The 57,671-nt window shown below is 46.4% G+C and carries 55 protein-coding genes, 1 tRNA gene and 5 pseudogenes (2 of these 61 cut by a window edge); 31 read left to right on the plus strand and 30 right to left on the minus strand.

Going from position 1 to position 57,671, the window contains the following annotated elements; all coding sequences use genetic code 11:
* The 12 genes and pseudogenes from DXA20_RS04640 to DXA20_RS04700 form a co-directional block, all read left to right on the plus strand.
* Positions 1 to 1,250, plus strand: the 3' portion of a protein-coding gene (locus tag DXA20_RS04640) for a methionine gamma-lyase family protein (protein WP_118559524.1). 43 nt of this gene lie to the left of the window's left edge; only the last 1,250 of its 1,293 coding nucleotides appear in the window; its start codon lies off the left edge, out of view; its stop codon occupies positions 1,248 to 1,250.
* 136 nt (positions 1,251 to 1,386) lie between these two features.
* Positions 1,387 to 2,118: a RadC family protein gene (gene radC / locus DXA20_RS04645; protein WP_199877054.1), complete on the plus strand. Its 732-nt coding sequence runs from the start codon at positions 1,387 to 1,389 to the stop codon at positions 2,116 to 2,118.
* Positions 2,119 to 2,165: 47 nt separating this feature from the next.
* Positions 2,166 to 3,190: pseudogene (locus DXA20_RS16665) on the plus strand (rod shape-determining protein).
* 22 nt (positions 3,191 to 3,212) lie between these two features.
* On the plus strand, positions 3,213 to 4,076 hold the full coding sequence (gene mreC, locus DXA20_RS04660) for a rod shape-determining protein MreC (protein WP_118559478.1): 864 nt from the start codon (positions 3,213 to 3,215) through the stop codon (positions 4,074 to 4,076).
* Positions 4,073 to 4,615, plus strand: a complete 543-nt coding sequence (gene mreD, locus DXA20_RS04665; protein ID WP_118559479.1) for a rod shape-determining protein MreD — start codon at positions 4,073 to 4,075, stop codon at positions 4,613 to 4,615. The genes mreC and mreD overlap by 4 nt, the downstream gene beginning before the upstream one ends.
* Positions 4,616 to 4,639: 24 nt before the next feature.
* Entirely contained in the window at positions 4,640 to 7,498 is a 2,859-nt protein-coding gene (locus tag DXA20_RS04670; protein ID WP_118559480.1) for a penicillin-binding transpeptidase domain-containing protein, read from the plus strand.
* A gap of 32 nt (positions 7,499 to 7,530) precedes the next feature.
* Complete coding sequence (gene minC / locus DXA20_RS04675; protein ID WP_118559481.1) at positions 7,531 to 8,247, plus strand: septum site-determining protein MinC; 717 nt, start codon at positions 7,531 to 7,533, stop codon at positions 8,245 to 8,247.
* A gap of 87 nt (positions 8,248 to 8,334) precedes the next feature.
* A complete protein-coding gene (minD, locus tag DXA20_RS04680; RefSeq protein WP_118559482.1) occupies positions 8,335 to 9,123 on the plus strand; it encodes a septum site-determining protein MinD in 789 nt (262 codons plus the stop codon).
* A gap of 76 nt (positions 9,124 to 9,199) precedes the next feature.
* Positions 9,200 to 9,493 carry a cell division topological specificity factor MinE gene (gene minE, locus DXA20_RS04685; RefSeq protein WP_022306844.1) on the plus strand — a complete coding sequence of 98 codons (294 nt, stop codon included), beginning with the start codon at positions 9,200 to 9,202 and terminating at the stop codon, positions 9,491 to 9,493.
* 16 nt (positions 9,494 to 9,509) lie between these two features.
* Complete coding sequence (locus DXA20_RS04690; RefSeq protein WP_022306843.1) at positions 9,510 to 10,730, plus strand: FtsW/RodA/SpoVE family cell cycle protein; 1,221 nt, start codon at positions 9,510 to 9,512, stop codon at positions 10,728 to 10,730.
* A 47-nt stretch (positions 10,731 to 10,777) separates the two neighbouring features.
* On the plus strand, positions 10,778 to 11,185 hold the full coding sequence (gene mgsA / locus DXA20_RS04695; protein ID WP_022306842.1) for a methylglyoxal synthase: 408 nt from the start codon (positions 10,778 to 10,780) through the stop codon (positions 11,183 to 11,185).
* 4 nt (positions 11,186 to 11,189) lie between these two features.
* A complete protein-coding gene (locus tag DXA20_RS04700; protein WP_158577137.1) occupies positions 11,190 to 12,206 on the plus strand; it encodes a D-alanyl-D-alanine carboxypeptidase family protein in 1,017 nt (338 codons plus the stop codon).
* A 100-nt stretch (positions 12,207 to 12,306) separates the two neighbouring features.
* Here the strand turns inward: DXA20_RS04700 and DXA20_RS04705 are convergent, their stop codons facing one another.
* Positions 12,307 to 12,507 (minus strand): DUF378 domain-containing protein, encoded by a 201-nt coding sequence (locus DXA20_RS04705; RefSeq protein WP_118559484.1) that lies wholly within the window; start codon positions 12,505 to 12,507, stop codon positions 12,307 to 12,309.
* Positions 12,508 to 12,653: 146 nt separating this feature from the next.
* Here DXA20_RS04705 and DXA20_RS04710 point away from each other — a divergent pair, with 146 nt between their 5' ends.
* The 11 genes and pseudogenes from DXA20_RS04710 to DXA20_RS04755 form a co-directional block, all read left to right on the plus strand.
* On the plus strand, positions 12,654 to 13,892 hold the full coding sequence (locus tag DXA20_RS04710) for an HlyD family efflux transporter periplasmic adaptor subunit (RefSeq protein WP_118559485.1): 1,239 nt from the start codon (positions 12,654 to 12,656) through the stop codon (positions 13,890 to 13,892).
* A gap of 23 nt (positions 13,893 to 13,915) precedes the next feature.
* A complete protein-coding gene (locus tag DXA20_RS16115) occupies positions 13,916 to 14,080 on the plus strand; it encodes a hypothetical protein (RefSeq protein WP_158577138.1) in 165 nt (54 codons plus the stop codon).
* 27 nt (positions 14,081 to 14,107) lie between these two features.
* Positions 14,108 to 14,803 (plus strand): YggS family pyridoxal phosphate-dependent enzyme, encoded by a 696-nt coding sequence (locus tag DXA20_RS04715; RefSeq protein WP_022306838.1) that lies wholly within the window; start codon positions 14,108 to 14,110, stop codon positions 14,801 to 14,803.
* 27 nt (positions 14,804 to 14,830) lie between these two features.
* On the plus strand, positions 14,831 to 15,412 hold the full coding sequence (locus DXA20_RS04720; RefSeq protein ID WP_022306837.1) for a cell division protein SepF: 582 nt from the start codon (positions 14,831 to 14,833) through the stop codon (positions 15,410 to 15,412).
* A 1-nt stretch (position 15,413) separates the two neighbouring features.
* Entirely contained in the window at positions 15,414 to 15,680 is a 267-nt protein-coding gene (locus DXA20_RS04725) for a hypothetical protein (protein ID WP_022306836.1), read from the plus strand.
* Positions 15,681 to 15,772: 92 nt separating this feature from the next.
* The gene (locus DXA20_RS04730) at positions 15,773 to 16,606 is read left to right on the plus strand and encodes a DivIVA domain-containing protein (protein WP_118559486.1); all 834 of its coding nucleotides are present in this window, start codon (positions 15,773 to 15,775) and stop codon (positions 16,604 to 16,606) included.
* 17 nt (positions 16,607 to 16,623) lie between these two features.
* Complete coding sequence (locus tag DXA20_RS04735; RefSeq protein ID WP_118559487.1) at positions 16,624 to 18,039, plus strand: hypothetical protein; 1,416 nt, start codon at positions 16,624 to 16,626, stop codon at positions 18,037 to 18,039.
* A gap of 101 nt (positions 18,040 to 18,140) precedes the next feature.
* A complete protein-coding gene (lspA, locus tag DXA20_RS04740; protein WP_022306833.1) occupies positions 18,141 to 18,659 on the plus strand; it encodes a signal peptidase II in 519 nt (172 codons plus the stop codon).
* Positions 18,660 to 18,721: 62 nt separating this feature from the next.
* Positions 18,722 to 19,654 (plus strand): RluA family pseudouridine synthase, encoded by a 933-nt coding sequence (locus DXA20_RS04745; RefSeq protein WP_118559488.1) that lies wholly within the window; start codon positions 18,722 to 18,724, stop codon positions 19,652 to 19,654.
* 501 nt (positions 19,655 to 20,155) lie between these two features.
* On the plus strand, positions 20,156 to 20,521 hold the full coding sequence (locus tag DXA20_RS04750; protein WP_022306831.1) for a BlaI/MecI/CopY family transcriptional regulator: 366 nt from the start codon (positions 20,156 to 20,158) through the stop codon (positions 20,519 to 20,521).
* Positions 20,522 to 20,657: 136 nt separating this feature from the next.
* Positions 20,658 to 21,715: pseudogene (locus DXA20_RS04755) on the plus strand (tyrosine-type recombinase/integrase); the annotation flags it as partial.
* Between the two features lie 42 nt (positions 21,716 to 21,757).
* Here DXA20_RS04755 and DXA20_RS04760 read toward each other — a convergent pair.
* The 7 genes and pseudogenes from DXA20_RS04760 to DXA20_RS04790 all read right to left on the minus strand — a co-directional run bounded on the left by DXA20_RS04760 (position 21,758) and on the right by DXA20_RS04790 (position 26,622).
* The gene (locus tag DXA20_RS04760; protein WP_118559489.1) at positions 21,758 to 23,158 is read right to left on the minus strand and encodes an N-acetylmuramoyl-L-alanine amidase family protein; all 1,401 of its coding nucleotides are present in this window, start codon (positions 23,156 to 23,158) and stop codon (positions 21,758 to 21,760) included.
* Positions 23,159 to 23,503: 345 nt separating this feature from the next.
* On the minus strand, positions 23,504 to 23,851 hold the full coding sequence (locus DXA20_RS04765; protein ID WP_158577139.1) for a LysM peptidoglycan-binding domain-containing protein: 348 nt from the start codon (positions 23,849 to 23,851) through the stop codon (positions 23,504 to 23,506).
* Positions 23,852 to 24,013: 162 nt separating this feature from the next.
* Positions 24,014 to 24,627, minus strand: a pseudogene (gene lexA, locus DXA20_RS04770) (transcriptional repressor LexA).
* 88 nt (positions 24,628 to 24,715) lie between these two features.
* Positions 24,716 to 25,078: a ribosome silencing factor gene (rsfS, locus tag DXA20_RS04775; protein ID WP_118559491.1), complete on the minus strand. Its 363-nt coding sequence runs from the start codon at positions 25,076 to 25,078 to the stop codon at positions 24,716 to 24,718.
* 31 nt (positions 25,079 to 25,109) lie between these two features.
* Positions 25,110 to 25,715 (minus strand): bis(5'-nucleosyl)-tetraphosphatase (symmetrical) YqeK, encoded by a 606-nt coding sequence (yqeK, locus tag DXA20_RS04780; protein WP_118559492.1) that lies wholly within the window; start codon positions 25,713 to 25,715, stop codon positions 25,110 to 25,112.
* Positions 25,712 to 26,329: a nicotinate-nucleotide adenylyltransferase gene (nadD, locus tag DXA20_RS04785; protein WP_118559493.1), complete on the minus strand. Its 618-nt coding sequence runs from the start codon at positions 26,327 to 26,329 to the stop codon at positions 25,712 to 25,714. The genes yqeK and nadD overlap by 4 nt, the downstream gene beginning before the upstream one ends.
* The gene (locus DXA20_RS04790) at positions 26,326 to 26,622 is read right to left on the minus strand and encodes a YhbY family RNA-binding protein (protein ID WP_118559494.1); all 297 of its coding nucleotides are present in this window, start codon (positions 26,620 to 26,622) and stop codon (positions 26,326 to 26,328) included. The genes nadD and DXA20_RS04790 overlap by 4 nt, the downstream gene beginning before the upstream one ends.
* A gap of 179 nt (positions 26,623 to 26,801) precedes the next feature.
* On the opposite strand from DXA20_RS04790, the gene DXA20_RS04795 reads away from it, so the two are divergent.
* Both DXA20_RS04795 and DXA20_RS16120 read left to right on the plus strand, forming a co-directional pair.
* Positions 26,802 to 27,773 carry a D-alanyl-D-alanine carboxypeptidase family protein gene (locus tag DXA20_RS04795; protein WP_243100539.1) on the plus strand — a complete coding sequence of 324 codons (972 nt, stop codon included), beginning with the start codon at positions 26,802 to 26,804 and terminating at the stop codon, positions 27,771 to 27,773.
* Complete coding sequence (locus DXA20_RS16120) at positions 27,746 to 28,012, plus strand: hypothetical protein (protein ID WP_158577140.1); 267 nt, start codon at positions 27,746 to 27,748, stop codon at positions 28,010 to 28,012. Before DXA20_RS04795 ends, DXA20_RS16120 begins: the two co-directional genes overlap by 28 nt.
* 161 nt (positions 28,013 to 28,173) lie before the next feature.
* On the opposite strand, the gene DXA20_RS04805 is transcribed toward DXA20_RS16120, so the two are convergent.
* Both DXA20_RS04805 and DXA20_RS04810 read right to left on the minus strand, forming a co-directional pair.
* Entirely contained in the window at positions 28,174 to 29,250 is a 1,077-nt protein-coding gene (locus tag DXA20_RS04805) for an LCP family protein (RefSeq protein ID WP_022307013.1), read from the minus strand.
* A gap of 199 nt (positions 29,251 to 29,449) precedes the next feature.
* Positions 29,450 to 30,535, minus strand: coding sequence for an LCP family protein (locus DXA20_RS04810; protein WP_118559496.1), 1,086 nt, complete (start codon positions 30,533 to 30,535; stop codon positions 29,450 to 29,452).
* Between the two features lie 205 nt (positions 30,536 to 30,740).
* Here DXA20_RS04810 and DXA20_RS04815 point away from each other — a divergent pair, with 205 nt between their 5' ends.
* Complete coding sequence (locus DXA20_RS04815) at positions 30,741 to 31,001, plus strand: DUF4321 domain-containing protein (RefSeq protein WP_022307015.1); 261 nt, start codon at positions 30,741 to 30,743, stop codon at positions 30,999 to 31,001.
* 135 nt (positions 31,002 to 31,136) lie between these two features.
* On the opposite strand, the gene DXA20_RS04820 is transcribed toward DXA20_RS04815, so the two are convergent.
* From DXA20_RS04820 to DXA20_RS04840, 5 genes and pseudogenes are all read right to left on the minus strand, one after another.
* Complete coding sequence (locus DXA20_RS04820; RefSeq protein WP_022307016.1) at positions 31,137 to 32,561, minus strand: oxaloacetate decarboxylase subunit alpha; 1,425 nt, start codon at positions 32,559 to 32,561, stop codon at positions 31,137 to 31,139.
* A 15-nt stretch (positions 32,562 to 32,576) separates the two neighbouring features.
* Positions 32,577 to 33,724: pseudogene (locus DXA20_RS18320) on the minus strand (sodium ion-translocating decarboxylase subunit beta).
* Positions 33,725 to 33,741: 17 nt separating this feature from the next.
* On the minus strand, positions 33,742 to 34,104 hold the full coding sequence (locus DXA20_RS04830) for a biotin/lipoyl-containing protein (RefSeq protein WP_118559497.1): 363 nt from the start codon (positions 34,102 to 34,104) through the stop codon (positions 33,742 to 33,744).
* A 43-nt stretch (positions 34,105 to 34,147) separates the two neighbouring features.
* The gene (locus tag DXA20_RS04835; RefSeq protein ID WP_022307020.1) at positions 34,148 to 34,870 is read right to left on the minus strand and encodes an OadG family protein; all 723 of its coding nucleotides are present in this window, start codon (positions 34,868 to 34,870) and stop codon (positions 34,148 to 34,150) included.
* Between the two features lie 15 nt (positions 34,871 to 34,885).
* The gene (locus DXA20_RS04840; RefSeq protein WP_022307021.1) at positions 34,886 to 36,319 is read right to left on the minus strand and encodes an acyl-CoA carboxylase subunit beta; all 1,434 of its coding nucleotides are present in this window, start codon (positions 36,317 to 36,319) and stop codon (positions 34,886 to 34,888) included.
* Positions 36,320 to 36,501: 182 nt separating this feature from the next.
* Here DXA20_RS04840 and DXA20_RS04845 point away from each other — a divergent pair, with 182 nt between their 5' ends.
* Positions 36,502 to 37,758, plus strand: a complete 1,257-nt coding sequence (locus DXA20_RS04845; protein WP_158577141.1) for a D-alanyl-D-alanine carboxypeptidase family protein — start codon at positions 36,502 to 36,504, stop codon at positions 37,756 to 37,758.
* Between the two features lie 28 nt (positions 37,759 to 37,786).
* On the opposite strand, the gene DXA20_RS16125 is transcribed toward DXA20_RS04845, so the two are convergent.
* The 3 genes from DXA20_RS16125 to DXA20_RS04855 form a co-directional block, all read right to left on the minus strand.
* A complete protein-coding gene (locus DXA20_RS16125) occupies positions 37,787 to 37,924 on the minus strand; it encodes a hypothetical protein (protein WP_158577142.1) in 138 nt (45 codons plus the stop codon).
* Positions 37,925 to 38,020: 96 nt separating this feature from the next.
* Positions 38,021 to 38,449 (minus strand): hypothetical protein, encoded by a 429-nt coding sequence (locus DXA20_RS04850; protein WP_022307025.1) that lies wholly within the window; start codon positions 38,447 to 38,449, stop codon positions 38,021 to 38,023.
* 87 nt (positions 38,450 to 38,536) lie between these two features.
* The gene (locus DXA20_RS04855; protein ID WP_118559498.1) at positions 38,537 to 39,229 is read right to left on the minus strand and encodes a lysophospholipid acyltransferase family protein; all 693 of its coding nucleotides are present in this window, start codon (positions 39,227 to 39,229) and stop codon (positions 38,537 to 38,539) included.
* 282 nt (positions 39,230 to 39,511) lie between these two features.
* On the opposite strand from DXA20_RS04855, the gene DXA20_RS04860 reads away from it, so the two are divergent.
* Together DXA20_RS04860 and DXA20_RS04865 are read left to right on the plus strand one after the other, a co-directional pair.
* Complete coding sequence (locus DXA20_RS04860) at positions 39,512 to 41,299, plus strand: Rqc2 family fibronectin-binding protein (protein WP_118559499.1); 1,788 nt, start codon at positions 39,512 to 39,514, stop codon at positions 41,297 to 41,299.
* 20 nt (positions 41,300 to 41,319) lie between these two features.
* Positions 41,320 to 42,162, plus strand: coding sequence for a histidinol-phosphatase HisJ family protein (locus tag DXA20_RS04865; RefSeq protein ID WP_022307028.1), 843 nt, complete (start codon positions 41,320 to 41,322; stop codon positions 42,160 to 42,162).
* Positions 42,163 to 42,241: 79 nt separating this feature from the next.
* Here the strand turns inward: DXA20_RS04865 and DXA20_RS04870 are convergent, their stop codons facing one another.
* Entirely contained in the window at positions 42,242 to 43,381 is a 1,140-nt protein-coding gene (locus tag DXA20_RS04870; protein WP_022307029.1) for a cysteine desulfurase family protein, read from the minus strand.
* 139 nt (positions 43,382 to 43,520) lie between these two features.
* Here DXA20_RS04870 and DXA20_RS04875 point away from each other — a divergent pair, with 139 nt between their 5' ends.
* Positions 43,521 to 45,185 carry a polysaccharide biosynthesis protein gene (locus DXA20_RS04875; protein ID WP_158577143.1) on the plus strand — a complete coding sequence of 555 codons (1,665 nt, stop codon included), beginning with the start codon at positions 43,521 to 43,523 and terminating at the stop codon, positions 45,183 to 45,185.
* Here the strand turns inward: DXA20_RS04875 and DXA20_RS04880 are convergent.
* The 8 genes and pseudogenes from DXA20_RS04880 to DXA20_RS04915 all read right to left on the minus strand — a co-directional run bounded on the left by DXA20_RS04880 (position 45,130) and on the right by DXA20_RS04915 (position 54,596).
* Positions 45,130 to 45,516 (minus strand): hypothetical protein, encoded by a 387-nt coding sequence (locus DXA20_RS04880; RefSeq protein WP_118559502.1) that lies wholly within the window; start codon positions 45,514 to 45,516, stop codon positions 45,130 to 45,132. The genes DXA20_RS04875 and DXA20_RS04880 overlap by 56 nt on opposite strands.
* A gap of 138 nt (positions 45,517 to 45,654) precedes the next feature.
* On the minus strand, positions 45,655 to 47,370 hold the full coding sequence (locus tag DXA20_RS04885) for a [FeFe] hydrogenase, group A (RefSeq protein WP_118559503.1): 1,716 nt from the start codon (positions 47,368 to 47,370) through the stop codon (positions 45,655 to 45,657).
* Between the two features lie 23 nt (positions 47,371 to 47,393).
* Positions 47,394 to 49,283 carry an NADH-quinone oxidoreductase subunit NuoF gene (locus DXA20_RS04890; RefSeq protein WP_118559504.1) on the minus strand — a complete coding sequence of 630 codons (1,890 nt, stop codon included), beginning with the start codon at positions 49,281 to 49,283 and terminating at the stop codon, positions 47,394 to 47,396.
* The gene (locus DXA20_RS04895) at positions 49,273 to 49,758 is read right to left on the minus strand and encodes an NADH-quinone oxidoreductase subunit NuoE family protein (RefSeq protein WP_243100540.1); all 486 of its coding nucleotides are present in this window, start codon (positions 49,756 to 49,758) and stop codon (positions 49,273 to 49,275) included. The genes DXA20_RS04890 and DXA20_RS04895 overlap by 11 nt, the downstream gene beginning before the upstream one ends.
* A gap of 330 nt (positions 49,759 to 50,088) precedes the next feature.
* On the minus strand, positions 50,089 to 51,036 hold the full coding sequence (gene metA / locus DXA20_RS04900) for a homoserine O-acetyltransferase MetA (RefSeq protein WP_118559506.1): 948 nt from the start codon (positions 51,034 to 51,036) through the stop codon (positions 50,089 to 50,091).
* 93 nt (positions 51,037 to 51,129) lie between these two features.
* A pseudogene (ligA, locus tag DXA20_RS18325) lies at positions 51,130 to 53,083 on the minus strand (NAD-dependent DNA ligase LigA).
* A gap of 44 nt (positions 53,084 to 53,127) precedes the next feature.
* A complete protein-coding gene (locus tag DXA20_RS04910; RefSeq protein ID WP_118559507.1) occupies positions 53,128 to 53,835 on the minus strand; it encodes a pseudouridine synthase in 708 nt (235 codons plus the stop codon).
* Positions 53,836 to 53,927: 92 nt separating this feature from the next.
* On the minus strand, positions 53,928 to 54,596 hold the full coding sequence (locus DXA20_RS04915; protein WP_118559508.1) for a hypothetical protein: 669 nt from the start codon (positions 54,594 to 54,596) through the stop codon (positions 53,928 to 53,930).
* Between the two features lie 179 nt (positions 54,597 to 54,775).
* Here DXA20_RS04915 and DXA20_RS04920 point away from each other — a divergent pair.
* Positions 54,776 to 54,848: transfer RNA gene (locus DXA20_RS04920), tRNA-Arg, on the plus strand.
* 136 nt (positions 54,849 to 54,984) lie between these two features.
* On the opposite strand, the gene purE is transcribed toward DXA20_RS04920, so the two are convergent.
* The 3 genes from purE to DXA20_RS04935 form a co-directional block, all read right to left on the minus strand.
* Positions 54,985 to 55,473, minus strand: a complete 489-nt coding sequence (purE, locus tag DXA20_RS04925) for a 5-(carboxyamino)imidazole ribonucleotide mutase (protein WP_022307040.1) — start codon at positions 55,471 to 55,473, stop codon at positions 54,985 to 54,987.
* A gap of 115 nt (positions 55,474 to 55,588) precedes the next feature.
* Positions 55,589 to 56,512, minus strand: a complete 924-nt coding sequence (locus DXA20_RS04930) for a DUF5688 family protein (RefSeq protein WP_118559509.1) — start codon at positions 56,510 to 56,512, stop codon at positions 55,589 to 55,591.
* Positions 56,513 to 57,128: 616 nt separating this feature from the next.
* Positions 57,129 to 57,671, minus strand: the 3' end of a protein-coding gene (locus DXA20_RS04935; protein WP_118559510.1) for a hydratase. The gene runs 1,746 nt beyond the window's last position; 543 of the gene's 2,289 nt are visible here — the last part of the coding sequence; its start codon lies off the right edge, out of view; it ends in the stop codon at positions 57,129 to 57,131.

Here is a 57,671-nt window from a genome sequence, read left to right on the forward strand (position 1 = left end):
AGGTGTATGATTTCTGCAGTCAGATAGAGGAAGGGTTAAAGGAGCGTTTTGCAGAGATTGACAAGACAGCGGAGTACAACCAGATGAAGGTGCTTCGTGCAATGCAGCAGCACAAGGTGAGTGCCGGCTGCTTTGAGTCTTCTACCGGATATGGCTATGATGATCTTGGCAGAGAAACACTGGAGGATGTCTATGCGTCTGTGTTTGAGGCGGAATCTGCGCTGGTGCGCCCGCAGCTTACCTGTGGAACCCATGCGCTTACCGTGGCACTTTCCGCCAATTTAAGACCGGGGGACGAGCTTCTTTCGCCGGTCGGCAAGCCGTATGATACGCTGGAGGGAGTGATCGGCATCGGTGACAATGCGGCACCGGGATCCTTAAAGGAGTTTGGTGTCACTTACCGTCAGGTTGATCTGAAGGAGGACGGAAGCTTTGATTTTGATAGCATCCGTGCGGCACTCAATGATAAAACAAAGCTTGTGACGATCCAGCGTTCCAAGGGCTATGCGACACGTCCGACGCTTTCGGTAGAGCGGATCGGTGAGCTGATCGCGTTTATCAAGTCCATCCGTCCGGATGTGATCTGCATGGTTGATAACTGCTACGGTGAGTTTGTGGAGCGTATTGAGCCGATACAGGTCGGAGCGGATATGTGCGTTGGCTCACTGATCAAGAATCCGGGCGGCGGTCTCGCACCGATCGGCGGTTATATTGTCGGAAGAAAAGACCTGATCGATATGTGTGCATATCGCCTGACAGCACCGGGACTCGGGAAAGAAGTCGGTGCAACACTCGGATTAAACCGTTCGTTTTTCCAGGGATTTTTCATGGCACCGTGCGTGGCAGCTTCTGCACTGAAGGGCGCGATCTTTGCGGCAAATGTCTATGAGCGTCTGGGCTTTCCGGTTGTACCGAACGGTACAGAGTCCCGTCATGATATTATCCAGGCAGTGACACTTGGCAGTGCGGAGGGTGTGATCGCATTCTGCAAGGGCATTCAGGCGGGCTCGCCGGTGGACAGCCACGTTGCGCCGGAGCCGTATGCTATGCCGGGCTATCACAGTGATGTGATTATGGCAGCAGGTGCTTTTGTGCAGGGTTCTTCGATCGAGCTGAGCGCGGACGGTCCGATCGAGCCGCCGTATGCGGTCTATTTTCAGGGAGGTCTTACCTGGTACCACGCCAAGTTTGGTATCATGATGTCCGTTCAGTACATGGCAAAAGAGGGATTATTGAACCTTCCTGTGTAAATCATGTAGAATTTTATAAAAATGTCACGAATAAATCACAATTCCATTGGCAGATGGTTCTATACAAAAATAAGATTTTATGATACCATATAATGTGATGCGTTTGGTGGGGAAAGCCTTCAGACAGGAGGCAGTAATGAATAAAAACAAACGTGAACAATATGGTCAGAGACCGGACGGATCCATCCGCATGAAGGAACTTCCGCTTTCCGAGCGACCCTATGAGAAGTGTCTTCGGTACGGTCCGGAAGCTCTTTCGGATAGTGAGCTTCTTGCAGTTGTGATACGAACGGGCAGCCGGGGAGAGAAGGCGGTGGATCTTGCCAGAAAAGTTTTGGGCAGTCTGCCACAGAAGAATCTCGGTGGTCTGTTTCAGGTGTCGTTAAAGCAGCTTCAGGAGATTCGCGGGATCGGCAAGGTCAAAGCGGTGCAGCTTAAATGCATGGCAGAATTTACAAAGCGCATGGTGCGCTGCAGCATGCCGTTGGAGCAGCTTAAGTGCAGTGAACCGGAGCAGGTGGCAGCGTATTACTGCCAGCAGATGCGTTTTCTGGAGACCGAGCAGGTGCTTTTGCTTGTACTGGATGGCAAGAATGCGGTGATACAGGAGATCGTCATTTCAAATGGATCTTTTAATGCTTCGGTGGCATCTCCCCGGGAAATTTTCTATAACGCGCTCAAGCACAGAGCAGTCAGTATTCTGCTTTTGCACAATCATCCGTCAGGAGATCCGTCGCCGAGCCGTGAGGACATGCTTTTGACAAAGAGAATCCGTGATGTGGGGCAGATGATCGGAATTGAGCTGGTGGATCATATTGTGATCGGTGATAACCGATATACCAGTTTTCGTGAGAGCGGTTATTTATAAAAGCATCGATGGACATAAGACTCAGATTACCGGAAGGGAGTATTCCAATGGCACATAAAACTTATGGTATTGATTTTGGAACGGGTACCGTAAAGGTCTATAAAAAATCAGAGGGAATTATTCTGAATGAGAGAACGGTTGTGGCGACTGTCGGTAAGGGCGCAGCGCAGCGTCCGGTTGCGATCGGGGACAAGGCATATGAGATGTTCGAGAAGGTTCCGCCCAACATTAAGGTTTCTTTTCCTCTGGAGAACGGAGTGATCTCGCAGATGGGAGATATGATCTCGCTGTGGAATTTCATGCTGGAGAAGATATCCGGCAGACGAAAGGCAAAGAACGCCGATTTCTATATTGCTGTGCCGGCAGATATCCGTGAGGTGGACAAGAATGCTTACTCGCGTGTTGTTTCTGAAAGTGAGTGCAAGCCGCACAAGGTGTTTCTGATCCATAAGCCGGTCGCGGATGCGCTGGGACTTGATCTTGATGTGGAGAATGCGAGAGGCATTATGATCGTCAATGTAGGTGCGGAGACAACCGAGATTTCCGTGCTGTCACTGGGAGGAATTGTCGTGTCGAAGCTTCTTCGTACGGAGGCAATTATTTTGATGAACAGATCATCAATTATATCCGCAAGGAGCATAACTTTGTGATCGGCAGGAAGAGCGCCGAGCAGATCAAGAAGACGCTTGTTTCAGCCGTACCCGTTGATGAGAAGGTGACTGTGGTCGGACGCAATGTGGTGAAGGGGCTTCCGGGTGAGGTGACAGTGGCATCCTCCGAGATATTTCCTTTGGTTCAGGGCGTATTTCTGTCGATATCGGCAGCCGTGCGTTCCATGCTGGAGCGGACGCCGCCTGAGATTGCATCCGAGATTGCGGAAAGAGGCATTTATCTGACCGGCGGATCCTCCTGGATCCGTGGAATGGATCAGCTTGTTGCCAATGAGACACGGTATAAGATCAATACCACGAAGCATGCGCAGAGAACGGTTGTGACCGGTCTCGGATATCTGGCAGAGCATCCGAAGCTTGCCGCCAGATACAGCATTCCTCTGAAGGAGATCAGAGGATAAAGAGAATGAAGGAGTTGTAGGAATGCGTAAACGGACTAAAATTACAATGGATCCGAAATATATACTGATGACCATTGCGATCGTGAGTGTTGCTCTGATCATTGTATCATTTCGATTTCAGGATAAAATGACACCGATCAGAACGGCTGTGGGCAGTGTGGTGACACCGATGCAGCGCGGAATTAACAAGATCGGACTTGTTGTGGCAGACGGGATGGATTATGCGACAACTGTCAAGAAGCTGGTCAAAAAGAACAATGCACTGCAGAAGCAGCTGGATGATCTGTCGCAGCAGAATCGTCTGCTCCAGCAGGACAAATATGATCTGGATGATTTCCGCAAGCTCTATAGTCTGGACGAGAAGTATTCCAACTATCCGAAGGTGGCGGCACATGTTATCAGCAGTGATGGCAACTGGTTTAACAGCTTTGTCATCGACAAGGGTTCCAAGGACGGTCTGAAGGTCAACATGAATGTGCTGGCGGGAGACGGACTGGTCGGCATCGTCACAGAAGTGAATAAATCCTATGCGAGAGTCCGTTCGATCATTGATGATGAGAGCAGTGTAACCGGATCTTTCTTGAAAACATCGGATATGTGCTTTGTAAACGGGAATCTGAAGCTGATAGGTAAGGGGATGATCGATATCAGCGGCATCCCGGCAGATGCCGAGGTGAAGGATGGCTACGAGGTTGTTACCTCACCGGTCAGCGATAAGTACCTTCCGGGGATCCTGATCGGTTATGCCAGAGATATCAAGACGGATTCCTCAAATATCACACAGTCGGCGCATCTGACACCGGCTGCCGATTTTTCGGGACTTGATATGGTGCTTGTGATCACAGAGGTGAAGGATTCCGGTGATTTGGAGGATATTTTAAATTGAGACGTTATATTTACCTGTTATTGCTGAATATCGTATGCTTTGTGCTTCAGACAACGATGTTCAGGCATCTTCCGCTTGGTGGGGTCGTACCGAATATTCTGATCATGATCACAGCGGCTTCCGGACTCATGTATGGAAGAAAGCTTGGTATGTTTTCCGGATTTTTGGGTGGTCTTATGATCGATGCGATGTTTAACAGCGTGATCGGTCTGACAATTTTGATCTATTCGTTTATCGGATATGTCAATGGTATGTTAAATAAACTGTACTTCAAGGAAAGATTATATATTCCGGTTATTACGATCGTGCTTAGCGATCTGGCATATGGTGTTTTGTATTATGTGTGTCGTTTTATGCTTCGGGGCAGAATGGACTTTATGTTTTATCTGATGCATGTGATGATTCCGGAGGCGGTGTACACACTGATCATCGGAGTGCCGATCTACCTTCTGATGCGGCAGATCAAGGAGCATTTCAAACCGGAGGAGCATGTTTCGCTGGAGGAGCATGTGGAGATGGATCGGGAGAAGGCTATCTGATTTCGGTGAAAGGAGAGAAGAAACGTGTTAGACACTTTGAAGGATTATATCAAAGCATTTTTCAATTCAAGATTGCTGCCGGTTACGGTTGTTTTTATGCTTCTTTTTTCCATTCTGATCAATCGTATGTTTGAACTTCAGATCGTGGACAGAGACAGTATTATCGCAAGTGGTGCGAGCAATACCATCAAGGAAAAGGATATCAAGGCGACCCGCGGTAACATTTATGACTGTAACGGAACACTTCTTGCCTATAACAAGCTGTCTTATAATATCGTATTTTCGGAGACCTCCAAGCTGACGGGTATGACGGACGAAGAGAAGAACACGATGATCTACCGTCTGCTTTATATCTTAAAGAAGCATGGTAGTGAGCTTTCTGTGGATTATTATCTGGCGTATGATCACGGCAAGCTGCAGTATCAGGTGGAGGGAAGCTCTCTGGAGCGTTATCTGGCGGATGCATACTCTGTGCAGAACGGCGTGAAGGCACTGACACAGGAGCAGAAGGATACGACGCCGCAGGCGATGTATGATTATCTCATTAAGAAGTTTGAGATTGCGGAAACTTATGATAAGGATACGGCGATCGATATTCTGGCGGTGCGTTATGCGATGTTTATCAACCGTTATGCGAAGTTTCAGGACATCATTCTTGCCAAGAACGTCGATGAGAAGACAGTGGCGGCTGTCAAAGAGAACAGTGAACTTTTGCCGGGTGTTGACATTGATCAGAACACCTCTCGTGTTTATAAGAAGAGTAAGTATTTTGCACATATGCTCGGTTATACCGGTTCCATCTCAGCGGAGAAGCTGGAGGAACTGAATAAAGAGAACAAGGAATCTATTTATTCCGTAGATGATCAGATCGGTATTTCCGGCCTTGAGAGCACCTATGAGGATTATCTGCGCGGAACAAAGGGAAGCCGTGAGATTACGGTCGATGGTGGAACGAGCCGTATTATCTCTGAGAAGACAACGAAGGATCCGGTTGCAGGAAATGATCTGTATCTGACGATCGATGCAAAGCTGCAGGAGGAGTGCTATCATCTTCTGGAGGAGCGGATCGCCGGTATTCTGATCGCTAATATCAATAACAGTATGGACGCCGGAACAAGAGGGCATTCCACGAAGGACATCAAGGTACCGATCTACGATGTGTACAATGCGATCATCCAGAATAACATTGTCAATGTGGAGCGTTTTACGGATGAGGATGCTTCCTCGCTGGAGAAGGCAACCTTAAAAAAATACAAAGCCAAAAAGAAAACAATCGTGCGCAAAATCCGACACCTTCTGGCAGCGGACAGCACGGCATCGGCAAAGACTCTTTCTTCCGATATGAATGATTTTCTGGATGCTTTTTATTCCATATTAAAAGATAATTCAATCGTCATTACAAATAGCAGTGATTCTGACAGCTCCCGGAAAGCAGTGGATACATCGGATGCCACATACAAAAGCTACGCCAACGGATCACTCAGCCTGAGCAAGTATCTGCAGTATGCAATTTCACAGCAGTGGATCGATCTGGACAAGCTGGATATCGGGAACGACTTTTATAGTACACAGGAAATTTACAAAAAACTGGTTGACTATGGTATCAATTTATTAGAAAATGATACTGCGTTTACAAAAATGATTTACAGTTACATGATCTATCATTATGAGCTGTCAGGCAGAGATATCTGTCTGCTCCTGTTTGATCAGGGTGACATAAAGTATAATGCACAGGAATATAATCAGGTGCGTCAGGGAATTACATCACCGTATTCCTTCCTGATCCGCAAGATCAAGAAGCTTGAGATCACACCGGGACAGCTCGGACTGGATCCGTGCTCCGGTTCCATTATCATAACTGATGTCAATACCGGTGATGTCAAGGCGATGGTGACATATCCGAGCTACGATAATAACAAGATGGCGAATCAGGTGGATTCGGATTACTTTTACACATATCTGAAGGACAGTACGGCGTCACCGCTTTTGAACCGACCGACCCAGCAGGAGATCGCACCGGGTTCCACCTTCAAAATGGTTACCTCTGTGGCTTCCCTGCAGGAGGGAGTGATCTCGCCAAGCAGTACGGTTTACGACACGGTCAGCTTCACAAAGGCACCGTCTTACGGTTCTCCACGCTGCTGGAGCAGTTCTTCTCATGGTAATCTGACTGTGGCGGGAGCTCTGGAGCATTCCTGTAACGTGTTTTTCTATGAAATGGGATATCGTCTCGGCAATGGTCATAATGGCAGAGTCAATGACAGCGGCGGACTTGCCCGTTTGAAGAAATATGCAGATATGTTTGGTCTGACCGACAAGTCCGGTGTTGAGATCACGGAGTCATCACCTCACTTTTCGACATCAGATATCATTCGTTCTGCGATCGGACAGGGTAGTCATGCGTATGCACCGATCCAGCTGGCAAGATATGTGACAACGATCGCCAACAGCGGAACCTGTTATGATCTGACGCTTGTGGATAAGATCAAGGACGTTAATGGCAAGACGATACTCAACAATTCTGCAAAGGTCCGCAATAAAGTCAATGTTGCGCAGTCAACCTGGCAGAGTGTACACAACGGTATGTACCGGGTGGTAAACGGTGCACAGCATGGAAGTATATTTGCCGGCATGAAGAAGAAATTCGCCGGAAAGACAGGTACGGCACAGCAGAATACACTGCATCCGAACCATGCATATTTCCTGTCCTACGGACCATATGAGAATCCGAAGATCTCCGTAAGCTGTGTAATACCAAACGGATATACATCAACCTATGCGATGGAATGCGCAAGGGATGTCTATAAATATTACTTTGGCGGTAAGAAACTGTCCGGAGGCAAGGCAACCTCGGTTGCACATTATGCAGGAACAAACGATTAAGATATCTATTGTACAAGAACAGGAGCAATGATATGGACAATATAGTAAAAATAACCGGATCCAAATCAGGAATCATATTGAGACTGGATCCGGAGGCAGATTGGGACAGCATCGTAAAAGATGTGGCGGAGAAGTTTAAGTCCTCCGCACAGTTCTGGGGGGATGCCAAGAAAGCAATTGCATTTCAGGGGCGCGAGCTCGATGAGAAGCAGCAGGATGAAATCCTTGCAACGATTCAGGATAACTGTGAGCTTCAGATCGTGTGCGTGCTTGATGAGAATCCGGAGAGAGAGGCTGCCTTTGCAAAGGCTCTCCAGCAGGAGAAATCAGGAAGTGCGTCTGCGGTGGCAGAGAAAACTGCAGCCAATATGCTTCAGAACGATAATGGCACCGGTTTCTTTTTCAAGGGAAATCTTCGTTCCGGTCAGGTGCTGGATGTTGAGACGAGCATTATCATTCTGGGAGATGTCAATAACGGTGCAAAGGTGATCTCCAAGGGAAATGTGATCATTCTCGGATCCCTGAAGGGAAATGTTTTTGCCGGTTCTGCTGGAAATGTTGACGCATTTGTGATAGCCTTAGATATGAAACCGGTACAGATACGTATTGCGGACACGATCGCAAGATCGCCGGACGAGTCTCCGCGCCGTTCCAAGACGAAGGAGACCAGAATAGCATTTTGGGAGGATGGCAATATTTATATTGAGCCGCTTGACAAGGATGTTATGAGTGACATACGTCTGTCATAACACATGAGAGACGGTATTATTTGGAAATGTAACTGCAGACTGGCAGTGCATCATAGACTAACACTTTAAAATTAGGAGGAAATAAAAATGGGAGAGGTTATTGTAATCACATCCGGAAAAGGCGGCGTTGGTAAGACAACGACCACAGCCAATGTTGGAACCGGACTTGCCATGATGGGAAAGAAGGTTGTTCTGATCGATACAGATATAGGACTTCGTAATCTTGACGTGATCATGGGATTAGAGAATCGTATCGTTTACAATCTGGTTGACGTTGTGGAAAATAACTGCCGCATTAAGCAGGCTCTGATCAAGGATAAGCGTTACCCGAACCTTTATCTGCTGCCATCTGCACAGACAAAGGACAAGACCGCAGTAACACCGGAGCAGATGAAGAAGCTGGCGGATGAATTAAAGGAAGAGTTTGATTACATACTGATGGATTGTCCGGCAGGAATCGAGCAGGGATTCAAGAACGCCATTGCCGGTGCTGACCGTGCTCTGGTCGTAACAACACCGGAGGTATCCGCTGTCCGTGATGCAGATCGTATCATCGGTCTTCTCGAGGCCAATGAGATCGGACAGACACATCTTATTGTAAACCGTCTTCGTGTTGATATGGTAAAGAGCGGCGATATGATGTCCAGCGATGATGTTGTGGACATTCTGGCGGTTGATCTGATCGGTGTAGTTCCGGATGATGAACATATCGTTATTTCTGCCAATAACGGTGAGCCGCTTGTAGGCTCTGACTGCATGGCAGGACAGGCTTATATGAATATTTGTAAGCGAATCATCGGTGAGCAGGTAGATTTTACGGATTTTGACGCTAAGAAGGGATTATTCCAGAAGCTGGCAGCTATATTAAAGAAATAAGTTTCATATTCAATAAACAGGATAAATTCGCTGTCTGCCGGGTGTTCCGGTCTGTCAGCGTAGATGGAGGTTTGGAATGGGTTTTTTCTCAAATTTTTTTAAGAGTGACGTAAAGAGCGGAGAAACCGCTAAGAATCGTCTGAAGGTAGCCATCACCTCTGATCGGGCAGTATGCTCGCCGGAAATCATGGAACAGATGAAGAACGAGATCATTCAGGTTATTTCAAAGTATGTGGAGATTGATGTGGATGGTCTTGATATCAAAGTGAAGCAGATGGAGCTTGAGGATGGTTCAACACCGGTGAATGCGGTTATGGCGAATATCCCGATCAAGGGTTCCAGAAATTTTAGAAGATCACAGCAGCATTGAGAGGAAGTAGACATACATGTTAAACAGATTAAAGCAATATGATTGGCGCAATTTTAACTATTCTCTGGTCATCATTGTTGTAATTTTGTGTCTGGTTAGCGCATTTACTTTGAAGCTGGCAGGCGGCGTAGAAAAGGGAGCCGGCTATATGAGAGGGCAGCTCATAGGTATGGTAATGGGGTTATTTATAGTTGCTTTTTTGTCGGTCCTGGATTATCATTTTATATGTAGATTTGTCGCGATCTATTTTGTGTTTGGTGTTGTTCTGGTTCTTCTGACGAAGATCCCGGGCATCGGAACGGATCTTGATACCGGGTCGACCAGATGGATCCGTATCGGGAGTCTGACCTTTCAGCCGTCAGAGCTTCTCAAAATCATATTTATCCTGACGCTGGCTACGTTGTTTTGCAAGATCAGGAAGCAGTTAGATCAGTTTAAGGCGGTCATATGGATCGTGCTTATAACCCTTCCGGCGTTTGGCGCGATCGTGATACAGCCGGATCTGTCATCAAGTCTTGTTATTTTGTTTGTGATGGCGGTCATGACATTTGTGGCAGGTCTTTCCTACCGTGTGTTGGTGCCGATCATTTCTATCGGACTTCCGGTGACGCTGATTCTGTACTGGTATGTGCAGCAGCCCCACAATCTGTTGCTACAGGGATATCAGTATGACCGTGTCTTTGCGTTCAAGAATCAGGATTCTACCGTGAAGCGTATTGTCGATCTGAACAGACAGCAGAAGTCCTCAGTCAATGCAATCGCAGAAGGTGGATTGTATGGCAAGTTTTTGAAGGATGGTGCGAGAGCCGGCAGTTCAAGAGCATATTCCAGTGTATCGATCCGGGAGAGTGATTTTATCTGGAGCGTTATTTCAGAGGAATTTGGTTTTCTGGGATGCTGTCTTGTATTGCTTTTGTTTGGCATTTTGATCTTTAAGTGTTTCCGTGTGGCAAGCAAGGCACAGGATTTTCTGGGAATGTTGATCGCGGTTGGGGTGTCTGCGATGTTTATGTTCCAGGTGTTTAGCAATATTTGCGTTGTGACATTTCTTTTTCCGAATACCGGTCTGCCGCTGCCGTTCTTAAGTAACGGTTTGAGTTCAATGATGTCATCGATGATCGGTATAGGGCTTGTTATCAATATAGGCATACAGCCTGCCAAAACGAAAAAGGGTGGTTTTACCATGCGAAAGGCTTATTCAGATATGGACGATGTTGACATCGATTTCAGTTTGTAGCATATTTTACAGGAGAAGGCAGAAAAATTATTTGGAGGGGTGAACAAATGAACATTGGATTGATTGCACATGATGCAAAGAAAATATTGATGCAGAATTTCACGATCGCGTATCGCGGGATTCTGAGCAAGCATGAGATTTATGCTACCGGTACGACCGGACGTCTGATCGAGGAAGTGACGAATCTGACGGTGCATAAGTATCTTGCGGGTCATCTGGGAGGAGAACAGCAGCTTGCATCCCAGATCGAGCATAATCAGATTGATATGGTGATCTTTCTGAGAGATCCGCAGTCACCAAAGTCCCATGAGCCGGATGTGATGAATGTGATCCATCTTTGCGATACCTACAACATTCCGTTTGCAACCAATCTGGCAACGGCAGAGCTGTTGGTAAAGGCTCTGGAGCATGGAGATCTTGAGTGGCGCGAAGTCATTAAAAAAGAAGAGGAATAGTTCTGTGAATAGAAAAAGATACAACAAATCCGGAATCAAGGGAATACCTGCTGTGTGTGTTATTCTGACGATGCTTGTCTGTTGTGGGATCATGGCAGGCTGCAGTGTAGATACTGTTCCGGTATCAGATACTCAGACAGCGTATCAGGGAGAGGCAGACAGTACGGATACCGCCTCCTCACAGGAGGAAGGATATCTGTCAAAGGATATCTGTGTTATCCCCAAGAAAAAGAATATTGCTACGGATGCGGCGATCACGGCAGATGCAGCACTGCTGATCGATGATACCCGCAATAAGGCACTTTATGCCCAGAATATTTATGCCAGTGAGTATCCGGCAAGTGTTTCCAAGATTGCAACGGCACTGATGACATTTAAGTATGCGAAATTCGATGATACGGTGACGATCAGCTATAATGCATCCCATGTGACAGAACCCGGCGCCAGATTATGCGGCTTTAAAGAAGGCGATAAAATTTCCGTGAAGGATCTTTTATACGGTATGATGGTGTATTCCGGCAATGATGCGGCGGTTGCGCTCGCAGAGCATATTTCCGGTTCTGAGACGGATTTTGCGGCTGAGATGAATCAGGAGATGGTGGCGATCGGAGCCAGCGGAACCCATTTTGTCAATGCGAGCGGTCTTCATGATGATCAGCATTATACGACAGCGTATGATCTTTATCTGATTTTTCATGAGCTGTTAAAATACGACGATTTTAAAGAGCTTTTACAGTGTACGAAGTATACTGCCGAATGGACGGATGCACAGGGCAAGAAGCAGAGTCTTGATATCACGTCAACCGATCCTTATCTGACCGGGTCCAGGCAGGCACCGAAACCGCTTACGGTGATCGGAGGGAAGAGCGGAACTACGATCAAGGCGGGTTCCTGTCTGATCATGTATTCGCAGGACAAAAAGAACCGGGATTATATTTCAGTGATTTTGAAGGCAGATTCATCATATTCCATGTATACACAGATGAATCATATGCTTGAATATGTAAAGAGAGGAAAATGATCCTCTCTTTTTCAGTGCATTGAAAAGTGACGTAACGCAGCGAAATGCCATCGGGAATTGCAAAGCAATTCCTGAAAATTAAAACATTTGTTTGGCTTTTTTACATTGCGGAGCGGATCCGGCCGAAGTAACTGAGGGCATATAAACCGCTAAGTCCCACCGCTGCGTAGATGATCCTTGAAAACATACTCATATTTCCGAAGATCACGCGGACAAGATCGAACTGGAAAAATCCGATAAGCCCCCAGTTTACAGCACCGATGATGATGAGTACAAGGATAATATAATCTAATGTTTTCATAAAACACCATGCCTTTCTGTATCCGATTAATGATACATCCATAGCATTCCCATGTCGTAGAAATTCTATGCACTTATCTTGTCAAAATCAGAAAAAAAAGCTATAATAAAAAGGTTAAAACAGCCAGATTCGGAAGGAGGGATTTTGTGGCAGGAAAGCGCCGTTCCGGCAATGTCGTTAAAATGAAACGCAAAAATGCAAAGTTTACAGGAGCTTTTTTGGTTCTTTTTGCCATATATGTCCTTTTTCAGGGTGTCATGTCTATGACCAGGGAAAATGTGTCGATCTACGAGGTTACCGAGAAAAAGATCGCAGACGATAATCTGGTGCGCGGGATCATCCTGCGAAACGAGAAGCTGGTCACAAGCGATCAGGAGGGATATATCAATTATTATGTTGCCGACGGAACGAAGGTGGGTGCCAGAACGAAGATCTATTCCATTGACCAGACCGGTCAGATTTATGAAAAGCTGTCCGGAACACAGACCGGAGAGGTCAAGCTGACCTCGCAGAACACCAGCGATATCCGCAGTGAGATTGCTGCGTACCGTGCAGCATACAGTACCTCGCATTTTGAAGAAATCTACAGCTTCAAATATAATCTTGATAACACGATCTCGGAGCTGACCAATGCAAGGCTTTTAGACAATGTAACACAGATCTTAAAGGAGCAGGGCTCACAGGGGTCTTTTCAGTTTGGAAGTGCCGGCGAGAGTGGGATCATTTCTTATACATCGGACGGGCTGGAGGCTCTTGACATGAATCATATCACGTCGAAGACCTTTGAGAGTACGTCAGATGAGACCAAGCAGCTACGTCAGACAGAATCAGTCAAAGCGGGGACGCCGATCTATCGTCTTGTGACGAATGAGAGCTGGTCGGTTGTGTTTCCGTTATCGAAGGAGCAGTTCAAAAATATCCAGCAGGATAAGACCGTCACGGTGACGCTGAAGAAGATCCAGGCAAAGGTGACACCGCAGGTAACCACGTTTACCATGGATGGCGGGTATTATGCCCGGATAGATCTGAAGCGTTATATGATCCAGTATATCAACAACCGTTATATTGATCTGGAGATCAAAATGAACGATGAGGCGGGATTGAAGATTCCACGGTCTTCCATTTTGAAGAAGAAGTTTTATAAGATCCCGGAAGAGTATGTGGTGAATACACAGAAGGGAGAGGGTGTCCTTGCGGTAACCTACAAAAAGGACGGGACACCGGAGTATACCGCCCGGTATCCACAGATTTTAAAGATTACCGCGAAGGTAAAGAACAGTGACGGCGAGATGGTTGATGAGACAACCTGTTATATTTCGGCAGATGCATTTGATGCCGGTTCCGAGATTGCGGATGATACCGCAGGAACCAACAGCTTGCGCTGACGGAGCTTGCAGAGCTAGACGGCGTGTATTGTTGTAACAAGGGATATTGCGAATTTCGCCCGATCCAGATCGCTTATCAGAATAATGAATACAGCATCATCAAGAAGGATACTTCCGGCGGATTGTCGGCGTATGATCACATTATTCTGGATCCTAAGGTGATCCGAGAGGACGACATCATATATTGATACTACATTGGGAAAGGACGAATTACCATGATCAAAGATAATTTACAAAATGTCGAAGAAAATATCCGGCAGGCATGTTTACGTTCCGGAAGGGATGTTTCCGAGGTGACACTGATCAGTGTCAGTAAGACCAAGCCGGTAGAAATGATACAGGAGGCATATGAATACGGAAAGCGCGAGTTCGGTGAGAACAAGGCGCAGGAGCTTAAGGAGAAGTATGAGGTGCTGCCAAAGGATATTAAATGGCATTTTATCGGTCATCTTCAGACCAATAAGATCAAATATATCATCGGAAGAACCTGCCTGATCCATTCGGTTGATTCCCTGCATCTGGCAGAGGCAATCGAGAAGGAATGCGTAAAGCGCAATACCCATGTAGATATTCTGGTGGAGGTCAATGTGGCACAGGAGGCATCCAAATTCGGTCTCAAGCTGGAGGATACACTCGAGCTTGTCCGTCAGATTTCAAAACTGGAGCATCTGCATATTCGCGGATTGATGACGATAGCGCCTTTTGTCGAAGATCCGGAAGAAAATCGCAGTATTTTTCGTCAATTAAAGCAATTGTCGGTTGACATTGGAGCTAAAAACATTGATAATGTTGATATGAGTGTTCTTTCTATGGGAATGACAGGTGACTATCAGGTTGCCGTAGAGGAAGGTGCGACACATGTTCGTGTCGGCACAGGAATTTTCGGAGAGAGAAATTACGATATAAAATAGATGTGAGAGACATCGGGAGGTAAAGTTATGGCGAATCCATTAGGAAATCTGTTACAGTTATTGAGACTCGGAGACGATGAGGACTATGATGACGATTACTATGAGGATGATTTCGAGGACGATATCGATGAGGAGGAAGAGAGAAGTCTTCTGGCGGAAGAGCAGAGACGTCAGAAACGTTCTGAGCGAAAGAGCAGTCGTCGTTCCGGTTATGATGAGGAGGAAGGGGAGTCCCGTCAGCCGGCGCCGGAGCCAAGAAGAACTTCTGTACGTACAGCATCCAATAAGGTAGTTCCGATCCGGACAACTGCCAGGGGGTTAGAGGTATGCATCTGCAAGCCGAAGAATTTTGGGGATTCAACGGATGCGTGTGAGATGCTTCTTCAGGGGCGTGCTGTTGTGGTCAATCTTGAAGGAATTGACATTATGGAAGCACAGAGGATCATGGATTTCATCTCAGGATGCATTTTTGCAATTTCCGGTAAAATGCACCAGATCTCAAGATATATCTTTATATTCTCTCCGGAAAATGTTGACATTTCCGGAGATTATCTGGAGCTTTCCAGAGATGATGAGTTTGGGATTCCGACACTGAACAAGGAGTTCTAAGATGCGGCTGGTTTTTTATACCTTTCAATGTTTTTTCATTGTGCTGGATGTCATCGTTTTGTTGTATCTGCTTCGCAACATTCTTGTAATGATGCCGTTTGGCAGCAGCATTGTTCGGCTGATCGCCGTTCTAATGACACCCATGTGGTATCCGATGCAGTGGCTGGTGAAGCATTCAATCCTGTGCACTGCAAAGTTTGATCTATGTCCGTATCTTTTGATCATAATACTGACTTATTTACAGGAACTTTGTTCCTGTTTCGTATAGGTAAGTGCTCGTAATGTAGCGGAAAACAAGGGTAAAATGATGATTTTGCCATTTATATGAACATTTTATAATTTTCAGAGGAGGTAAATTGTATGCTTACACCGATTGACATTCAAAATCATGTACTGAAATCCACTATGGGAGGATACAACAAAAAGGAGACAGACGATTTTATTGAATCAATTCAGGTCAGCTATGAACAGCTTTATAAGGAGAATAGCGATCTCAAAAAGAAAATCACGACGCTGAGTGAGGGTATCCAGTATTATAAGCAGATGGAGGGGACATTGCAGAAAACACTGGTGCTTGCTGAGCAGACAGCATCCGAGACGCTGGAGACATCCAAGACTGCGGCAGCGCAGGTTGAGAAGGAGTCCAGAGCAAAGGCTGAGGTAATGCTGCGTGAGGCAAAATCGCGTGCAGACGGGTTAGTAGCAGATGCACAGGAAAAGGCAAATAAGCTTACAAGAGAGTCTGAGGAGCGTGCGGCTTCTCTGAAGAAGGAGTCTGAGAAAACTGCTGCCGCATTAAAGCTGGAGTCTGAGACAAAGGCAGAGACGCTGACAAAGGAATCTGAGGAGAGGGCTGCGGCTGTCACAAAGGAGGCTGAGGAGAAGGCTCAGAAGGTGACAAGCGAGGCACAGGAGAAAGCAGATACACTTGAGAAGGAGTCACAGAAGAAGGCGGACGAGCTTGTTGCAGAAGCTGAGAAGAAAGCAGACAATATCATGTATAATGCGAAGGAACGTGCAGACCGCATTATGGCAGATACAAAGCAGTCAGCGGATGAAGTGATCAAGGATACACGCGAGAAGACAGAGGAGAAATTAGCAGAGTCCGGCAAGCAGATTGCAGAGCTTACCGGTATCGTCAGAAAGCTGATGGGCTGTTATGATGAATATAACAGCAGTTTAACGATCTTCTGAATAAGCAGTTAGAGCAGTTGCAGGATGAGGATCTGAGCACAGCAGATTTAGAGGAGCTGTTAGAGTCCCAGCAGGTTAAAATGGCTGAGGAGCAGGTTGCTGCAAAGCAGAGTGTTGATGATATGGAGGAACACACCAGGGAGCTTGACCTTCCGGTTGAGGACACGGCTCCTGAGAGGAAAGAGGAAGAAAAGGCTGAGGAGACTGACATTCTTGCAGAGGGGCTTTTAAAAGAGGCAGAAGACAAGGCTTCTGAGGAGGAAACTTCAGGAGAAACTTCTTCTTTGAATATTGAGACTCCATCCGTTGATGAGGTTGCTTCCGGTATTCATGTTACAGCAGAGGAAGCAGTTGCTTCTTATACGGTACCGGAGGAGACAGAGGCAGAGAAGTCTGCAGATGATATCCAGTCCAAGTTAGAAGAGATTGATTCCATTGCCGAAGAGGCTTTAAAGGAGATGAAGCAGGAGTCATCTGAGAATCCATTTACAGCAGTAAACAACATGCTCGGAACCTCTTATGATGATTTTGTACCGGGACAGACGACAGAGACTGCCGGGGAAGCTTCTTCATCAGAGCAGGAGACAAAGGAAGCTGAAGAAACACCTGCACCGGTTGTTGCTGAGGCTGAGACGGAGAAGACGGAAGAATCTGTTGCAGACAGCACAGAGACAAAGGAGATTCCTCCGACAACAACGGATGAGCTTCCAACTGTTCAGGAGACATACGATGCAGATACCTACGTAACCAATGAGACATACTTTGGTTCTGCGGATAATATGACATATTCAATTCCGGATCCTGTTCCGGCAGCAACCACAGAGGAGTCTGTGGAGATTCAGGCTGAGCCGGTCGAGGAGGAAGAGGCAGAGAGTACACCGGTACATGAGATCCCAATGCCTGACTTTAGTAAATTAGATGCTGTCAGCGAGGAACAGCCGGTTGTACCACATGCTGTTCCAATGCCTGATTTCAGCAAGCTGGATGCCAAGAAGGAAGAGCCTGATGTGAGTGCTGATCTTGATACGATTGCAGCAGAGGCGATGGCTTCCCTGAATACTGACAGCAGCAAGGAGACAACGGATGAGCTTCCAACTGTTCAGGAGACATATGACACAGACACCTATGTAACTAATGAGACATACTTTGGTTCTGCAGATAATATGACATATTCAATTCCGGATCCGGCACCAAAGACAGAAGAGTCTGCGGAGGATGATTTCGCTGCAGGGATCAGCGGTGTAGATCCAACAGCAAACGGAACAATTCCACAGGCACCGGGTGAGCTTTTTACCGCACCAAGTGAGTTTGATAATGTTCCGGCCGCAGACGATGAATTTGCAGTAACCAAGCCGGAGGATCCTGCTTCTGAGGTTATGCCGGAGGAGACAAAGAGTGTGAGTCCATTTACAATGATTGATGCAGAGGAATAATACAGATTGGATGAAATATTTCGGCTGCTAATAATTACTGCCAGACCAGATGCAGTTTCCGCTTTGGTTTGGCAGTTTTTTTCGGAAAGGAATTTATAAATATGAAGAAGTATATCAAAGGTATTTTGCTGTTTCTTATACTGTTTGGAATCGACCAGTGGACCAAAAATGCGGCAACTATATATTTAAAGGGACAGGAGACTAAGAAGGTGTTGGGAGATTTCTTTGTGCTTCGTTACCTGAAAAATTACGGTGCTGCATTTGGCATTTTACAAAATAAACAGATATTTCTGATCCTGTTGACTGCTGTGATCTTGGTAATGATCCTGTATGTGTATATTAAGACGCCGGACACACCGCATTATCGTCTGATCCGTATATTCAGCATTATGCTTGCTGCAGGTGCAATGGGAAATATGTATGACCGCTTTGCGCATCGCTACGTCATTGATTTTCTGTATGCAAAGGTGATCGATTTTCCAATCTTTAATGTGGCGGACTGCTACGTTGTTGTATCTGCGGTGGTTCTTGCCATGCTGATCGGATTTTATTATCAGGAAGAGGATATGGCGGTCTACAAATTTGGCGGGAAAAAAGAAAAAGAAAGCAGTAGTCTGTAACATTACCGGAAATAATGAGAAAAAGTCAGTCTATATATTTGCAGTAAATGATGAGGAAGAAAATGACAGAAGAACGATATGAATTTACAGTTGCTCCGGAAGAGGAGGGAAGACGTCTGGATGCATATCTGGCACAGAAGCTGCCGGATTACTCCAGATCATTCCTACAGAAGAATATTAAAAGCAAAGCAGTTTTGATCAACGGGAAGGCAGCGAAAGCAAGCTATAAGGTGATGGGACAGGATCAGATCGTGTTTGAGGCACCGGAACCGGTAGAGCCTGCGATTGTACCCGAGAATATTCCACTTGATATTTTATACGAGGATGACGATGTGATCGTGATCAATAAACCCAAACAGGTGGTGGTGCATCCGGCACCGGGACATTATACCGGAACAATCGTTAATGCATTAATGTATCACTGTAAGGATTCCCTTTCAGGGATCAATGGCGTTATGCGTCCGGGAATCGTGCATCGTATCGATCAGGACACAACCGGTGTGATCGTTGCCTGCAAAAACGATTATGCACATCAGTGCATTGCAGAACAGCTTAAGGAACATTCGATCACGCGAAGGTATCATGCAATCGTACTCGGATCCCTTGCAGAAGATGGTACCGTAGAGGGGAAGATCGGTCGTCATCCGGTTGACCGCAAGAAGATGGCGATCAATGAAAAAAACGGCAAAGAAGCCGTCACACATTATCATATTCTGGATGAACTCAATGGCAAATACACTTATGTGGAATGCCAGCTTGAGACGGGACGCACGCATCAGATCCGTGTGCATATGGCAAGCATTGGTCATCCGATTCTGGGAGATCAGGTATATGGTCCGCAAAAGTGTCCGTTCCGGTTGACAGGTCAGACCCTGCATGCAAAGGTTCTTGGCTTTATTCATCCAAGAACGAAGGAGTATATGGAATTTGAGGCACCGCTGCCGGAGTATTTTGAAAAGCTTGTAACACAGCTTTCTGCAAAAAAGAACATATGATATTTTTCGGATGATGAAGCTGCGAGCAAATCAGACCTCTCTGTACTTACGTGATCTACACATGTAGAACGGGCCTGAAAAGTGATATAAGCGACATATATGGTTGATTAAAATAGTTTTGTTGGCACTGTAAAATAATAATTTATCATGTGCATATTCAAATCTGGAATGATGCATATTAACATAATTCTACATCTGTAGCATGTTTGTAATACAACAGTAAGACAAAATACAAATTCGAAAATCGATATCGCTTGGTGTAAATAAAATGTAATATACTTAATTTTTGTGCAAAGTGAATTAAAATGCATGTAATTTTTTAGACATATTCCCGTTGACGAAAGACTTCTAAGTGAGTAGAATAAAAGCAGACTGGGTATGATTGGAATGACATAGCTGTAGAATGCAATTGCAAAATGAGAACACAATTGTAGAAAACGTGTACCCTTTTTCTGTTAATGACATTATTATGGGGGTTACTTTGAAACTGGAGGATAATTCATGAAAGAGATACGTTTACATGAAGGTGAATTAAATGTTATGGAGCTTTTATGGTCTAATAAGGCACTGGCTGCCAGAGATATTTCCAAGATCATCAAGGAATATATCGGCTGGGAAAAAAACACAACCTATACGGTGATCAAACGTCTGATTGATAAAGGCGCAATCACCAGAGAAGATCCGGGCTTTATCTGTCGTGCCAATATTACAAAGAGAAAGATTCAGGAAATTGAAACAAAGGCATTGCTGAATCAGATGTATAACGGATCGTTGGAGAACTTTATTCAGTCATATCTTGCAAATCAGAAGTTTAGCGAGTCAGAACGCAACGAACTTCAAAAGCTTTTATCCGGGCAGGGCAGATAGTAGTATCTGTCTTTTTTAAATCACTCTCTTGGATAAACTCCAGTTTTTCAAATAGAGCTTGCCGGTTTAAGCCCAATATGATACAATATGGCTACGGCGTTATTATTTTAATAAGACTTATAAGGAGTTGTTATTTATGGGAACATCCAACGTACAGACATATCATCAGAGTACATCGAATCAGAATACTGTGAAGCTGCGCGAGCTGTTAAAGACAATGCCGTCTTTCTGCAGGGATTATTTTCGCGGAATTGAACCGACTACCACAGCAAAGACACGGATTGGTTACGGGTATGATATTCGTACCTTTTTCCGTTTCCTGCTGTCTGAGAATCCGTCTTTTAAGAACGCACAGATGACGGATATCTGTCTTAGTGATCTGGATCAGCTCCGGCCGGTGGATATTGAAGAATATCTGGAATATCTCAAATATTATACCTATGATGGTCAGGTGTTTACGAATGATGAACGAGGCATTAAGCGCAAGTTTGCTTCGTTAAGAAGCTTTTTTCTGTATTATCAGAAGCGGGATCTGTTGCGCCATAATCCAACGGTTGTGGTCGATATGCCTAAGCTTCATGACCGGGAAATTATCCGGCTGGATGCCGACGAAGTCAGTGATCTTTTAGAGCTTGTTGAGCATGGAGGAGATCATTTGTCCGGCATGAAAAAGGTCTATTATGAGAAAAATAAGCAGAGAAATATTGCGATTTTTACATTGTTTCTTGGAACGGGGATTCGTGTTTCGGAGTGTGTCGGACTTGATATTGAGGATGTTGATTTTAAGAATAACCGTATCCGGATCATTCGGAAAGGCGGCAAGGAGGAATATGTTTATTTTGGCGAGGAGGTTGCCACTGCGTTGAAAAGCTATATTACTGAGGAACGTGTTCACGTTAAGCCCAGGGAAGGTCATGAACATGCCCTCTTCTATTCGATACAGAAGAGACGCATCAGTGTGCAGGCGATCGAAAATCTGGTGAATGAATATACTTCTCAGATCACTTCTTTTAAGCATATTACACCGCATAGCTGCGCAGTACCTATGGCACGGCACTTTATCAGCAGACCGGTGATATTTATCTTGTGGCAGAGGTTCTGGGGCACAATGACGTTAATACCACCAGAAAGCATTATGCGGCAATGGATGATGAACAGAAACGAAGTGCGGCTGATGCAGTGACGCTGCATAAAAACGGTGATATCTTTTATCTGCTAAAAATATCACCGTACTTCCTACCGTCCGGTAGGATATGCTTTAAATATGTCTGCAACCCCTTCGTAAATATTCTGTGCTGTCTTCTTCTGATATGCCGGAGACGTGATCTTGTTGTAATCACGGTTACCGGATATAAAGCCAAGCTCGATCAAAATGGATGGTACTGTATTGTGACGCAATACATAAAATTCAGCCTTTTTGACGCCACGGCTTGGAATAGTCAGGTTATTCTCCAGACGATCATGCATTTTCCTTGCTAACTTCTGGCTGGACAGACCAGTATCCGTGACTCGGTTGTTACTTTTTGCATAATAGACCTCCATGCCGTTGGCAGAACGATTGGAGGCACTGTTCATATGGAGACTGACAAACAGATCCGCATCCACCTCTGCTGCAAATCGGGCGCGTTCCGACAGAGATATAAATTTGTCATTGTAACGGGACCAGTATGCTTTTACGCTGGAGGAGGGACTGTCAAAATATTTTCTGGCAAGTGTATAAATGATCTTGAAATTAATCGCTTTTTCTTTGGAACCACGGTTTGTTGCACCGAAGTCTTTACCGCCGTGTCCCGGATCAAGAACGACAATATTTTTATAAATTTTACGGGGACGATCTATTGTGACGAAAAGATAATCGCCCTGTCTGGTATACTTATAGCCCTGCAGCTTGGAGGTACTTACCGTAATCTTCGTATTGCTGCCACTCTGAGTTACTTTAACGCCGGTGATCACCGGATTCTTCCGTATGATCGGATACTGGTCATACAGGCTTTTGTGCTTGCCTGGAATCTGGAGAACAAACTTGTGGTTGTAATAATAATCGGTATCTATGATCTGTTCCATTGTGACTCCCTCCGGCAAACGGATACGCAGAGAATACGATGACTTGGAGAAGGTAATGGAAAATCCAACATCCTCTGTCTCGACGGAGATCATGCACTCGGGCTGATATGTTACCGTCACGGTTGTATTGTTGGAATCGGAGGTGACGGATATCGTTTTGACATAAGTAGAATTCGTGAGTGCAGGTATCTGCTCTCCTACTGCATTGTATGTGTTTGGAAAGACGAGAGTCAGGATTCCCTTTTCTTCATCGGCGTTCCAGGTCAGCTTGTCCGTATCTGATGAATAATCAGTATACAGCGACAATACCTGTTGACTGTCATCGGTATCTTCCAGATAAACAGTATTCAGTGCGGCATCATAATGCTTGCGGTCATATTCGTCCGGAACGATATCAATATCCAGTAATACGCCGTTCTGATCGGCACTGTCATATTCTACACCTTCCAGATCATCGGAATCAGTTTCAATCTCCGCAGTCTCTGCAGAGACTGTATATGGATGGAGGGTCACCCCTCCGAAAAGTGCTGCTCCAAGCAGCAAATTTAAGATGATAATAAACTTACGCTTCAATGTTTCTTCCTCATTTCGTGAATTTGTACTTAATATTTATTATCAGGAAGTACCTGATGAATGTTGCGGATCGCATTGCTATGGTAACGTTGTCGTTGACCAATGTATCAACCCTTGCATCCTATTATAGTACAGAATAATTGTTACAAATTCAAGGCAGAATCAGGAAAAATCGACGCCGGATCTATAGGGGGTGATCCGGCGTCTTGATAATACGCAGATAAGAGGATATAGGGAATCCGCTTATCCTATTGCAGAGGGCGAGTTCGTTGTATATGGCACAACTCTTCTACGCATTGTGCGCGCAGATGCAGATGTCTGTTGTTCGTTCGATAATTGAACCGGCTACAGGCTGCCTTCCTCCAGAGCAGGAAGCTCGGCATCGGATGCCCATACCGGCACCAGCAAAGGATAACCTGCATAAATGGTGTCTGATGAGATAGAATTACATTTCTTAATCTCTGCAATATAATCCTTCATGGATCCGCATTCTTCTGTGTAATACTGCTTGGCGATCGACCAGATACTGTCGTCCTCTTCGACCATGACAGATACAACACGCTTCTCGCGGATATTCGCTGCCTGTGTCCTTGCAGGGGAAGCTGATATCCGGCTGATGCCGCTCATCACGAGCAGTCCCATCAGAAAAGCAATGATCATGCATGGTACGATAAATTTGTAATTCTTCATCATAAAGACCTCCATTCGAAATATCTTCTGTACTGCCGGAAAGGACTCCGGATCAGAAAATAAAAGACAAACATCTGTTCTGTGATATAAATATACCACGCGAACAAATGTTTGTCAATAGATTTTCGAACAAAAGTTCGTATTATTTGTTGCCCTGATAAAAGACTAGTAACGACGATATAAACCGGATACTGTTCCAAGGATCTCAACCTCATCAACAATGATCGGATCCATTGTGTCATTCTCAGGCTGTAAACGAAAATGACCTTTCTCCTTATAAAATGTCTTGACAGTGGCGGAGTCGTCCACCAGAGCTACGACAAGGTCTCCGTTGTGTGCCGTATTCTGCTTATGTACGATAATATGATCGCCATCGTAAATGCCGACATTGATCATGCTCTCTCCCTTGACCTTCAGCATAAATGCTTCACCGGACGGCATATCATCTGCCAGCAGAGGAAAATATCCCTCGATGTTCTGCTCTGCAAAGATAGGCTCTCCAGCGGCAACGCTTCCGATCAGAGCACATTGACAATCTCACGGCGAACAAGATTAAAGTCATCGTCAACAATCTCAATTGCACGCGGCTTCGTCGGGTCGCGGCGGATATATCCGTTCTTCTCAAGTGTCTCAAGATGAGAATGTACGGAGGAGGTTGACTTTAAATGAACCGCTTCGCAGATCTCACGGACTGCCGGTGGATAACCACGGTTTAAGATTTCTGATTTAATATATTCCAGAATTTCGGACTGCTTTGGTGATATTCTTCCTTTTTCCACGGTAGTGTTCTCCTTTTCGTTGGTTAAATGGTATAAAAGATGCAAACACAAGTTCTTTTATTTAGAATATCATATGTCAGAGTCTTTGTCAAACAGATGTTCTTAAGGTGTCAATGTTGACAGGCTTTCCGTCTGACCAGATGTGTTCAAGATCATAAAACAGGCGGTCATCACGGTTGAAAAGGTGTACCACAAGATCGCCGTAATCCATCAGGATCCAGCTGCTGTCGCGGTTTCCCTCGATCCGCTTGACGTCAAAGCCTGCCTCATGCATTTTCTCCTGTACGTTGTTGATCATCGCCTGGAGCTGTGGTTTGCTTGCGCCTCCGGCAATAATAAAATAGTCGGCAAGAATGGAAATCTCACCGATTCCGATGATCCTGATCTCTTCGCCTTTCTTTTCGTCCAATGCTTCGTATGCGGTCAGTGCCATTTTTTTAGACTGATTCATATATTCTTCCTTTCTGGGTGATGTACTGCTCTCAGGCATTTGCTGCCTCGTGCAGTTTCCGATAATATTCGTAGGCTTCCAGTGTATGATGTTCAATCTCGTTTTCCTTATCCGGATCAGACTCACCAAGGTAATCTACGGTATCCCGGAGGATCAGATAGACTGCCTCGTCCAGATCAATAAATGCCATCTGGCGGATCGCAGGAAGATGCTCGAGCAGCTTGCGGTTCGGTTCAATATAATCGGCGGTAAACACGATCTTTTCCAACAGCGTCATACCGGGGCGCCCTGTTGTGTGATACCGGATCGCTCCGGCAACCGCCGGATCGGTTATGCCGTACTTTTTGGCGGCATAACAGGCACCAAGCTTCGCATGAAGCAGATATGGCTGCTTTTTCTCGGTTTTGTTGCATACGATATTGTTCTTCTCGCACTGACGCAGCATTTCCTTGTCATCAAGGCATTTGGCGCAGTCGTGCAAAAGGCCTGCGAGTGCTGCCTGATCCAGATCGACACCATAACGCATTGCCAGCGAAATGGAGGTATACTGTACACCGATCGTATGGCGGTAACGCTTTGCGGTGATGTTTTTTTGAAGCTTCTTCTGGATCTGCTCCAGTTGTTCGTAGTTGATCATGTTGTCACACTTCCTTTGTATAAATGGTTTGTACGGATGTACTCTTCCACTGCAGGAGGAACCAGTGCACCGACCGGCTGTCCGTTCTGTACCCGATCACGGATAAGGCTGGAGCTTACCGGCATCTCCTCCATGGAAAGAAGACGGATATCCGCTTCATAACGGTGTGCAAGCTCATCTGCCCGCGCCTGCATCTGCCTGTCGGTCTCTCCATTGCGGGAAAATGCCAGAATTGTCGTAAGCTTCATGATCTGCTCCGGGTGATACCAGGTTTCCAGTTGAAAAAAAGAATCTCCGCCCATCAGAAAATAAAACCGGTCTGCCGGATATTCCCGCTGTAGCCGCTTCAGTGTCTCAGCGGTGTAAGTCGTCCCCTCATGGCGAAGTTCAAAGTCGGAGAAAATATATTGTGGTGCTCCCTGGATCGCAAGACGGATCATGTCACTTCGAAGCTCCTCTGATACAATATCCCGTGAGGACTTGTGCGGCGGATTCTTGGAGGGCATAAACCAGATCTCATCCAGAGCCATTTGCTCAAGAGCAGCAGCTGCCATGGCAAGATGGGCATTATGGATCGGATTAAAGGTGCCGCCCATTAAGCCGATCTGCTTCATTTGGAAGCTTCCCTTCTCTTCTTTTCTTTCTCCGGATTTAATTTGTATAGTACGATCTTCTTGCCGATCACCTGTACAACCTGTGAACCGGTACGCTCTGCAAGAATACGTGCAAGCTCTTTCGGATCGTCTGCACAGTTTTTGAGTACAGAGATCTTGATCAGTTCTCTGGCGTGAAGTGCATCACGGATTGCTTGTGTCATCTGTGGTGTCAGGCTCGCCTTGCCAATCTGAAAGATGCTGTCCATTGTCATTGCCTGAGACTTTAACTCTGCCCGTTCTTTACTTGTCATATTAAATACCATGCCTTTCTCTGGGGTACGCGTCTTTGAAACGTCTTTAAAGAATAAGCATACCCATAATGTTCTCACATTATTATAAACGAAGATGCCACGGTTGCCAAACATTTTTTGGAATAATCCGACATTTTGTACAATATATTATGATAATTGAATGAGATGCGAGGTTTCTTATGAAATATAGAAAAGCCTTTGCTCTGTTTCTGGCATTTATCATGTCTGCAGGCGGTATGACGGGAAATGGTGCTTCCGGTGCATCTGCAAAGCAGGCAGAAAAACAAACGCAGGATGTTCTTGAGATCACGGCACCGTCTGCTGTATTGATCGAAAACGCAGGCGGACGTATTCTGTATGAAAAGGAAAAGGATCAGGAACGCATTCCGGCGAGTATTACAAAGATCATGACGCTTTTATTGATCTTTGATGCATTAAAACAGGGGCAGATCAGTATGGAGGATATGGTTACGGTCAGTGAGTATGCCGCTTCCATGGGAGGATCACAGGTGTTTTTAGAACCCGGAGAAACACAGAGCGTTGACATGATGATCAAATGTATCAGTGTGTCCAGTGCAAATGATGCGGCGGTTGCCATGGCGGAGTTTATTGCCGGCTCCGAGCAGGCATTTGTGGACCGGATGAATCAGAAGGCAAAAGCGCTTGGCATGGAGCATACACATTTTAAGAACTGCAACGGGCTGGATGATTCGATCGAAAGCGGTCACTACAGCAGTGCCTACGATGTGGCGCTTATGTCCCGTGCGCTGATCACGTCCTACCCACAGATCAGCCGGTACTCAACCATCTGGATGGATGAGATCACGCATTCCACGAAAAAGGGAGATACGCAGTTCGGTCTGACCAACACGAATAAGCTGATCCGGACTTACCGGGGGATCACCGGATTAAAGACAGGTTCGACCTCGAAGGCAAAGTATTGTCTGTCTGCCACGGCATCCAGAGCGGGCGTAAGTCTTACGGCAGTAGTCATGGCGGCACCGGAGCCGAAGGTGCGTTTTGCAGAGGCGGCATCTCTTCTCGATTATGGTTTTGCAAACTGTACCGGTTATCTCGATCAGACTTCTACCCTGAGCTTCCGGATATTCCGGTGGAAAACGGTGTGCAGGAGGTGGCGGAGGCATATGTAGACAAGGACTTTTCTTATACCCTGTGTAAAGGGGAATACGGTGATCAGATCAAGCGCAGTATCGAATATAAAAATAACCTGACAGCGCCTGTAAAAAGGGGAGATGTGATCGGCAGAATCGTCTATTCGCTTGATGATCAGACGTTGGAGGAAATCCCAATCTACGCGGCAAAGGACATAAAAAAGGCAACCTATTCAGATGGATACGGAAAACTTCTAAAAAGATTTCTGGTTTCGTAAATGACAGGATATAATATCCCCAAAATCCAGATGTTTCGCATCTGTCGCGCATTGCGCTTTAAGATTTTACTAAAAATGCCATTGCGGAAAATGCGCTCCGGTTCAATACCGGAATGCATTGCTCTGCAATGGCTGTTATATTTTGAAAAATATGTGGTTTGTCAGTTTGCCGGTGACGCTGATGGTGTCGAACTGCTGACATAACCACTGACATCGCTGGAAGGGGTATACGTAAACTCTCCGCCTTTACCATCGTACTTAAAGACGAACTGATTGATCGCATCTGCCTGATATTCCTTCTGGATGGACAGGCAGGAGCCCACGCCGGGAACATTTCCGCCGGAGAAATACGGGTTGACAGGGATCTGAAGCTGATGGATCGTTGTAGTACCCATCATGACGACATCTTTGATATAGTTAAAGATCTGCTTGTTGGAAAGATCTGTCTTGACGTTCTGCTTCAGAACATCCTTGGCAATCTTAAGCCACTGTGACTTCGGCATCTTCTTCACCTTGCTGAAGATACTGGTAATGGCATTACGCTGACGCCAGGTACGACCGTAATCGTCAATCTGACCGTTTGGTGTGACCGGCTGGATTCCCTTGGCATATTTACGGATACGGCAGTAACCGAGAGCCTGTGCACCGTTTAAGGTGTGCTTGCCGGCTTTGACAGTACGGTACTTAGCCGGACGGATATAGTTTGTTGCATTCAGATAAGCTGCTTCGGACTCGGTCAGTTCGATCTCTACACCACCAACGTCATTGACAACTGTCTTAAAAGCATCGAAGCTGACTTCGACATAGCCGTCAAGCTGGATATTAAAATTCTGCGCGATTGTTTTATACAAAAGCTCGATGCCGCCATAGGAATTAGCTGCATTAAGCTTGTTATTGCCATGTCCCGGAATCTCAACCAGCATATCACGCATCAGTGTCGTAAGCTTTAAGGTGCCATGCTTCATATCAAGCGTAGCGATCAGCATGGTATCGGTCAGTCCTCCGGCAGAATAACCGGATTCCTTTCGGTAGTCATTGCCGACCAGCAGGATATTGACAATGTTATTATCGGAATTTACATGGATGCCGGAAAGATCAACCTTGGAAAAGGATGTATCATAATCTCTCTGAACAACATCTAAAGTGTCTATTACGGCAACCTGTCCTTTGGCAGCAACAAATCCAAGTGCTCCGCTTACGATCAGTGCAACCACATAAAGTACTCTTTTAACCCACATTATGGTAACCTCTCATTTATCTTATAGTTTTACAATAAATACCTATACATTTTACATGAAAGCTGTGGATTATGCAATAGAAAAAAGCCAGTCGTTTTAAGATAAGCGGCTGGCTGATTTATTCGGTATTCCTCTGAGTAAAGATCTCTGCGTGAACCTGCGATTACAGAAAGTGGATCCTATAAAGTTCTAAGAGGATTTACTGCGGTGCGGCAGTGCTTCCGCCGTATGTGTACTCCTGCCCCGGTGTACCCTTATACTTGAAAATGAAGTCCTTTAAGGCAGCGGTATTGGTGGTCATATCCGGTAAGATCACAGAACCGAGGTTTGTTGTAGAACCCGGAGCCTGATAATTCGCCTGTGTCGTAAAATAACCGTCCATTGGGATCTGCAGCTGGTAGATCTCCATCGTACCCATCATGACAACATCTTTCATATAACCGATGATATCCTGGCTGTTTAAGTCTGTGGTGACATACTTGCTGAGGATGGTCTGAGCCATATCCATCAGCTTTGGCAAAGAGGTTCCCTTGGCCTTGTTAAAGATTGCATTGATCACGTTACGTTGACGCCAGGTACGACCGTAATCGTCCATTTTGCCGTTTGGCGTAACCGGAGTGATTCCCTTGGCCTGCTTACGGATACGGCTGTAACCAAGTGCCTGTGCACCATTTAAGATGTGTGTACCGGCTTTGACATTGCGGTACTTTGCAGGACGGATATAGTTCGTTGCATTCAGATACGCAGCCTCTGACTCGGTCAGTTCAATCTCTACACCACCGACAGCGTTGACAATCGCCTTTACGGCATCAAATCCAACCTCGACATAACCGTCAAGTTTGATGTTATAGTTCTGGGCGATGGTCTTATAAAGAAGTGTCGGACCATCCTCTCCGTATCCGAAGCAGGAGTTAAGACGGTTCTGACCGTGCCCCGGTATATCAACGACCTGATCACGAAGCAGAGAGGTAAGCTTTAAGTTCTTATGCTTCTTATCAAGGGTGGCGATCATCATAACGTCCGGAAGACCTGCAGCGGAATAGCCGGATTCTTTTCGATAATCGTTTCCGATGATCAGAATATTGACGATGTTATTATCGCTTTTATAGTTGCCCTTCGGAAGCTTTACCTGCTTAAAAGCATTGTCCTTATTCTGATTCACGGAACTGAATACGATCTGAGTACGTGCGATCCAGAAGCCTGCAAATACACTGACACACAGTGCCAGCACAAAGAGGATTTTGGAAACAATTTTTCTATTTTTTTTCTTTTTTGTTTTCTTCATTTTAATAAATCCTTCCTGAATATGTAACTTGTCAACGCAACATATATATGCATCATACACTATCTGTCATTGTTGTACAAGTCTGTTTGAATATGTTTCAGAAAGTATTCAGAAATAGACAGGGATTGTCATTTTTTTCTTGACGAACATATGTGCTTCCTATATAATCGAAGAAGTGATATCTATTAGAAATGAGGTGAATCTTATGGCACGCGGTGCTGGTAAAAATAAATGGGCGCTGTTTCTTCTGCTGCTTGCGGGCATTGTGATCGGAAGCTTTATCGCACAGGCGACAGCGGGCGTTTCTGCCCTCTCCTGGCTCAATTATGGTCAGAAGTTTGGACTGACACAGCCGTTTAAACTGGATCTTGGCATTCTGGTACTGACCTTTGGTCTTTCTGTGAAGATCACGCTGGGAAGTATTGTGGGAATCGTGATCGCGATCATTATCTATCATTTTATTTAAACGTACATAAAACAAAACGGGCTTTCGATATTATACGAAAGTCCGTTTTGTTTTTTAGAAATCAGAAGCCGGAGCATGTAAAATGCAGTCCGGCTTCTTAAAAAATATCAAATTATATCATATACAAACAGTGAATTAGACCGGATAAGCCTTGCTGTCAGTATCCGCAGCAGCCGCATCGACCTTATTCTGCTGTGCTTCACGGTACTTGAAGAACTCTGTAGCAACCTGTGGGAACAGTGCATAAGAAAGCACATCCTCATCCTGCTGCTTGTACTGAGCCATCTCCTTCTCGATATCTGCAAGCTGCGGCTTGATCAGATCGGCCGGACGGCAGGTGATCGGCTTTGTATCACCGATACACTTCTTCTGAACTTCTTTATCGAATGGCTTAACAGTCTGACCAAACTCTCCGGAGAGAAGCTTCTTGGACTCTTTGGTAACCATCTTATAACGCTCGCCGGATACGACATTGAGCACTGCCTGTGTACCAACGATCTGTGAAGAAGGTGTAACAAGTGGTGGCTCACCGAAGTCCTTACGAACCTTTGGCACTTCCTCGAGAACCTGCTCGTACTTATCCTCCTGACCCATTTCCTTTAACTGGGAAACGAGGTTACTGAGCATACCGCCCGGTACCTGATAACGAAGTGTCTGGATGTTAACACCAAGTACCTTTGTATTCATAAGACCTGTCTTTAATGCCTCTTCACGCATTGGACGGAAGTAATCGGCGATCTCTGACAGCTTGTCAAGATCAAGACCTGTATCATAAGGTGTTCCCTTGAATGCCTCAACCATAACCTCTGTTGCAGGCTGGCTGGTACCCATTGCGAATGGAGAGATTGCGGTATCAATGATATCGCAGCCTGCCTCTACTGCCTTCATGTAAGTCATGGAAGCAACACCGGATGTGTAATGTGTATGCAGGTCGATCGGAATATCAACAGACTCCTTAAGAGCCTCAACAAGCTCGGTAGCCTTAACAGGAACTAACAGACCGGCCATATCCTTGATACACAGGGACTTTGCACCCATGTCCTCAATTCTTTTAGCCATGTCTTTCCAGTAATCCAGAGTATAAGCATCTCCGAGTGTGTAGGAAAGAGCGATCTGAGCATGTCCGTTCTCCTTATTGGCTGCCTTTACAGCAGTCTCAAGGTTACGAAGATCGTTCAGACAGTCAAAGATACGGATGATATCAATTCCGTTTGCGATAGATTTCTGTACGAAATACTCTACTACGTCATCTGCATAATGGTTGTAACCAAGAATGTTCTGACCACGGAAAAGCATCTGCAGCTTTGTATTCTTGAAGCCTGCTCTGAGCTTACGGAGTCTCTCCCATGGATCCTCCTTCAGAAAACGAAGGGAGGCATCAAATGTAGCTCCACCCCAGCACTCTACTGCATGGTATCCGATCTGATCCATCTTATCAACGATCGGAAGCATCTGCTCTGTTGTCATTCTGGTGGCGATCAGAGACTGATGAGCATCACGCAGAATGGTTTCGGTTATTTTTAACGGTTTCTTTTCGATAGATTTCTCTTTATTAGCCATGATTCTCCTCCAATTCTAAATTCCAAAGATTGCCATAAATACACCGGCTGCGACTGCAGTACCGATAACTCCGGCAACGTTTGGTCCCATTGCGTGCATCAGCAGGAAGTTTGTAGGATCTGCTTCCGCTCCGACCTTCTGGGAAACACGGGCTGCCATAGGAACGGCAGATACACCGGCAGAACCAATCAATGGGTTTACTTTTCCTCTTGTTACAAAGCACATCAGCTTACCGAACAATACACCGGAAGCGGTACCGATCGCAAATGCAATCAGACCAAGACCAACGATCTTTAATGTGCTGAGTCTTAAGAATGCCTCTGCAGATGTGGAAGCACCGACAGAAGTACCAAGCAGGATAACAACGATGTACATAAGTGCATTGGATGCAGTCTCTGTGAGCTGTTTCACAACGCCGGACTCCTTGAACAGGTTACCAAGCATCAGCATACCTACCAGAGGAGCTGTTGTCGGCAGGAGCAGACATACAACGATCGTAACGATGATCGGGAACAGGATCTTCTCCAGCTTAGATACAGGACGAAGCTGCTCCATCTTGATCTTACGCTCCTTCTCTGTTGTGAAAAGCTTCATGATCGGAGGCTGGATGATCGGCACAAGTGACATATAAGAATATGCCGCAACGGCGATCGGTCCCATATATCCGTCTGTTTTAACTTACCGCAGAGGAAAATGGATGTAGGACCATCGGCACCACCGATGATAGAAATTGCTGCTGCAGCTTTATCGTTGAATCCCCAGAGGATTGCGATCAGGTAAGCAGAAAAGATACCGAACTGTGCGGCAGCACCAAGTAAAAAGCTCATTGGGTTTGCAATCAGTGGACCAAAGTCTGTCATGGCACCGACTCCAAGGAAGATCAGTGATGGCAGGATACTCCACTCATCGAGAATGTAGAAATAATGTAATAATCCACCAACGCCATTGGAGGTGTCTTCAGGATTTGCCATGATGTCCGGGTAAATATTTACCAGGATCATACCAAATGCAATCGGAACCAGCAACAATGGCTCATATTCTTTTTTGATCGCTAAATAGAGAAATACACAGCCTACCAGAATCATCAGGTAGTTACCGGGTGTCAGCGTTGTAAACGCTGTCTGACCGGCAAGATTCTCAAGCGTTGAGATAATATAATCCAAAGTTATTCCCTCCTAAATTAGTTCAAAGTTGCAAGTACAGCACCAGCCTCAACAGAATCTCCGGCAGCAACATCAATGCTTGCTACAGTACCGTCCTCCGGAGCAACAACCTCGTTCTCCATCTTCATAGCCTCAAGAATAAGAAGAACATCACCCTTCTTAACCGCCTGTCCAACAGATGCCTTTACGGAAAGGATCTTTCCGGGCATCGGTGCATTTACCTTTACAGAACCAGCGCCAGCTGATTTAGCGGCTGCCGGCTTAGCTGCCTTAGGAGCAGCCTTTGGTGCACTTGCTGCTGCCGGTGCTGCAGAGCCTGTTCCCTCTTCCACAGTTACGTCATAAACAGTTCCATTTACTGTAATTGTATAATTTTTCATGATAATCCTCCATTAAATAAATTCATTCATTTGTTTGATATTACTATCGACGGATAATTGAGCGAACAACAAGACCGTCTGCACTCTCTGTCTCAGAAGCGGCCGCGATCGCTGCGGTGATGACTGCTACAAGTTCCAGATCATCAGTAAGATCCTCCGGCTCGGAAACCGGAGCTGCCGGAGCTGCGGCAACTGCTACAGGTGACTTATCAGCCTTACCTTTACCGATGAGACCGATAAACTTGAAGCAGCTGATCAACAGACTGATGAAGATCAGTACCAGGAATACGATAGACATACTCATGATCGTATTCAGTCCGGCTTTCTGCATTTTCTGACCGAGGGTCTTATATTCATCAAACTTGAATGAATAATTTCCGCTGTCATCGGTCTGGATCTGTCCGTCTTTGTCGAAGGTAAGACTTGCAAGAAGCTTATCTCCGCTCTCACAGAGAATGGTCTCTGTAACCGTTGCAGAATCTGTTGTGATCGTATACTCTGTTTTGATTTTCTTTTTCAGTCCCTTATACTGCTTTTTCTGCTTTGCATAAAGCTTATACTGTGCAAGGGTTGTCTCATCCATCTGATCCTTGTAAGTGGCGATCGTTGAATCGAAATCGAATGAAAACCAGTTGTTTAAGAAACTGTCGGTCTGCTGCTCGAGAGTTTTCTTGTCGAAGTTTTCATTGCCACGGACCAAAGAACATCCGGATACCATCAGTACACAGGATAAAACACAGAAAAATAATAATAACTTTCTTTTCATAAATGTCTCTCCTTTTTAGATGGTTCCATGCTTCTTGCCGATTGGATACTCACTCTTAGTGAAAAGAAGCTCGAATGCAAAAATTAACTGTTTTCTTGCTGCTTCCGGAGCGATGATGGAATCAACATATCCTCTGGCTGCAGCAGCCTGTGTGCCGGACTGTGCTGCGAATTCAGCAGCCTTAGCGGAAATATCAGCATCCTTATCGTCGGCATACATGATCTTAGCGGCAACCTGTGCATCCATCATACCGATGTTCGCATCAGGAAGGGCAAATACCATGTCAGCACCGATGTGCTTAGAGTTCATTGTGATGTATGCACTGCCGTAAGCATTGCCTGTAATCAGGTTGACCTTTGGTACATCTGCCTCAGCAAATGCAGCAGTCAGAATTGCAGCCTTGGAAGCAATCGTCTTCTCTTCCTCAACCGTTGTAGCAAATCCCTCAACGTTTGTCAGTGTCAGGATCGGAATATTGAAGGCATCACATGTCTTAATGAAAGAAGCTGCCTTATCACATCCGTCAGAGGTCAGGCGTGCCTCGAAACTCTCCTGCTCGCTTCCATCCTCGCCGTATACGGCAGTTCTGTTGGCAACGCAGCCGACTGTCATGCCGTCAAGGCTGATAAAGCCTGTTACCATCTCCTTGGCAAAGTCCCTCTTTAACTCAAGGAAGAAGTTGTTGTCGCCGAGATCCTCAAATGCTATTGCAGGATCCTTGATCTCATCTGCAAAGTCAGGTACAAGACGGTTTAAGTCATCCATGCACTCTTCCATGCCGCCGATCTCATTGTTATTCTCAGGGAGAATGCTTACAAGATCACGAAGCTCCGAAAGAAGGTATTCCTCACCGTCGCAGATAACATCCACAACGGAAGCGGTCTTCTGGAAATCTGCAGAAGCGGTATCAAGCTTATCTGCGTAGTTACCCTCCAGAGTATTCGGAGAATTTACGAAAAGCTTACCGTTATTCTGCTCCATAAATGTAAAATCGCTCATGGCAGCCATAACAGCAACACCGCCGCCGCAGTTGCCAAAGATAGCGCTGATCTGTGGGATCACGCCGGAAGCCTTTGCCTTCATCTTGTAGATCTGACCAAAGCCTGCAAGGGCATCGGTAGACTCCTGAAGACGCATTCCTGCACAATCGATCAGTCCAATGACAGGAACCCCTGTCTTCATTGCCAATTCATAGATGTGTGCGATCTTCTTTGCATGCATCTCTCCGATCGTACCATTCAGTGCAGATGCATCCTGACTGTATACATAGACAGGATTGTTCTGGATCAGTCCATATCCGGTGATGACACCATCTGCCGGTACAGATTTCTCCTCCATGTTGAAATCTGTGCTTCTCTTAGTGATTCCGGCACCGAGTTCAACAAAACTATTCTCGTCCACCAAAGACTCAATACGGTCTTTTGCAGACAAAGTGTTTGAGTTACTCATGTTTTGACCTCCTATATAATAGTTATAATAAAAACAAATTTAGACCAAGTATAAGTGTATCTCTTTTGGGCAAAAATGGCAACCGTTTTTTCGCCATTTTTTTCAGAAATAAAAGAAAAAAGAATGATTTTGCCGTTTCCTCATATAATTAGGTAATTCTATATGTATAACAGGTAAATACCATGCAAAAAATCATTAGCATTCTCCTTCTTGGTTTCTGTATTTTTCTTTTGGCACAGCCCTTGAAACGCACATTAAAAGAGCAGGAAAACCGCTTTTTAACACCGAATCCGTCAGTGACAATACAGCCTGCCACACAGGTTCGTCTGACCGGCGCGCAGCTTGGCTCAAAGGTCGCCGCTTCTACCCCATCCGCCTTATATGCCAAAGCATACTGTGTGATGGATACGGCTTCAGGAAGGCTGCTTCTCTCGAAGAATGAACAGGAGCCAATGCCGATGGCAAGCACAACAAAGATCATGACCTGCATCCTTGCACTGGAATCAGACAGGCTTGATGAATTTGTTCCGGTGTCCTCCTACGCAGCATCGATGCCGGATGTGCAGTTAAATATCAGAGAGGGCGAAAAATACCGTCTGCGCGATCTACTCTATTCCCTGATGTTAGAATCCCATAATGATACGGCAGTTGCAATCGCAGAATACCTCGGCGGCTCTGTCAAAGGCTTTGCTGACAAAATGAACGAAAAAGCCAGAGAGCTTGGCTGTGAGTCCACTAGCTTTGTCACGCCGAACGGACTAGATGATGAAAAACACTATACCACAGCAAAGGAGCTTTGTATGATCAGTGCTTATGCCATTCAGAACGAAGACTTTCTAAAGATCATACAGACGCCGCAGTATCAGTTTCAGGATCAGTCGGGGAAGCGCAGCTTTAACGTGAATAATCACGATGCGTTTCTTGGAATGTATGACGGTGCGATTGGCATTAAAACCGGATTTACCGCAAATGCGGGATACTGCTTCTGCGGTGCAGCCAAACGGAAAGGACGCACGTTAGTTTCGGCAGTGCTTGCCTGTGGCTGGCCGCCGCATAAAACATATAAATGGTCTGATACGAAACAGCTGATGGATTATGGCTTTGAGGGCTTTCAGACCTGCGATATCCCGTTGGGACAGGATACCTTTAACCTGCCGGTTGAAAATGGACGGCAGCATACGGTTTTAGTATCAGCTCTTTCAAAAGATACGGACAGCGTGCCGATGCCTCTTCGGATCGATGATGTGATCGAACTCAAAACATCACTTCCCGAGAAGCTGACGGCACCTGTCCGTGGTGGAGATATCATTGGATACAAAGAACTGCTTCTAAACGGAGAGATTCTGGAACGGATCCCGTTATGTACGCAGCAGGACGATGCATCCGTTGATTTTCCGTACTTATTCCGGCATGCGCTTAAAAGCGTTGTCTTTTCGTAGCCGGATGTTTCCGATTACATGATTCCGATTACTTGGAAGCACTGTCACTGTTCTCACCGGTATCAGCGTCTGTATTAACAGATCCTGTGTTGGAAAACTGAAAACTGAAGATCGTGATTCCTAAAATAACAATACCTATAATAGCTAAAGCGATAGTTGTACTCATAATATAAAACCTCTTTTCCTTTTATTCTGTTTTCATGTTATAAATAAGGTGAAACAGGTACCAAAAGAAAACGGTCAGAAACTCACCGGTGGTACCCTATTGGAATAAAAGGTCTGCTTTCGCCCCATCCTTGTCGTGGATAAAACGTATGGCGGTTGCAAGCCGGAAGGTAGTAGATCTGTAAATGGCGGGGGTAAAATCTCTTCTGGAAAAAAAGGTACAGATAGAAAGAACAGCAATCGTGTAAAGAAGAGTCAGATCATGCTGCTGTCTGCCGTCCTGTCTGAGCGTGACCGGACGCGCGTTACTCAGTCTCGGCTGGATCAGACGGACGCCAAGAAGCTCCGGGCTGCAAAGCTCCAGAGAACTGTTCTGGACAGTGGTGGTCTGAATAAGACTGCCGTTCGCAGAAAATTCCGGAGAATGTCCCTGTGGAAGTGAAGTTACATCCATGCCGGATGCAGAAACAATCATTACAAGGATCATGCAGATGATCAGCCAGTGCTGTTTATGTAATTGCTTCATGGGACATCCTCCTTCCTTTTGATAATGCTTATGTTGTGATCCGCCAAATTAGTAATCTTTCTGCAGCTCAGGTATGGTACTTATCCATCAGCAGCGGACGGCAAGCTCCGGCAGATTGCGTTCACCGAGCCGGACCGCCTTGCAGACGCGGCGGTATACAAGGTCGCATACCTCAACAGACTTCATATCCTTATAGTCCTCATAATAGAGTGGCTTCAGAAAATATACCTGTGTGTGGACGCGGCGCAGGGAATTGAGATCATATACTTTCCAGGAATCCACGAGTGCAACAGGAACGATCGGCGCTTTCACCTTCATGGCACTCTTAAACGTACCCGGTTTAAACGGATCCACGTGGTTACCGTTGCGGTGCTTATAGCCTCCTGCCGGAAAAATAATGAACTTGCGTCCCTGTGCGGTCTCCTGGGAAACCTCATGGATGATCCGGGCTGCCTGACGGATATCGTGCAGCTTGATCCGCTTTCCTTTGACCAGATCGATAAACTGGCTGACAAGAGGCATATGGGAACGGGCGTCATCCATTACCACAGAGCAGGGCAGCGGATGACCGTACATGATTCCGAGTGCGTCGTATTTGCCCTGATGGTTCGGAAACATAACATAACCTCCGGTAGCAGGAAGATTATCTCTGCCATAAACGGAGGTGGAGATCCGTGCGGTTTTCATCATCTGACGGATCATCTTCAGGTCATACTGATAACGGAACTCCTCGGAATATTTGCGCTCCCTGACAGCATAATAGCCCGCTTGCGGGATCATCCATGCCCTGTGCAGGTTCCGTATTAAAACATATATAAAACGGAGCAATGTGCTTCACTCTTTTCTAATGGTAAAATCATTTTGAAACAGCAGTGAATGAAGCCATTTCTTTTATATCATAATTTACCATATTAAATATTTTTTGGCAACTGTTGCAAAACGGAGACGGTACATATAAAATGATGCATGAACGAAAATCAGATCACAATGGATATCTTTTCCAAATGCTGTCGCATATTTGATGATTTATGGAGATAAATAAAGATAAAGGAGGATGAATCCATGGCATTAGATGGAATGGTGATCGCAGATATGGCATATGAGCTTAACCGGGATCTTACGGGCGGACGCATTGCAAAGATCGCCCAGCCGGAGAAGGATGAGCTGCTTCTGACGATCAAGCAGAGTATCCCTCAGGAAGGAGAAAAGACACTGCGCAGTCAGAAGCGTCTTGTACTTTCGGTCAATCCGAGTCTTCCGTTGATCTATGAGACGGAGGAGACCAAAAATTCTCCGATGACGGCACCGACCTTTTGTATGGTGCTTCGAAAGCATTTGTCCAATGCAAGGATACTCTCGGTTTGTCAGATCGGACTGGAGCGTGTTCTTTGTTTTGAACTGGAGCATCTCAACGAGATGGGGGATCTGTGCCACAAAAAGCTTTATATCGAGCTGATGGGCAAGCACAGCAACATCATTTTCTGTCAGGAGGATGATGTGATCATAGACAGTATCAAGAGGGTTTCGGCGTTAGTCAGCTCGGTGCGTGAGGTTTTGCCGGGAAGAACATATTTCATTCCGAATACGTTAGAGAAGTTTGATCCGCTGACCGTGGACAGGGACACTTTTTTAGAGCGTGTTCTGACAAAGCCGATGCCGCCCGCAAAGGCAATCTATACATCGCTTACCGGTTTCAGTCCGGTTATGGCAAATGAACTTTTATACCGGGCAAGCCTTTCGGATGTGACATCTACGGATGCGCTTACGGAGATGGAGCGACTGCACTTGTACCGCAATTTTGAGACGCTTCGGGAAGAGCTTCTCTCCCACTCCTTTGTGCCGACCATGATCCGGCGCGGACAGGAGCCTGTGGAGTTTGCGGCATTTGACCTGACTTCGTATGAGCGGGATGAGAGCTGTCAGAGTATTGTGTATGACAGCATGAGCAGTCTGCTGTATGATTATTATGCGCAGAAGGAACTCTATTCGAGAATCCATCAGAAATCCTTTGAGCTTCGTCGTGTGACCAACACGGCGCTGGAGCGCTGCCGCAAGAAATACGATCTGCAGGAAAAACAGCTTCGGGATACTGAGAAGCGTGATAAATACAAGGTCTATGGTGATCTTCTTACAACATATGGTTACAGCCTTACCGGCGGGGAGAAAAGCTTTACCTGTGAGAATTATTATACCGGCAAGGAAGTAACGATCCCACTTGATGAGACGAAGTCGGCGATGGACAATGCCAAGCGATATTTCGAGAAATATGCCAAGCTTAAGAGAACCTTTGAGGCGCTGACAGTCCAGATCGAGGAGACAAGACAGGAAATCGAGCATCTCGAGTCTGTCAGCAATGCACTTGATATTGCAAGACAGGAGGAAGATCTGAGCCTGATCCGCAGGGAGCTTTCGGAGTGCGGCTATGTCAAGAAGCATGCGGAAGCCAAAAGCAGCCGTGGCAAGGTTAAGACAAAGAGTAAGCCGTTTCATTATATTTCTTCGGATGGTTTTCATATGTACGTCGGACGGAATAATTATCAGAATGATGAGCTTACATTCCACTTCGCCAACGGTGGCGACTGGTGGTTTCATGCCAAGGGAACGGCAGGCTCTCATGTGATCGTAAAGACCGAAGGGAAAGAGCTTCCGGACAGGACTTTCGAGGAGGCAGCAGCTCTTGCCGCGTGGTATTCCAAGGCAAAGAATCAGGCAAAGGCAGAGATTGATTATATTGAGCGCAAACATATCAAAAAGCCGAACGGTAGCAAGCCGGGCTTTGTTGTTTATTATACCAATTATTCCATGACGATCGTTCCGGATATTTCCGGATTAAAGGAAATTGAGGATTAGGACAGGAGGGATACTTACTGATGATACGTTCGGATAATCATGTGCATACATCATTTTCAACAGACAGTGACACACCTATGGAACAGATGGTTTTAAAGGGGATTGAGCTTGACTTATCTTCCATCTGTTTTACCGACCATATTGACTATGATTTCCCGGATATGGGAAATGGCGTCGAGTTTTTGTTTGATGTGGATGAATATTTTGCAAAGCTTGCCGCGCTGAAGGAGTCATATCCGCAGTTTGAGCTGCGCCGTGGTGTAGAGATCGGTCTGAAACCGGATCTTACAGAACGTTGCAATGCACTGGTGCATGGATACCCGTTTGACTTCGTAATCGGTTCGACACATCTGGTGGACAATGTCGATCCTTATTACCCTGCCTTTTGGGAACAGTATTCGGAGAAGGAGGGCATCCGCCGCTACTACGAGCTGACCATGGAAAATATCAAAACAGGCATAGACTTTGACGTCTACGGACACATTGATTATATTATCCGCTATACGCCGACCCAGCAGAAATACAAGGCGCAGGGCATCATCAATGAGGCATATATGGAAAAATGTTTCCGGGAGTCCGCAGATGCGGTCGATGAGATCCTTCATCTTCTGCTTGCGCGCGGCAAAGGCATTGAGGTAAATACGGCGGGGATCAAATACGGTCTTGGTCACACGAATCCGCAGGAAAAGGTGTTAAAGCGTTACAGAGAGCTTGGCGGCGAGATCATTACGGTCGGCTCCGATGCGCATGAGACAAAGCATCTGGCGTATGCCTTTGAACGCATCCCGGCTCTGTTACAAAGCTGTGGTTTCCGGTATTATACCGAGTTTCGCGGACGAAAGCCGGAAATGATCGCACTTTGAGTAACTACATATTAAGAAACTACTTTTGGCACGTGGTCTGAATGCAATTGGACATTATGAATCTGCTGCAGGTAAGCGGCTATGCGAGAGACCTGAGTTCGTGTACGCAGTTTTTGATCTGGCGGAAGGTTTCCTCAATCTCCTCCGGCGTATTTTCGTGACCGATCGTGATACGGACGGCGGACAGCGCCATCTCATCGGACAGACCGATTGCTTTTAAGACGTGGGACGGTGATGGATCTGAGGAGGAGCATGCGGAGCCGCCGGATACGTAAATGTCTTTTGCTTCCAGCATGGCGATCAGGGTCGCACTGTCGATTCCGGCGAAGCTGACATTGATATTGCCGGGAAGCCGTTCCTGTCTGCTGCCGTTTAATCGTGTCATCGGAATTTCCGAAAGGATTCGGTTCATCAGGTGGTCTCTGAGTGTCTGTTGTAACAGGGTATGTTCCTTTTGGTGTGCCGTGGAAATGTCAGAGGCGGTTCCCATGCCAATGATGCCGGCAACATTTTCGGTGCCTGCTCTCCTGCCCGCTTCCTGTGCACCGCCATATAACAGAGGAGTGAGTGCAAGCTCTTTGTTCGCATAGAGAAATCCAACGCCCTTCGGACCACCAAATTTATGGGCGCTGACACTTAAGAAATCAATCGAATCGTCATCGACCTGAATGGGAAGATGTCCATATGCCTGAACAGCATCCGTGTGAAACGGAATGCTGTTTTTTTGCGCAATCTGTCCGATTTTATGGACAGGCTGCAGTGTACCGATCTCATTGTTGGCATACATAATACTGATCAGAATCGTGTCCGGACGGATTGCATCATTGAGCATATCACAGTCGATGATCCCGTTTCTGGTGACGGGCAGGTAGGTGACCTCAAATCCCTGCTTTTCCAGAAAACCGCAGGTGTGCAGGATAGCGTGATGCTCGATGGAGGAGGTAATGATGTGGCGGCCTTTGCAGGAAGAGGTTCTGGCTGCGTTTAACAGCACCCAGTTGTCAGCCTCTGTTCCACCGCTGGTAAATATAATTTCTTCCGGGGAGGCATGAATCACGGCTGCCAGCTTTTCACGGATCTTATCCAGCTTTTTGTGCAGAAGTCTGCCTTCCCGGTAAGAGCCGGATGGATTGAAATACTGACGATCCAGATAGGGTGTCATCTCACTGACAACCTCCGGATAAGCGGCTGTTGTAGCGGCATGGTCCAGATAGATCATAATGGTTTCCTCCAGATATGAAAACGGTGGCTTATCATTAGTATATGCGTATTTTCGTCATAGTTGATTCCTAGGTTTCATAAATATTTAGAAACAATCGATGATCCCGAAGCGAAATGCTGCCGGATCCGGAGGAAATATGACAACGACAATGGCACACAGGCTTTTAAAGGGAACGTTATTATTGACGATTACCGGATTTATCACACGGGTCCTCGGCTTTTTCTACAGGATCTATCTCGCGGATCTTCTGGGGGCGCATTATCTTGGCATCTATCAGCTGATCTTTCCGGTGTATGCCATTTGCTTTACGATTTACGGGGCAGGCATTCAGACGGCACTCTCCCAGGTAATCGCCTCGAGAAAAAATGACAGAGAAAACCCCTCCGGCTGCTTGCGTCTTTTCGTCATCGGAACCGTGATCGCAATGGCGCTTGCCCTACTCCTGCAGTTTCTTCTCTCGAGCAATGCAGAGTGGGTTGCCATACATTTTGTCATGGAGGTGTCTTTAACGCCGTATCTGAGGATCATGACAGTGTTTTTCCCGTTCTGCTGCCTGTCTGCCTGTATCAACGGCTATTATTACGGTATCCAGGATGCAAAGATTCCTGCTATGACGCAGGTGATCGAACAGATCTTCCGGATTGTTTTTGTGTTTGGCATTTCTTATCTTTTGATTCCGGGAGCAACCCCGCAGGAAAACTGTCGGATCGCCGTATGGGGGCTTGCGGTCGGTGAGATCAGTTCGTGTTTTTATAATGTGTATAAGCTTGCATGTCATCTGCGGTCGCAGAGAAAAAATGTGTACCGGATGGTTTATGGAGAAAATGTAAAACAGAGTCATAAGAGCAAAGCTGACGTCAGGAAATATCATTTCATGAAATCAGTGGACCGCGGTGGCGTTTATTCGCTGGTCTGGCTTGCTTCTACCCTGACTGTGACAAGGCTTTTTATTACGCTGTTAAACAGCATTGAGACGGTACTGCTGCCGGCAATGCTGCGTAAATACGGATACAGCGGCGAAGAGGCACTCAGTATATACGGAGTGCTGACAGGAATGACATTTTCGTTTCTTTTGTTCCCATCGACGATCACCAATTCCCTGGCGGTGCTTTTGGTGCCGTCCATTGCCGAGGCGGATGCGGCGGGGAATATCCGGATGATCCGTAAAAGTATTATCCTGTCGATCCGCTACTGCCTGCTGCTCGGCATTTTGTGTACCGGGTTTTTTATGGTATTTGGCATGGAACTTGGCAGAGTGATCTTTCACAATGAGATGGCGGGAGAATATCTGGTGACCTTATCCTGGCTTTGTCCGTTTCTGTATCTTGCGACAGCACTGACCAGCATTATCAACGGAATGAAAAAGACGCATATCACCTTTCTCATCACGGCAGTCAGTCTTGGTATTAAGATTGTGTTTCTTGTACTGGCAGTGCCACGGTATGGAATGCGTCTTTATCTGATCGGTCTTTTGGTGAGCCAGCTTCTGCAGGTTATTTTGGAGCTGATCTATCTGTGTCCGCATTTTCGGACAGAGGGAAAACGTCAGGACAAGGAAGAACGATTTGAACCGGTTCGTCAGATCCTGCTTCCCTCACTCCTGATCCTGCCCTGTACCATTGCAGCAAAAAGCAGCTACCAGTGGTCTGGCAACTGCTTTGGAAATGTCTCTATCGTATGTCTTTTGATTGCCGGCATTGTCTTCTGTGCCGTATATGCTGCCGGTCTGTTTCTGACCGGAAGTCTTACTCTGACTTTGCTTCCGGGGAAGGCTTCTTTGGAGACTCCTCCTCGAAGGTAAGACCGAGATTACCCTCTCTGGTGATCGTTCTGTTTAAACGCATCTTTAACTCGCCCCAGGCATCAACAAGTGCCATCTTCTCAGAAAACGGCATATCCTTGACGTAGGACATGGTCTCATCCTCCGGCAGCATGGATGACTTTGGCATCGCAAGGATGTATGTACGGTTGGAATTGATCGTAACCGTGGTGTAATCATCTCTGGACAGCTTCAGTTCAAACTGAAAAGCGTGCCGTCTTGCCTTGACGGTAATATCTCTCGCAATCTTAAGGCGTTTGCGATAAAGATAATCAGTGATCTTGTCAACTTTGTAATCGATACTGCTCCCCATGATCAGTTACCTCCCCTGTGAATGACATCTCGCTGGCAGGCAGACATAAAATCTTATCTGCCAATTAAGTCTTATATATCATTTCTGTATATAACAGCATATCTATTTTTGACGGGAATGTCAACTGATTTGCGGGGATTATTTGCCATAATGTACATGGAGCAGTTCGTGTGCGCGATCCTTTAACATACCGTTTTCGTAGAGGTTGATCAGCGTTGGATTCTCACAGGAGCGTTTCACGATCGCTGACTTGTCAGCCTTATACATACCCTGTGCACGGTCCTGCTTGACGCTGCGGTATCCAAATGGCTGGCCGGCTCCGCCGATACATCCGTAAGGACATGCCATAACCTCGACAAAGTCAAGCTTTTCTTCGCCGCGCTGCAGCTTCTTGATCAGTGCATCGGCATTACCCAGTCCGTTGACGATGCCGACGCGAAGCGTGTTTCCACCAAGCTCAATCTCGGCGATTTTAGTTCCTTCCAGCCCTCTCACGCCGGAATATTCAATCTCGCGCAGTGCTTCGTTGTTCTTGTCCGCAACATGGCGCAGTGCAGCTTCCATAACACCGCCGGTGACACCGAAGATCACGCCGGCGCCGGAATTGATCGAGAAAGGCATATCCGGTGCACTTGGCTCGATCTCCTGAAACTGAACACCGAGCTCCTTGATCATTAAGATCAGCTCCTTGGTGGTGATGACATAGTCCACATCCGGCACTTCGTTTCGCTTAAATTCCTCGCGTGCTGCCTCGTATTTCTTGGCAACACATGGCATGACAGCCACGGAAACAGTCTCAAGACCGGCTTCCTCGTCTGCCGGCTTGTAGTATTCCTTTAAAACGGCACCAAACATTTCCATCGGTGACTTGCAGGTAGAGACATATGGGAGAAGCTCCGGATATTTTGTCTCAACAAAGCGTACCCATGCCGGACAGCAGGAAGTAAACAGAGGCATGGAATTGCCAAGCGGATATTTCTTCTCACCGTTTTCCAGCTTGTAAAGAAGCTCATTTGCCTCCTCGATCACAGTCAGATCGGCACTGAAGCTTGTGTCAAATACCGTGTCAAAGCCAAGCATACGCAATGCGGTGTAGATCTTGCCGATCGTGTTTTTGCCGGGTGCGATTCCGAACTCCTCTCCGATCGCCACACGGACTGCCGGTGCGATCTGGACAACCACGCGCTTGTTTGGAGCATAAAGAGCCTGCCATACGCCTTTTAAGTCCTTTTTGATCGTGATGGCAGCAGTCGGGCAGACAGCGGCACACTGACCGCAGTTGACACAGTCTGTCTCGGCAATAGGGCGGCCGAAAGCCGGGCTTACGATCATGTTGGCACCGCGGTGTGCAAAATCAATGGCACCGACATGCTGAACCTCGTTGCACATGCGCACACAATCTCCACACAAAATACATTTGCTCGGATCACGGACGATGGATAATGATGAATCATCGATCACAGGTTCCGGATGTGTATTCGGGAAACGAACCTTTGTCAGGTGGAATCTGGCAGCAAGCATCTGCAGGCGGCAGTTTCCGTTTTTCTCACAGACGGTACAGTCGCGGCAGTGAGATGCGAGCAAAAGCTCCAGGATCATTTTCCGGTGCTGGTGCAGTTTGGAGGTGTTGGTGCGGATCACCATTTTATGCTTGGGCGGCGTGGAACAGGAGGCGATCACGCTTCCGCGCTCGTCTTCCACCACACACATACGACACGCCCCGTAAATGGACATATCGGTATAATAACAAAAGGTTGGTACATGGATTCCTGCTTTGCGGATCACCTGCAGGATATTTTTCTCATCCGTAAAAGCGGTACGGATTCCGTCAATGATCATATATTTTTCTGACATTTTCAAACCTCATCCTTTCTCAATCAAACCTCTTTTACGGCATTGAAGTGACAGCCCTCTTTGCAGGCACCGCATTTGATACATTTCGTCGTGTCGATCACATGCGGCTCCTTGACGGTGCCGGAGATTGCCTCTACCGGACACATGCGGGCGCATTTGGTACAGCCGCGGCATAAAGAAGGATCGATCTGGTAGGTCATCAATGCCTTGCACTGTCCTGCCGGACATTTCTTGTCAACGACATGGGCAACGTATTCGTCGCGGAAATATTTCAGTGTGCTGACAACAGGGGATGCCGCTGTCTTTCCAAGACCACAGAGTGCTGTCGCAGAGATCGTGTCGGCAAGCTTTTCCAGAAGTTCAATATGCTCCATTGTGCCGCGTCCCTCGGTGATATCCGTTAAAAGCTCCAGCATACGTTTTGTTCCCTCGCGGCACGGAACGCATTTACCGCAGGACTCGTTCTGGGTAAAGTTCATGAAGAAACGTGCTACTTCAACCATACAGCTCTTGTCGTTCATAACAACAAGACCACCGGAGCCGATCATGGCGCCGACCTTCTTTAAGGAGTCAAAGTCAAGCTTCATGTCGAGGTGATCCTCCGTTGCACTGATACAGAGACAGCCGCCGGACGGACCGCCGATCTGTACTGCCTTGAAATCACCGCCCTTGACACCGCCACCGATGTCAAAAATTACCTCACGGAGTGTAGTTCCCATTGGAACCTCGATCAGACCGGTGTTTTTGACATTTCCGGTTAAGGCAAAGGCTTTCGTGCCGTGGTTGTTGGCAGGACCAAAGCCCTGATACCATTTCGCACCGTTTAAGATGATCGGCGGTACGTTACAGAAGGTTTCTACGTTATTCAGAACGGTTGGCTTGTTAAAAAGACCGTGTTCAACGGTACGCGGCGGCTTAACACGCGGCATACCGCGGTTTCCTTCAATAGAAGTGGTCAGTGCACTTCCTTCACCACAGACAAAGGCACCGGCACCCTGACTGATATGAAGATCAAAGTCAAAGCCGGATCCGAGAATGTTCTTTCCGAGCAGCCCCTTGTCGTTAGCCTTATCAATCGCCGTCTGGAGGCGTTCTACCGCGAGCGGATACTCTGCACGGACATAGATGTATCCGTGGTGGGCGTTTGTTGCGATCGCAGCGATCAGCATACCCTCGATGACACGGTGCGGTTCCCCCTCCATCATGGAGCGGTCCATAAATGCACCCGGATCGCCCTCGTCACCATTGCAGACGATATATTTTTCTTCCTCCTTCTGATCAAGAACCTGCTGCCATTTGCGTCCGGCCGGAAATCCGCCGCCACCGCGTCCGCGCAGACAGGACTCGGTGATCTCATCGACGATCTCCTGGGAACTCATATCAAAAAGTGCCTTTGCAACGGCGCTGTAACCGCCAAGAGCAATATATTCGGCAATGCTCTCGGCGTTGATGCGTCCGCAGTATTCAAGGGCGATACGCGTCTGCTTTTTATAAAATGGAATATCTTCCTGCTTTACATAGGATTTGAGACTTTCGTCCTGATAAACAAGGCGGTCTACCACCTCGTCATGAATAATACTTTTCTCGATGATCTCCTCGCAGTCCTCGATCTTTACCTTCAGATAAAGCCACCCCATTGGCTCGATCCGAAGAAGTGGTCCCATCTCACAGAAGCCGTGGCATCCGCTTTTCTTTAAGCCGATGCTTTCATCATGCGGCTCCTTTTCCAGAACAAGAGCGCAGCGAAGTCCCTTTTCCTCGATAATCTCCTTCATGCGGTCATAAATCTGCAGGGAACCTCCTGCAACACAGCCTGTGCCGGCACAGATCAGGATCTGCTTGCGCTGGCTGTTTAAAGAAGCAGCATATTCCTTCTGCTTCGCGATAAGTTCGTCTCTTGTGTTAATTTTCATTGGCCGCTTCCTCCTTTAATTCCTGGATCAATGCTTTTGCTTTCTCCGGCGTCATCGACGGATGCACATGGTCGTTGACGGTACAGACAGGCGCCAGACCGCAGGCACCAAGGCATGATACCGTTTCCACGGTAAAAAGCATATCATCGGTTGTTGTCTTTTCTTTACTTAAGCCCAGTGTATTGCGGAATTCCTCAAGAATCGGTACGGATTTGCGGACATGACATGCCGTTCCGTCACAGATCTTAATGACGTATCGTCCTTTCGGCTCCAATGAAAAATTCTCATAAAATGTAGCTACCCCATAAATTTTTGCTTCACTGATCTTTAGCTTGCGGGCAATATAACATAATGCTTCCTCCGGCAGGTAATGATATACTTTCTGGATATCCTGCATGATCGCGATCAGCAGTGTTGCATTGTAATCATGCTTCTGCAGAATGTCATCAAGCCGTGCAATTTCCTGACTATTCACGTTTCCTTCTCCTTTCAGTCCATGCATTCCGGTAATGAGCTGCTCATTTGCCGAAAATTAGTTATTATTTACAGAAAAAATGCGTTTTTGACGCAAGTTATAGAAAAATTATATCATATAGGCTGTAACAACACAATCTTATTGATAAAAATAGATGAATAAATTTGTTGAAACGTATAATAAATTGTGCAGTTTTGAATCAGTTTTTGTAGACAATAAAGTAAATAATCCCCTCTGAGAAAGCGTTTGTGAAACGGTCTCTCAGAGGGGATGTACGAAAGATGCCCTCAAACGAAAAAGGGGGATGCTTTCCTATAAACATCCTGCCCTTCAATCAGCTGTTCTGATGCTTTGATAATACAGCCTCGGTATTGATAAACTCAAACGGAGTTCCTGATAAACATAATAGTTGATCCAGTTGCTGTACATTGCATTGGCTGCACCGCGCCAGCGAAGCAGCGGCTTTTGATCCGGATCATCATTCGGATAATAATTCTCAGGGAGAGCGATATCAATGCCCTTAGCGATATCACGCTTGTACTCCTTATCAAGGGTAAGCCGGTCATATTCGAGATGACCGAGCACGAAGATCTGTCTGCCGTCCTGCGCCATCAGGATCAGCTCTCCCACCTCCGGGGAATCCGCAAGCAGCAAAAGGTCATCGCAGGCAGCGATCGCCTTGCTGTCGACGCCGGTATTACGGGAATGTGGTGCCCAGAAAACATCATCAAAGCCACGAAGAAGCGGAATCTTGCGGTGGTGTACCCGGTGCTCGAAGATGCCGAATGCCTTCTGCGGCAGCAGGTACTTCGGAATGCCGTAATGATAGTAAAGCCCTGCCTGTGCGCCCCAGCAGATATGAAGAGTGGAGGTAACATTTGTCTTGGACCAGTCCATAATATGGGTCAGCTCATCCCAGTACTGAACCTCCTCGTACTCCATCTGCTCCACCGGTGCGCCGGTGATGATCAGTCCGTCAAAGTTCTTGTTTTTTACATCGTCAAAGGTCTGATAGAACTGATTTAAGTGGCTTGCCGGTGTGTTCTTGCCGATATAGCTGGCAGTTGTCAAAAAGGTTATTTCCAACTGAAGAGGTGTATTGGACAGACTGCGCATCATCTGGATCTCGGTGTCTTCTTTAAGTGGCATCAGGTTGAGGATCGCAATTTGAAGAGGACGGATATTCTGTGTAACCGCCCTTGTTTCATTCATAATAAATATATTTTCTTTTTCCATGATCTTCTTGGCAGGAAGATCATTCTGAACCTTAATTGGCATATACAACTCCTCTTTTCTCTACTGCAAACTGTCCCTCTCCGGGATAATGCCCAAAGGGGGTACACATTATTGTTGCAGATAATTGTTATTCTGTCAAGCAAGCCCGAACTGCTCCATAACCTGCGCCTCCGTGATGATCGGCACATTCAGCTCCTTTGCCTTTTTGTTCTTGGATGAGGTGCTTGCAATATCGTTATTGATCAGATAGGAGGTCTTGGAAGTGACGCTTCCGGTTACCTTGCCGCCGGCATTCTCGATGCACTCCTTTAAGGCACTGCGGTTGGCAAAATGCTCCAGGGAGCCTGTGATCACAAACACGAGACCCGTCAGATTCTGCGCACCGCTATCTGCCTTTGTCTGTTCAAATGTGATCTCCTTTAAAAGATCATCGACAATCTTATTGTGGAGCGGGGTTGCAAAATATTCGACAAAGCTTCTGGCAATGACTTCGCCGACCCCGTCAATCTCTGTCAGCTCTTCCACTGTGCAGTGGCGGATATGATCGAGATTGTTGTCAAGCGCATTGCAGATCATTTTGGCATTGGACAGACCAATGTTTGAGATGCCGAGACTGTAGATAAACTTCGGCAGTGTTGTGCTGCGTGACGCCTCTAAGGCAGCGATCAGTTTGTCGTAGGATTTCTCGCCGAAGCCCTCCATCCGGATGATCGTGTCCCGATAGTCCGATAAATGGTACAGATCCGAAAGCTCATGAAGCATTCCTTTGGCAAGAAGCTTCTCGATCGTTGCTTCGGAAAGTCCGTCAATGTTCATGGCATCGCGGCTGACAAACAGGGTCAGGGATTTGATCTTTTTGGCGAGACAATCCGGGTTTTCACAGAAAAGCACTTCGGCGTCATTCTCGTGGTGGATCACAGCAGGACCGCCGCAGACAGGACATTGATCCGGTATAACGAGATTGTCACTGCGGGTAAGGTTTTCTGCAATCTGAGGATGATCATATTGGCTTTGTAGACGCGGATCGTATCACCGATACCGAGGGCAAGCTGGCGGACGATGCTGATATTGTGGACGCTGGCGCGGCTTACGGTAGTGCCCTCCAGCTCTACCGGCTCAAAGATGGCAACCGGGTTGATCAGACCGGTTCTTGATGCACTCCATTCAATATCCAAAAGAGTAGTATCTGCTGTCTCATCCGCCCATTTGAAGGCCATGGCATTTCGCGGAAACTTTGCAGTCATGCCAAGTCCCTCTCCGTAGGCAATGTCATCCATCAAAAGAACAAGTCCGTCCGAAGGAAGATCGTTGTCCGTAATCTTTGCGGCAAAGGACTGTACTGCCTCCGGCAGTGTTTCGGCTGTGACTCTCTGATATTCCACAACATCAAAGCCCTGTTCTTTCAGAAATACAAATTTCTCCTCCTGCGAATTATGAAAATCCACACCTTCTGCCTGAACAAGAGCAAATGCGTAAAAGGAAACATTACGTTTGGCGGTGATCTCGTTATTTAACTGACGGACGGAACCGCTGCAGAGATTTCGTGGATTTTTGTACTGCTCCTCTTCCGACAGCGTTTCGTTGATTTTACGAAATTCAGAGTAAGAAATGACGGCCTCTCCACGAAGGATCAACTGTCCCTTATATGGGACAGACAAAGGAACGTTTGTAAATGTTCTGGCGTTGTTGGTGATAACCTCGCCGACCTGACCGTTTCCGCGGGTGACTGCCTTTTGGAGTGTGCCATCCTGATAGGTAAGAACGATCGTCAGTCCATCCATTTTCCAGGATAACAGTCCGGTCTGACTGCCAAGCCAGGAAGTAAGTGCATCAACATCCTTTGTTTTATCGAGGGAAAGCTTGGTACGGCGTGTGTCTCCTTCGGAAGCTCGCTTAAAACCTCGTAGCCGACACGCTGTGTTGGGCTGCCGGCAAGGATGATGCCGGTTTCTTTCTCCAGTGCTGCCAGTTCGTCATATAAACAGTCGTAATCATAATTACTCATGATCTCGTCCGTTCCCTGATAATAAACAGCTGCGGCTTTATTAAGCTGCTGTACCAAATCCTGCATATGTTTTTTCTGATCCATAATCGGCGAATCCTTTCTGATGAACGATAAGATAATGAATGACTTTAGTGACAGATCCGTTTCAGTTCACGAACCTCCTGTGGCGAGAGACGGCGGTAACGTCCCTTCACAAGACCCTCCAGAGTAATATTTAAAACACGGTCACGGCGCAGCATCGTCACGCGGTAATCCAGTGCGTCACACATACGGCGGATCTGACGGTTCAGTCCCTGTGTCAGGATAATGTGAAAGCTTCTATCGTCCTCCTGCCAAACCTTGCACGGCTTTGTGACAGTATCGAGGATCTCTACGCCCTCGGACATTTTCTTTAGAAACTCTGGTGTTATTTTGCGATTGACGCGGACAAAATATTCCTTTTCATGACCATAACGGCTGCGCAGGATCTTCTCCATCATCTCACCCTGATTGGTCAGAAGCAAAAGACCCTCGGAATTCTGATCGAGGCGTCCGACCGGATAGACACGCTTCGGATAATTGATATAGTCGATCACGTTGACAATCTTCTCTCCGTTCTCGGAGTCTGCTGTTGTACAGACAATTCCACGCGGTTTATAAAACGCGAGAAAAATCTCTTCCTCCTCCTTGTGAACCGGCTTGCCGTCAACGGTCACACACTGACCATCCTCGACCTTCTGACCGGGAAGTGCCGGAATGCCGTCAATGCTGATCCTGCCCTGCTCTAACATGCGGTCAGCTTCCCTGCGGGAACAGATACCCGCTTCGCTGAGATATTTATTAATTCTAACTGCCATAATCTTACGTCCTTTAAATTATATTTGTTGATATCCGGAAATCATAACATCCCGGTTTGCTGCTTCCCTGTGTTCAATGAAAGGCGTGGAAGTTATTTTGCAGAATCGCTTTTCTGCGCATTCTCTAACATCTGGTAAAATCCACGAACCTCGCTGTCGCGGCTGACCACGGTGCGAAGCTCCTTTTGCACGGTGGTGACAAGCTCCCGGACCGGCTTGCTCTGATCCAGACTGTCGATATACTTCTGCTCGCGTGATTTTAAGGTGTCCAGATATATCTTGAAGGAGCCATCGTTCATCTGCTTGATATAAAGCGCATTCAGCGATGGAATCAGTGTGTCGATATCATAAATCTTAACATAGTAATATACATAGACTCGGTAAGAGCTGTTGTCGGCACCGTCCAATATCTTACAGTGGATATCCTGATAGCCCTCGACATACTCTGCCTCGGTCATCAGCTTTTTCTCATCGATATGACCAACGTTGCTGACGCAGGAAGCGATCGTATTCATATCGACCTGCTGCTTGGCGGAGTAATACCGTTCCACGAGACTGTTCAGTTCCTGTCGGATATCGGTTTCCGACTTGCCTTCCAGCGTCTGGATCGCACCGAAGCTTGCAACCCGTGCCGGATTATCGGAGGTCTGACGATGAAAAGAAAAATGAAAATCAGGAGAAATAATGGCGAATGTCCCCAGACCGATCAGTAAAATACCAAGAGAAAAGAAAACCACTAATTTTTTATATTTCAATGGCATAACGGAAGACATCCTTTCAAAAAAATATACGATGCCCCATCGCATCGCAGACAAAATATACCGTACATATACAGTAAAAATAATTATAGCATACCCCCCAATCAAGGTCAAGAAACTTGACCTGTCAGGGAAGATGTGATATACTCCACTTGTTGTCTGCGTATGGCAGACAATGGCACGCACCTATAGCTCAGTGGATAGAGCAGTGGTTTCCGGAACCATGTGGCGGGGGTTCGAGTCCCTTTAGGTGCGTTACTGCAGAGGTGAGTGGTTGCTCGCCTCTTTTTGTCTGCCTTTTTTACACTATGTTACGAGCATTTACTTAATCGAGCAGGAGGCTAATCATTCATTGATTAGCCTCCTGCTCGATTATATGTGTATATCCGGATTACTGGAACTTCGCCATAACCTCTTCGTTTGTCTTCATGGCGTTTTCTTCCATCTCCTTGCGCTCTGCCTTAAGCTTTGCACGGACATCCTCATGACTGACTGCCATGATCTGCAGTGCCAGATATGCGGCATTCTTGGCACCGTTGATCGCAACGGTGGCAACCGGGATACCGGATGGCATCTGAACGATGGACATTAAAGCGTCCATACCGTCAAGAACAGAACCGGACAGAGGAACACCGATAACAGGAAGAACGGTCTGGGATGCAACGACACCCGGAAGTGCGGCTGCCATTCCTGCTGCAGTGATGATCACTTCTGTACCGTCTTCGTTACACTCGTTGATAAATGAGGATAATCCCTCATGGGCGCGGTGTGCGGAAAGACAACGCACCTTCACTTCTACACCATAATCCTTTAAGATACCGACTGCCGGCTCTACCTTTGGCAGATCGCTGGTAGAACCCATAATAATAGCTGCTTTCATTTCACTCATCCTTTCGTTGGGTTTTCATATTTTTCATGTCAGGGTAAAAGTATCTGCCCTGATATCGTACTCTTTTTTATAGTAAGGGATTGAGAGCATTCTGTAAAGACCTGTTTTACATCGAGTCGTCTGTACTGATCATTTTTAACTTCTTTTGCTGACAGTCATAAAAGTAAATATTGTCCGACAGAAATTCCTCCGGATCGACACATCGGCGGTTGACGCAGTACACCATATCGAGCAGATCCTTTGCATCGTGCTTGGTCTGCTCTTTCAGGATTAAAAGCTCATGTGTGCTGCTTGGCAGAATGTAATAATTGGAGCCAAGCTTCTGCCCGGTCCGTTCCAATACATCCGGATACAGAAAGACAGCAGCCCCGTTGATGCCGTTGCTGTTAGTGAGCACATAGGGGGAATATTCCCATGGGACGTCCTCGGAGGAAAGCTCCTCCGGCATCGGATACTGCTCCAGAAATTCACGCATGGAACGAAAGCGTTCCGGGAACATGCGTGGTGTGTTTTTAATGGCAAGTTCAAACAGCTCCTTTGTAGTAAGATCCCATCGTTTCCGGAGTGCGGTATTGATTCGAAGGCTCTGGAGACCGTCGGAATTATTGCGCAGCACATAATAAAACACAACGGCAAGGTCAAAAAAAGGGATATACGGCACATTCTTCAGCATTTCCCGATTGCGCGATATATTGACGAGTCGATAGACGATCCCATCTCTGCAGTGTGCCAGAGAAAGATCCGGGGACTGGTTATCCGGGCTGTCAATAAAACGCTGCCACCGCTCATAGATATTCTCCGCAAGTACATCGATATCATATCCGTTTGTATATTTCTTATAGTAATCCTGCAGATAAAAGCTCGGCGAGCAGTTAGAGCCCTGACGGAATAAGACAAGGCTGTCTAAATGCAGGGAATTGTTTTTGAGAACCGGATTGACCTCCATATTGACATCCTCCGGGATGATCTCATACAGCCGGCAGCGAAGCCTGCTGACAAATTCTTCATAGTTGATCTTAGTTTCTTTCATAAATAATGATACCTTTCTTTTGCCTGTTTTCCGCGGCAGCAGGCATTTACTGGAAGAATCATGATTCGATTTGATAAATTATAGATGATATTAGTAGATTTAGAAGTGACGGAAATCTCTGCCTTGTTGTACACAAACAGCGTTTCTAAATATGGATTGTCCTATTTTGACAAAAGGCATACAGTTTTCTACTGAAAAATTGAACAATGTTATAGGGAGAACATTATGGGAGGTGTTCGTTTAGAACAATAGATCAAACTGATAAAAAACAATTCTTGATCGTGATGTTAAACAAAGAGTTTATTCCTTACTTCCTCTTCCGTCACTTCCTGCATACAAGGTTATCAAAAATAAGAGTCCCTGACAATCCGCAATGTCTGCCAAAAAACAAAGGAAAATATCATGATTATGACCGAAGAAAATGAAGAAAATAAAAAAGTCAATTGTGCATTATGATGGTTTTTATGAGAAACAAAAATAACAACAGCCCCCAAACACCTGTAGATACAGGGCTTGGAGGCTGTCAATAAATTGTGATGCATGGATCAGACGCAGATGGCAATGTGTGTTTGCATATAAATTACTACCCGGTAACTTGACCTGTACATTCCATTAATTACATCTGTGAGCGGTAATAGTTGATCAGGCATCCCTTCTCGATGATATCACGCTCGTCATCGGTAAGGTTTCCAAGGTGAAGTTCAAATTCCTTCATACCTTTGTTGACAACATATGCCTTGATCGTATCGTTCTTTTCTTCGATTGCCTTGCGGATATCCTTAATGAAGAGGTAATCGCCATTCTCAAATGGGAGTTCACCCTGGTACAGGAATGGAAGCATACCCCAGTTGATCAGATTAGAACGATATCTTTTTGTTGCGTACTCGTTGGCAATATTGGCAAAGCCGCCAAGCACCTTCTGGCAGGAAGCAGCCTGCTCTCTGGCAGAGCCGTCACCCGGCTTCACTGCAAAGATCGTAGAACCGATCTGCGTATCCTGTGGAGCTGCGGCGAAGGTTTCATTGATCGTCTTAAAGATATCCTCTACCTCAGGAAGTGCAGTAAAGATGTCTTCTCCTGCTACACGGGCCTTCTCTGCTGCCTGTACCTCCTTGGCACGACCAACATAAGCAGGATCCTTACGGGAAAGAGTGAACTC

The sequence above is a fragment of the Roseburia sp. AM59-24XD genome (assembly GCF_003478445.1).
GTDB lineage: Bacteria > Bacillota > Clostridia > Lachnospirales > Lachnospiraceae > Jutongia.

Coding starts and splice junctions, on each gene's coding strand:
- DXA20_RS04910 (WP_118559507.1), bottom strand. CDS start 53,835: ATGGCAGTTAGAATTAATAAATATCTCAGCGAAGCGGGTATCTGTTCC.
- DXA20_RS04915 (WP_118559508.1), bottom strand. CDS start 54,596: ATGCCATTGAAATATAAAAAATTAGTGGTTTTCTTTTCTCTTGGTATT.
- mgsA (WP_022306842.1), top strand. CDS start 10,778: ATGAACATTGGATTGATTGCACATGATGCAAAGAAAATATTGATGCAG.
- rsfS (WP_118559491.1), bottom strand. CDS start 25,078: ATGAATCAGTCTAAAAAAATGGCACTGACCGCATACGAAGCATTGGAC.
- metA (WP_118559506.1), bottom strand. CDS start 51,036: ATGCCAATTAAGGTTCAGAATGATCTTCCTGCCAAGAAGATCATGGAA.
- radC (WP_199877054.1), top strand. CDS start 1,387: ATGAATAAAAACAAACGTGAACAATATGGTCAGAGACCGGACGGATCC.
- DXA20_RS04725 (WP_022306836.1), top strand. CDS start 15,414: ATGCGGCTGGTTTTTTATACCTTTCAATGTTTTTTCATTGTGCTGGAT.
- DXA20_RS04750 (WP_022306831.1), top strand. CDS start 20,156: ATGAAAGAGATACGTTTACATGAAGGTGAATTAAATGTTATGGAGCTT.
- minD (WP_118559482.1), top strand. CDS start 8,335: ATGGGAGAGGTTATTGTAATCACATCCGGAAAAGGCGGCGTTGGTAAG.
- minE (WP_022306844.1), top strand. CDS start 9,200: ATGGGTTTTTTCTCAAATTTTTTTAAGAGTGACGTAAAGAGCGGAGAA.
- DXA20_RS04880 (WP_118559502.1), bottom strand. CDS start 45,516: ATGGGGAGCAGTATCGATTACAAAGTTGACAAGATCACTGATTATCTT.
- DXA20_RS04805 (WP_022307013.1), bottom strand. CDS start 29,250: ATGTGGGTTAAAAGAGTACTTTATGTGGTTGCACTGATCGTAAGCGGA.
- DXA20_RS04745 (WP_118559488.1), top strand. CDS start 18,722: ATGACAGAAGAACGATATGAATTTACAGTTGCTCCGGAAGAGGAGGGA.
- yqeK (WP_118559492.1), bottom strand. CDS start 25,715: ATGATCAACTACGAACAACTGGAGCAGATCCAGAAGAAGCTTCAAAAA.
- nadD (WP_118559493.1), bottom strand. CDS start 26,329: ATGAAGCAGATCGGCTTAATGGGCGGCACCTTTAATCCGATCCATAAT.
- DXA20_RS04835 (WP_022307020.1), bottom strand. CDS start 34,870: ATGAAAAGAAAGTTATTATTATTTTTCTGTGTTTTATCCTGTGTACTG.
- DXA20_RS04730 (WP_118559486.1), top strand. CDS start 15,773: ATGCTTACACCGATTGACATTCAAAATCATGTACTGAAATCCACTATG.
- DXA20_RS04860 (WP_118559499.1), top strand. CDS start 39,512: ATGGCATTAGATGGAATGGTGATCGCAGATATGGCATATGAGCTTAAC.
- mreC (WP_118559478.1), top strand. CDS start 3,213: ATGCGTAAACGGACTAAAATTACAATGGATCCGAAATATATACTGATG.
- DXA20_RS04875 (WP_158577143.1), top strand. CDS start 43,521: ATGACAACGACAATGGCACACAGGCTTTTAAAGGGAACGTTATTATTG.
- DXA20_RS04705 (WP_118559484.1), bottom strand. CDS start 12,507: ATGAAAACATTAGATTATATTATCCTTGTACTCATCATCATCGGTGCT.
- DXA20_RS04855 (WP_118559498.1), bottom strand. CDS start 39,229: ATGATCCCGCAAGCGGGCTATTATGCTGTCAGGGAGCGCAAATATTCC.
- DXA20_RS04715 (WP_022306838.1), top strand. CDS start 14,108: ATGATCAAAGATAATTTACAAAATGTCGAAGAAAATATCCGGCAGGCA.
- minC (WP_118559481.1), top strand. CDS start 7,531: ATGGACAATATAGTAAAAATAACCGGATCCAAATCAGGAATCATATTG.
- DXA20_RS04795 (WP_243100539.1), top strand. CDS start 26,802: ATGAAATATAGAAAAGCCTTTGCTCTGTTTCTGGCATTTATCATGTCT.
- DXA20_RS04720 (WP_022306837.1), top strand. CDS start 14,831: ATGGCGAATCCATTAGGAAATCTGTTACAGTTATTGAGACTCGGAGAC.
- DXA20_RS04840 (WP_022307021.1), bottom strand. CDS start 36,319: ATGAGTAACTCAAACACTTTGTCTGCAAAAGACCGTATTGAGTCTTTG.
- DXA20_RS04930 (WP_118559509.1), bottom strand. CDS start 56,512: ATGAAAGAAACTAAGATCAACTATGAAGAATTTGTCAGCAGGCTTCGC.
- DXA20_RS04810 (WP_118559496.1), bottom strand. CDS start 30,535: ATGAAGAAAACAAAAAAGAAAAAAAATAGAAAAATTGTTTCCAAAATC.
- DXA20_RS16125 (WP_158577142.1), bottom strand. CDS start 37,924: ATGAGTACAACTATCGCTTTAGCTATTATAGGTATTGTTATTTTAGGA.
- DXA20_RS04830 (WP_118559497.1), bottom strand. CDS start 34,104: ATGAAAAATTATACAATTACAGTAAATGGAACTGTTTATGACGTAACT.
- purE (WP_022307040.1), bottom strand. CDS start 55,473: ATGAAAGCAGCTATTATTATGGGTTCTACCAGCGATCTGCCAAAGGTA.
- DXA20_RS04885 (WP_118559503.1), bottom strand. CDS start 47,370: ATGTCAGAAAAATATATGATCATTGACGGAATCCGTACCGCTTTTACG.
- DXA20_RS04815 (WP_022307015.1), top strand. CDS start 30,741: ATGGCACGCGGTGCTGGTAAAAATAAATGGGCGCTGTTTCTTCTGCTG.
- DXA20_RS04865 (WP_022307028.1), top strand. CDS start 41,320: ATGATACGTTCGGATAATCATGTGCATACATCATTTTCAACAGACAGT.
- DXA20_RS04820 (WP_022307016.1), bottom strand. CDS start 32,561: ATGGCTAATAAAGAGAAATCTATCGAAAAGAAACCGTTAAAAATAACC.
- DXA20_RS04765 (WP_158577139.1), bottom strand. CDS start 23,851: ATGATGAAGAATTACAAATTTATCGTACCATGCATGATCATTGCTTTT.
- DXA20_RS04870 (WP_022307029.1), bottom strand. CDS start 43,381: ATGATCTATCTGGACCATGCCGCTACAACAGCCGCTTATCCGGAGGTT.
- lspA (WP_022306833.1), top strand. CDS start 18,141: ATGAAGAAGTATATCAAAGGTATTTTGCTGTTTCTTATACTGTTTGGA.
- DXA20_RS04690 (WP_022306843.1), top strand. CDS start 9,510: ATGTTAAACAGATTAAAGCAATATGATTGGCGCAATTTTAACTATTCT.
- DXA20_RS04845 (WP_158577141.1), top strand. CDS start 36,502: ATGCAAAAAATCATTAGCATTCTCCTTCTTGGTTTCTGTATTTTTCTT.
- DXA20_RS04890 (WP_118559504.1), bottom strand. CDS start 49,283: ATGAAAATTAACACAAGAGACGAACTTATCGCGAAGCAGAAGGAATAT.
- DXA20_RS04790 (WP_118559494.1), bottom strand. CDS start 26,622: ATGACAAGTAAAGAACGGGCAGAGTTAAAGTCTCAGGCAATGACAATG.
- DXA20_RS04850 (WP_022307025.1), bottom strand. CDS start 38,449: ATGAAGCAATTACATAAACAGCACTGGCTGATCATCTGCATGATCCTT.